This is a genomic window from Streptomyces sp. NPDC056169 (genome assembly GCF_042268445.1).
Classification (GTDB): Bacteria; Actinomycetota; Actinomycetes; order Streptomycetales; family Streptomycetaceae; genus Streptomyces.
This window is the reverse complement of the sequence record NZ_JBHJUO010000014.1, coordinates 166,684-222,300: the sequence shown is the minus strand read 5'-3', so window position 1 is coordinate 222,300 and position 55,617 is coordinate 166,684. Positions and strand designations below refer to the sequence as shown.

Here is a 55,617-nt window from a genome sequence, read left to right as displayed (position 1 = left end):
ACCGATGGCCCGTGGCGGCGGCGAGCGCCGGCACACAACGAGGGGCGGGCCGACAGGTCTCCACGGAGAATGCCTCGATCCAACGGGCTACGAGAGAGAAAATCGCCAGGGCGAGGACCCCAGTCTGCAACCGACCGTCCGCGTCTACAGCCCTGACGAGCGCGTTGTCCCCTACGAGGTCATGCGCTGGTTCATGGAGCAGGTGGCCGACCAGGTGGAACGTTGCCGCATCGCGTTCGAGCAGGGGGAACCTGAAGCAGCGGAATGATCACGCAGTGAATGGTGTGATCACGGCGTCGGAGTCTTGCTGGACAACCCCGTTCTCCGGGCTGAGCCCGCGTGCCTTCGGGAAGCTGGTGAAGGTGCTGCGTCGCGCGGGTGCGGACGCGGTCCGCAAGGGCCGGCCGTGGAGTCTTCCGCTGGAGGATCGGGCCTTGCTGGTCGTGGCGTACTGGCGAACGAACCTGACCATGAGGCGGCTCGCGTTGTTGTTCGGGGTGTCGAAGTCGGCGGCGGACCGCATCATCGACCACCTCGGGCCGATGTTCGCGCTCCAGTCCCGTAAGCGGTTCGCGAACGACGCCGTGCTCATCGTGGACGGCACCTTGGTCCCCACCCGTGACCACGCCATCGCCGAGCGGTCGAAGGACTATCGGTACTCCACCAACCACCAGGTCGTCATCGACACCGACATGCGGCTGGTCGTCGTGGTCGGCCGGCCGCTCGCCGGGAACCGCAACGACTGCAAGGCGTGGGAGGAGTCCGGGGCCAAGGCCGCCGTCGGCAAGACGCTCACGATCGCCGACGGCCGCTACCCGGGCACCGGACTGGTCATCCCGTACCGCCGCGAGCGCGGTCAGGCCGAACTCCGCGGCTGGAAAGAGGAGCACAACAAGTCCCACAAACAGGTCTGGGCCCGCGTCGAGCACGTCTTCGCCCGGATGAAGACCTGGAAGATCCCCCGAGACTGCCGCTTGAAGGGCGCTGGCGTCCACCACGCCGTACTCGGCATCGCGCGACCTCGCCCTCGCCGGATAGATCAACGGGCTTGACCGCGATCGACCATGTCCGAGGCGGCTCGGAGATCATTTACGGGACAGCCCTTAGCTTGATCTTTAACCCGTAGGAGACTTCGGTATCGGGTCGCATACTGGCTCGATGAGCTCGATCTCCACGCACCACCGGTTCCGGGACCCTCGCAGCACGAAGTACGACTTCCTCGCGTCGGTTCTCGTGCGCTGTCCTGGCTGCGAGAAGGTTGCGCACGTCGGTGCCGCACCAGATCCGTCCGGGGCGCACGCCCAGGGCCTCTTCGCGTCAAGGCGTCTCGTTTGCCGGAGCTGCGGGATGGCGAAGGAATGGAGTCATGGCGGTGTGGCCTTGCACCGGGACCGGCACGCGCCGGCCACAGACCCGTACTTCGATGTCCGTCTCTGGCTGCAGACCGAGACCCGGCACGGGTGGGTGTGGGCCTACAACCTGGAACACCTGTACCTGATTAAACGATTCGTGCAGGCACCGCTGCGTGAAGGGATTCCCTGGCACGACCACGGCCGGAAGATGACCGTGGTGGCCCGCCTGCCCGCATGGATGCAGCAGGCCAGGAACCGTGACGAGGTGCTGCGGGCCATCGCCCGCATCCATGCCTCGCTGCTTCGTACCTAACTTGATCTCTCGCCTGTGCGGCGGGGTCGTGGGTTGGTCGGCTTCTTGTTCCGGGACGTGGTGCCCGTTTTGCGGGGTGTGTGGACGTCATGGCGCGGTGTGGGCCGGGTGTTCTTTCGACCCGGTGGCCTGCCGGGGCCGGGGCGAGCAGATTTCGGTGCTCGGGCCGGGCAGGCGGCCTGAGGGCGGATGTGCCGAAAGTCGCGGCGGACACGGCCAGGCGTGAGCCTGTCCGCGGGAAGCGGCCTTTCCCATGGATGGCGTCGGTCGGCTGCCAGCGGCCGGGCGAGGCGGAGTTGGGTGTAGGCGGCGAGGATCAGCCAGGTCCAGCGGTCGGCTGCCTCGGGGGTGCGGATCTTCGGGCAGGTCCAGCCGAGGGTCTGCTTGAACAGGCGGAAGGTGTGCTCGATGTCGAAGCGTCGCAGGTATGCCTGCCAGAGCCGGTCGACGTCTGAGTTGTCTGCGCCGGTGCCGGACCACCACAGCCAGACTGGCTTCGGGGTGGCTCCGCTGGGCAGATGGTCGATGTCCAGGCGGATCACGGTGCCCTCGACGATCGGGAGGGTACCGTCGGCTGCGGCCCAGGACGAGCGGTGGGTGAGCTTGGGGTGGAGCCGGTCCCAGGACCGGGCGAGCGCGGTGCCGTAGAGGCGGGTGTCAGTGACGGTTTCGGTGTCCGGGGTGCCCCAGGTGTCGGGTTGTCCGAAGACGAACTCGGCTCCGTGCCAGGGTGGCCGGCCTTTGGTGTGGGGCTGTCGCGGCGGGGTCGGCCGGCGCAGGACGCGGTCCGACCACATCCGGGCCAGCACCTGCACCGGCAGGTCCTTCAGCAGGTAGGCGAGGCGGGGTGCGTCGTATCCGGCGTCCGCGATGATGAGGATGCCCGGGTCCCCGGTCTGCCACTGACCTGCGGTGATCAGCCGTTCGACCAGGTCGCGCAATTGTCGGGCGGTGACGGTGGCGGTGTCGTCCCCGGGCGCCAGACGCAGCGCGTCCAGGGGTGCGGTCCACGAGCTGCGGCCCGGCTCCAGCGCGCAGACGATCGAGTAGGGCCAGCCGGGAACGGGGATGTGCTGGTCCTTGCCCCGACCGTAGGTGTGACACAGGATCCGCTGCGGTGAGGTGTGGGCGTCCGGCCGCAGCCAGCACGTGATGTCGACGGCCAGGACCAGCCGGCCGTCGGCTGCTCGTGGCAGCGGCACCGATGCCAGGGCCTGCTTCATCCGGTCGGCGTCGACCCGGCCCTGGGCGAGTGCGGCGTAGAGCCCTCCGTGACCGCGGCGGTGTTCGCCCACCAGCGACAGCTCGGCCAGCGATTTCACCGGCCCGTCACCGCACAGAACCGCGTCCGCCAGCTCGAACGGAGCGTCCGAACGGGCGGTTATGCAGGAGTAGAACTCGCCCCGGAAGCGTGACAGTTCCGCCAGCGGCTCTCGCCGGGCATCGTGATGCAGCAGACTCATCCTCAGGGCCTTCGTGCTGGACGTGTGTGTTCCTTGGCCGGAGCACATGATCCAGACGAAGGCCGCTTCCGTGTACGGCGGTTACCGAACCGGGTGATCAAGTACGACGCATCGTTCGACGGCGCACGTTAAAGATCAAGTTAGGATGCGGTCTGTCGGCGCCTGAGACCGATCAGGCCGTCGGGGGAGCGGAAGAATGCCATCCATTATTCAATCAGGTGCTCGAATCTCGGCGCAGTCCCGCACGGCGACCGTACTTCAGTAGGTGGCCCGGCTGCGGTGGGCAGCAGGGCACCCAGCGAGACGATCATGTCCTGGAACGTCGCACGCCCCACTGGCGCCGACCCAGGGAGCATTTGCGGTACAGCCATCAAGGCGCCTCCCCCTTGCCGATGACGATGTCTCCGTTACGGGTGTGAATCCTCACGGCATGGTCACTTTTGTCGTCTTTCGTGACATCCATGGTGATGTCGCCCTTCTTGGCGGCCGTGTCGACTGCGTACGTCGCCTCCGGCAGGCCGAGCCGAACGTCGCCGTCCTGGCTTCGCACATCGACGAGGTCAGGTGCGGAGACGAAGTTCAGCTCGTTGTCGCCGTTCCGTGAGGCGACGGTGACCGACCTTGCGGAGATCCTGTCGCCTTCGATGGTTCCATCACGGCCTTCCAGATCCAGATGGGGCCCGCTGAGGTCCGACAACCGCATGTCGCCGGCTTTGGCCGAGAAGTCTGCGGTGAAGCCCGTGGCTTCAACAAGACCCTTGTCGTTCTCGGCAGTGATCGCGACGTCGCGCGGTACCTTCACGGTGTACTTCGCGCCGCAGTTGACGGACAGGCCCGTGCAGTCCAGCGAGAGCGTGAGAACGCCCCCTTCGAGCTTCCATCCGGATTCTATTTCGCCGCCAACTTTCGTACCGCTGACCTGCCGCGTCACCCGAACGCCCTTGACATCGGCGGCTACGAGTTCCAGGTCGGCGGAGTCGGACTTCACGGTCAGGCTGTCCCCACTGAAATCAAACATTTTCGATTCCACGACTGTGTTCGCCGGGGCACCGTCCGGACTGCATCCCGTGGCTGCGACAGTGAGGATCGCGACACCCCCGAGGACGAGCACAGCGTGAGGCCTAATTCCCATTGATTCATTCCTTCATAGTTCTGGACATGCAGGTGACGCATGCCGTTCATGGTGGTGGTTGGTTCAAAGGGCGCGATCGCATCGGTGGCGAGTTCGTTCCGTGGCGTCAGCAGGCAACCTGAATACCGGGCGGGGGATTCTGCTGTCGCGGCGACCGGTACGGACGTCGCCCTGCTTCACGAGCGCAGAGCCCGGGCTGCGACCGTGCGCGACACACGGGCGGCTTGGAGAGCCAGAGCGAGGCAGGTGGTCACAAGCGTCACACCGGCGAGCACGCCGAGAGTCGCCCAGGGGAGGCCGTCCAGAACCCGGACGACGCTGATCTTGGCGCCCACGGCGATAGTGGCACTCGTCACCGCGATGGAGATCGCACCGAAGATGATCGCCGTCCCCGCGTAGATCACTCCCTCATAGATCGTTGATCGGGTGACCACGCCCGGTCGTGCACCGGCGACCGCCACGATGGCGGAATCACGTGTGCGTTCCCGCCCGACCAGAGCGATCACAGCAAGGCCGCCGACCCAGGACACGACGAAGACCCAGCCCAGCACGACCAGGACATCGTCCAGCCCGGCGGCGCTTCCGGGCATGACGTTCCCCATGACCATGAAGAGTCCGACGAACGACAAGGAGAGGGCGAAGGGCAGCACCGTGGCGACGCTTCTCGCCGCGCGGGTGCGGCACGATTGCACGGCAAGGTGCCAGGCGACACCGCGCGAGGGCAGGAGTGCGGTCCAGAACCTCATCAGAGGTGTGAGCACCCACGGCCCCATCAGCAGCAACAGGCAGATGAGAAAGAGGTCACCGGCGAAAGCGAAGGCCGTCCGCTGCGCGATCCCGCCTTCGAGTTCGAGTCCCAGCCCGGGAATCCACATCCCGACCACACCGGCGAGGAGGCAGAGGGCGAGAACGCTGCGCGTGACGCCGGGCCGCGCCGGTGGATCAGAGAGGTCTCGGAACGCGCGCATCTCCGGTGTCTTGGCGGCGCGGCGCGTGACTCCCCAGCCGCCGAGCAGACACGGAACCACTCCGGACAGCACGCTCGCCCCGACGTGCCAGAGCTGGAATCCGGCCGTGGCTCCGTGCAGGTCGAGTCCCGTGGTCGTCCACTGTGAGAGGGTCGTGCTCGCGACAAGAGGGGCCAGCGGCACTGCCAGCGCGCCGGCTGCAGTGCCGAGCACGATCAGTTCCGTGCGCAGAATGGATCTGATGCGATTGCGCGGGATCCCGAGGATCGCCCACAGGGCGTGATCGCGTCGCTGGGTCGTCAAGGTCAGTCCGACGGTGGATGCGACGATGCCCACGGCGGCAAGCACGGTGAAGAAGACGATGTTGCCGCCGAGTGCGATCGACGCGGAGACCATCCGCGCATCACCCGCCGCCCGCGCTGCCGAGACGGCGGTGAACATGGCGATGACCGAGCCCGCTGCGCATGCCGCACCGACCACTGCGCACAGGAACGTCCACAACCACATGGACGCCTGCATCCGAATGTCCGACAGGACAAGTCGCATCACGACGCCTGCTCACCCGCTTCGTCCTCCGACTGCGCCGCGAGGACGGCATCGCTCACCGCGTGGGAGTCGCCACCAGGAATGACGGCGTGCACTCGCCCGGACCCCAGCACCACGACCTGGTCAGCACGTGCGGCCGCACGAGGATCGTGTGTGACCATGAGGACCGTGGTTCCCTGCGCGGGAAGTGCCTGCAGCCAATCGAGCACGACGTGACCCGACTTGAGGTCGAGCGCGCCGGTCGGCTCGTCGGCGAAGACGATCCGCGGCTGATTCGCGACGACCCGGGCCACCGCGACGCGCTGGCGTTCCCCTCCGGAGAGCCGGTCGGGGCGCCGCCGCGCGTGCTGGGCGATACCGAGCCTCGACATGGCGTCGCCGACCCTCGACCTGGGTACCCGATGGCCGGCGAGTCGCGCCGGCAGGGCGATGTTGTCCTCGACCGTCAGCGAGCTGACGAGGTTGTACTCCTGGAAGATGAATCCGACGTTCTCACTGCGGAATGCGGCCTGCTTGCGAGGGGGGAGCGACAGGACATCCGTTCCCAGGACCTCGATGGAACCCGCGGTCGCTTGCTCCAGACCAGCCGTGCAGAGCAGGAGCGTCGACTTGCCCGACCCGGAGGGGCCGACGATGGCGGTCAGCCGGCCTTCGGGAATGTCCAGGTCGATGTCGTGCAGGACGCGCGTCGTCTCGCGTCGACGGCCCGGGACGGGGAAGTCCATATGTAGGCCGCGCAAACGGATGCACGGCACGGAAGCGACAGCTGAGATAGGCATGCATCGAGCTAAGCAGGGCGCGGCGGGAGCCACACGGGTGTCTGCACTGCTTGAAGGTAGACCTAGGTCTACCTTTTGCGCGATCCGCAGTATGCGACAATGGCGGGCATGGCGCAGATTCGTATTGCCCGGAGGGCGCTGACGGAATGCATCGCGGCAATGGCTTTCCCGATTCTGCTGCTTTCCATTCTCGTCGCGCCGGTCTCGGCCCCGGTGGTGGCGGAGACGGACCGTTCGAGAGCTCGGTGGTGCGGCGTCGAGACGATGCCCCTGAAACCCTCGGACCACAGCTGGGCAAAGTGGGTGGTACTCCGGCCGCGTTCACGGTCGATGTGGCGCACCGACCTCCCGGTTTTCGTGACCGCCGTACTCCTGTCCGCACTGTCACTGCTGGTGGCCTTCTTCGGATTCATCGGCGCTGCCGCGTTGGTGTTCTCCCCCGTCTTCTGGCTCTTCGGTATCGCTGCGCAGGTCGGTCCATTCACCCCTGAATCCGTTGGGGAAACCCTCCTGGCGATGCCCGCAGGCATCGTTCTCGGCGCGGTCACCACTACCGTACTGACCGGCACATCATTTCTTCGCGACTTTCTCCTGCGTGCCTTCTCCAGAAACCGGGACCCGGATCTGCTCGCGAAACTGGAGGAGCTCCGGACCAGTCGGGCTTCGCTGACAGCGGCCTTCGAATTCGAGCGACAACGCATCGAACGCGATCTGCACGACGGCGCCCAACAGGAACTCGTGGCCGTCGTCATGCGTCTCGGGATGCTGGAAGCCACGGCCACGGCCGCAGCCGCCGACCAGGAACGAATCGTGCGACTGGCACGGCAGGCCCAGGCTCACGCGGAGCGCGCACTCGAACGGCTGAGGGACACGGTGCGCGACATCCATCCCCGTGAACTGAGCGACCTCGGTCTCATCGCCGCCGTCCGAGAGCTGGCCGCACGATCACCTTTGCGGGTCGAACTGACCAGCACCGGCGATGACGCCCAGCTTTCGTCGCCGACTGCGACCGCCGTATACTTCACGGTGTCCGAAGCCCTGACGAACATCTCGAAACACGCAGGTGTGGGAAACGCTCGGATCGACCTACGATGCGCCACGACAGGCGTACACGTGCGTGTGCACGACGATGGTGTCGGCGGTGCGAGAATCGACACGGGCTCCGGGCTCGCCGGACTGCGCGAGCGAATGCGAAGCGTCGGCGGGAATCTCGAAATTCTCAGCCCACCGGGTGGCGGGACGCTGGTTGTGGCGTCCGCTCCCAGCCAACCCCCATGGTGATAAATTGAAGCAGGACGCTCCCCGGGGAGGGGGTTCATGAGAATTGTTCTGGCAGATGACAGCGTGCTGATAAGGGCCGGAATCCGGGAAATCTTGACCTCCCACGCTCATGATGTCATCCGCGAATGCGAGGACGCCGACGAACTGGTTGCCGCAGTCGACGAGCTGGTGCATGCCGGAGCCGCCCCGAACATGGTGATCACGGATGTCCGCATGCCCCCCAAAAACACCGACGACGGACTGCGTGCCGCGATCGATCTGCGCTCCCGTCACCGGGACCTGCCGGTGTTGGTTCTCTCCGCCTACGTCACGGGCCCCTATGTGAGGGAGCTTCTGAACGGCCCGGGTGCCGACGGAGCCGTCGGATACCTGCTCAAGGAGAAAGTGGGCAGAGTCGCCGACTTTCTGCGAGCTGTCGAGACGGTCTCCGCAGGTGGCGTCGTGATCGACCCCGAGGTTGTTCGCCACGTCACCCGCGCGGACTCGCCGCAGGGGCCGCTTGCCCGGCTCACCGCTCGGGAAAGGGAAGTGCTCGCCCACATGGCCGAAGGGCACTCCAACGCAGAAATCGCGACGGAGCTGTTTCTTTCCGGCGCTGCCGTGAGTAAGCATGTGGCGAACGTTTTCGTGAAGCTCGGCATGCCTCCCGACGAGGACAATCGGCGCGTCAAGGCCATTCTGGCCTGGTTCGAATACAATTGAGGATTGGCCCCGGGCACCGTCCAGCAGCGCCCACAGCTCCGTGAGCCTTGCGTCGGTGCCGCAGGTTTTGGGAGCGCTCTCAACACGTGTCGGCCCCAGAATCCTGTTCCCTACGAGCTCGTAACACGATCTTGTTGAAGCGTCCCGGTCGGCCGTGACCGGATCGAGCAGTCCATGGAGGAGTGGGGCCGCGTCAGCCGGGGCGAGGCGTCTGGGGGGTCCGTGACTGGTCCGGAAGAGCTGGTCAGGAGCGGGATACCGGTGGGATGAACTGGGAGTTTCGGCGCAAACGAGACCCCTTTCTCGGCAAGGCGAACGAGAGGCGCCTGACGGGCAAAAGCCGAGGTCAGGCGCCTCTTTTCGTGCCGCTAGAAGAAGCCGAGCTTCTTCGGGGAGTAGCTCACCAGCAGGTTCTTCGTCTGCTGGTAGTGGTCGAGCATCATGCGGTGGGTCTCGCGGCCGATGCCCGACTGCTTGTAGCCGCCGAAGGCCGCGTGGGCCGGGTACGCGTGGTAGCAGTTCGTCCAGACCCGGCCCGCCTGGATCGCGCGGCCGGCGCGGTAGGCCGTGTTCGTGTCGCGGGTCCAGACGCCCGCGCCGAGGCCGTAGAGCGTGTCGTTGGCCGTGCGGATCGCGTCGTCGAAGTCGGTGAAGGACGTCACCGCCACCACCGGGCCGAAGATCTCCTCCTGGAAGACCCGCATGCGGTTGTCGCCCTCGAAGATCGTCGGCTGGACGTAGTAGCCGCCCGCCAAGTCGCCCTCGTACGAGACCGCTTGACCGCCCGTCAGGATCTTCGCGCCCTCCTGCTGGCCGATCTCCAGGTACGCGAGGATCTTCCGGAGCTGCTCGGCCGAGGCCTGGGCGCCGATCATCGTCGACGTGTCCAGGGGGTGGCCCGGGACGATCTGTTCCGTGCGGGCGATCGCCGCTTCCAGGAACTCGCTGTAGTGGCCGCGCTGCACGAGCGCCCGCGACGGGCACGTGCAGACCTCGCCCTGGTTCAGGGCGAACATCGTGAAGCCTTCGAGGGCCTTGTCGCGGAAGTCGTCGTCCGCCGCCCACACGTCGTCGAAGAAGATGTTCGGGGACTTGCCGCCGAGTTCGAGGGTGACCGGCTTGAGGTTCTCCGCGGCGTACCCCATGATCAGGCGGCCCGTCGACGTCTCGCCCGTGAAGGCGATCTTCGCCACGCGCGGCGAGGACGCGAGCGGCTTTCCGGCCTCCTCGCCGAAGCCGTTGACGATGTTCAGGACGCCCGGCGGCAGCAGGTCCGCGACCAGGCTCAGCCAGAAGTGCACGGAGGCCGGGGTCTGTTCGGCGGGCTTCAGGATCACCGCGTTGCCGGCGGCCAGCGCCGGCGCCAGCTTCCAGACCGCCATCAGGATGGGGAAGTTCCACGGGATGATCTGCGCGACGACGCCCAGCGGCTCGTGGAAGTGGTACGCGACGGTGTCGTCGTCGATCTCGCTCAGCGAGCCCTCCTGGGCCCGCAGCGCCCCCGCGAAGTAGCGGAAGTGGTCGATGGCGAGCGGGATGTCGGCGGCGAGGGTCTCCCGGACCGGCTTGCCGTTGTCCCAGCTCTCGGCGACCGCCAGCGCCTCCAGGTTGCTCTCCATGCGGTCCGCGATCCGCAGCAGGAGCGTCGCGCGCTCCGCCGGCGCCGTCCGGCCCCACCCCGGAGCCGCCGCGTGCGCCGCGTCCAGGGCGCGCTCCACGTCCTCGGCCGTGCCGCGCGCGATCTCGGTGAAGGCACGGCCGTCGACCGGGCTCGGGTTCTCGAAGTAGCGACCGCGCGCCGGGGCGACGTACGCACCGCCGATCCAGTGGTCGTAGCGGTGCGCGTACGACATGAGCGCGCCCTCGGTACCGGGTGCGGCGTAACGGGTCATGGGCATGGCCTCCCTCGGGCGCGCCGGCCGTCCCTGACCGGCGCTCATCGCCGAGTCTGCGCGCCGGTACGTTGCAATCCCGTTGCACCCGCGGTCAGTTCCGCCTCCAGGGAGTCGAGCCGGGCTTGTACGGGAGGGAGCTGGGGGGCCGGTGCGGCCGTGCACAGGGCCCGCCAGATCACCACGTCCTCCTCGCCCCACGCGCTGTACGCCCAGTCGGCGAGCAGCCCCGGATCACCCCGGTCGACCAGCGCCGCCCGCAGCCGGTCCGCGAGCCGCTCCCGCAGCCGTACGACCCCGGGGGCGAGCGAGGCCGGGAGCAGCGGGCCCGCGTACTCGCCGGCCGCCGCCGAGACGGCCCCGGAGGCCAGCCGCCGGTCGACCGTCGTGAAGTCCGCGTCGACCACGCCCGCCAGCCGGTACGGGCGCGAGCGCAGCACGTCGGGGCCGAGGAGTGCGCGGAGCCGGGACAGCTCCGCCCGCAGGGTCACCGGGGTGACGGACTCGTCCTCGTACAGCAGCGTCAGGAGTTCGTCTCCGCCCAGCCCGTCCGGGCGGTGCGCGAGGAGGACCAGGATCTCGCTGTGCCGGCGGGACAGGCGGACGGGCCGCCCGGCCACCGAGAGCACCGCCTCGTCCCGGCCGAGCGCGGCGAGCCGGAGCCCGTCCGGCCGCACGGGCGGGCCGAGCAGGGCCAGCTGGGACTCGGCCGCCCGCGCCACCGCCTGGACGAAGCCGAGGCTGTGCGGATGCGCGAGCCGGTCCCCGCCCGTGATGTCCACCGCGCCGATCACCCGGCCGGACAGCGGGTCGTGCACGGGAGCGGCCGCGCACGTCCAGGCCCGTACCGGCCGTCGGAAGTGCTCGGCGGCGACGACCTGCACGGGCCGGTCGACGGCGATCGCGGTCCCCGGCGCGTTCGTCCCGGCCGCCGACTCCGACCAGCGGGCCCCGGCCACGAAGTTCATCGCCCGGGCCTTGCGCAGCGTGCCCGGATGGCCCTCCACCCAGAGCATCCGCCCGGCGGCGTCGCAGACCGCGAGCAGATGCTCCCCGTCCGTCGCGTACGTCCCCATCAGCTCCCGGATCACCGGCATCGCCGCCGACAGGGGGTGGCCGTCCCGGTGCGCGGCCAGGTCGTCCTCGTCCAGCTCGACCCGCGCCGCGCCCTCCTGACTGACCCGCGCCCGCACGGAACGCCGCCACGAGGCGGCGACCACCGCCCGCACCGGGCCGGGCGTCCTCCCGGTACCCGGATCCGCCGCCCCGGCCACCCACGCATCGCTCAACTCGGCCTCCCCGTCGAGGTCGCTCCGCACGTCCGGCTCATCGTCGTGCGCGGGCGGGCCGCCGACAAGCGCCTGGGCAGCACGGCATATGCGCCCTGTCCGGGACCGGCCCCCGGCATTCCGCAAGGAGCACGTAGAGTGGGCCCCGGGCCGTGACTGGCGCTTGAGGTGGATCACCACCGGGGAGCGGCCCGGACGGAGCGCACCCGAGCGGTGCGACCGTGCCGATGCCGTGCGCCTGGGCGAACCACCGTCAGACACGACGCCCAGGAGTTGCCATGTCCACCAGCACCGCCACCCTCATGGACGGCACCGCCCTCGCCCGCCGTACGGTCGAGGAGACCGCCGCGCGCGCCGCCGAGGTCACCCGCCGCACCGGCGTCACGCCCTGTCTCGCGACCGTCCTGGTCGGCGCCGACCCGGCCTCCGTGACGTACGTGAAGATGAAGCAGAACCGCTGCGCGAAGGCCGGAATCCGCTCCCGGCACGTCGAGCTGCCCGCCACCACGACCACCGAGGAGCTCGTCGCCGCGATCACGGCGCTCTCCGAGGACCCCGAGGTCCACGGCATCCTCCTCCAGCACCCGGTGGGCCCGCACATCGACGAGCGCGCCGCCTTCGAGGCCATCGCCCCCGAGAAGGACGTCGACGGCGTCACCATGGCCTCCTTCGCCGCCATGGGCTTCGGGCTGCCCGGCTTCGTCTCCTGCACGCCCGGCGGCATCATGCGTCTCCTCGACGCGTACGACGTCGACCCGAGCGGCAAGCGGGCCGTCGTCGTCGGGCGCAGCGCGATCCTCGGCAAGCCGGCCGGTCTGCTCCTCCTCGGCCGCGACGCCACCGTCACCTACTGCCACTCCCGCACCGAGGAACTCTCCTCCGTCATAAGGGAGGCCGACATCCTGGTGGCGGCCGTCGGCAAGCCGAACTTCATCAAGGGCGAGGACATCAAGCCCGGCGCCGTCGTCATCGACGCCGGCTACAACCCGGGCAACATCGGCGACGTCGACTTCGCGTCCGCCGCCGAGCGCGCCTCCCTCATCACCCCGGTCCCCGGTGGTGTCGGCCCGATGACCATCGCCGTGCTCCTCGCGCAGACGGTCGAGGGCGCGGAGCGCCAGCTCGGTCTGTAGGGCACCTACGGCGTGGCGTCGGCGTGCGCGGCGCGTCGGCGGCGCGCCGACCGGTCGGGGAGGCGTTTTCCGGCGATCGTCGGACAATCGGGCGTCGGCGATGGTCACGATTCCGTACAGGCCGTGCTCGACGGCCCCTGATCACTCGCCTCACGGCCGCCGACAGGCAACCCTGGTGCCTGTGCCGTACCACCCGACCGCCACTCCATCGCCGGACCGCCGGCCGGCTGACCACCCCTCAGCCGCGTCCGACGCCGTCGCCCAGGCCCACTCCGCCACCCGGCCCGACTCCGCCGAGCAGAACACGGCCGAGTCGAACACTGCCGAGTCGATCACAGCCGAGCGGCACACCGCCGTGGCGTGGCCGCGTGTCGCACGCCTCGGAGCAGCCCGCCCGGGGCCGGCCGCGCGGCGCGCCCGCTGGTTCGGCGTGCCGCTCGTACCCCTGGTCCTGGCCGGGCTGGTCGTGGGCGGCTTCATGGCCGTCGGCGGCGGGGAGGACCTCGAAGGGCCTGCCGCCGGACGGCCGGGCGGCGGCCCGCCGGCCGCACCGTCCCCGGTCGTCACCACGGAGGACGCCGCGGACGCCGCCAGGACGCCTGCCCCGAGGGTCGACACCTCGTCGACCGGTACGCCGCCGACCGTCGCGCCGTCGCAGGGCGGTCCCGTGGCCGGCACGCCGACGCACGCGGCACCCGACGCGGGCCCCGGCCCGCAGGGGAAGAGCGGCTCCCCGCAGCCCTCCCGTACGCCGAGCACCGCTCCCGCGGCGACGGCGACCCGGCCGACCCCTTCCACGACCTCCACGGGTACGGGCCCCTCCGGCCGGCCCGTCTCCTTCGAGGCCCTGCGCGTCGGCGAATGCTTCGACATCGACCGCGCCACGCCGGGCACCGCCCTCCGGCGCGACTGCGACACGCCGCACGACGCCGAACTCGTCGCCCGGCCACGCCTGACCGGCACCTACGCCGACGACCAGCAGGTACGCGAGGCGGCCACGGAACTCTGCCGCGCACCGCTCCGCGCCAAGGCCGCCCTGCAGCCCCTGGGGAGCCGCTGGACGACCTTCGTCCAGTACCCCTACCGCACCAGCTACCTCCTCGGCTCCGACACCGTCGCCTGCAGCCTGGCCGCCCGGTCCGCCACCGGCGGGAAGCTCACCGGCCTTCTCCACTAGGGCCTCTCCGGCGGATCAGGCCCGCGCGTGCGCCTGCTCCCGTACCGCCCGCGGCGACAGGCCGAACTCCGCCCGGAACACCCGGCTGAAATGGCTCGCCTCGCCCAGCCCCCTGCGGGCCGCGAGGACGTACGCGGGGAGGTGGGCCAGCGCCGGATCGACGAGGTCCTGCCGTATCCGTTCCAGTCGGCGGCGCCGCACGTGGTCGCTCACCGTCACTCCCGACTCCCTGAAGAGCGCGTGCAGATGGCGTACGGAGATGTGGTGCGCCGCCGCGATCGTCCCCGGTGACAGGTCCTCCGCCAGCCGGTCGTCGATGTACGCGAGGACCCGGTCCAGCGCCCCCGCCGCCCCGCCGCCGACCGCCGCCCCGGAGCCGCCCGCCTCGCGCAGCAGCGTCCGCAGGATCGCCGAGACGTGCTCGCCCATCTCCCGGCGGGCCAACGGGCCGAAACCGTGCGCCCGTTCGGCCAGCTCACCGACCACCGCCGCGAGCACCCGCCCGCTCGGCGAGCGCGGCAGCTCGGCGTTGGCGGTCACCGCACCGCCCGTCGTCGCCAACTGCCCCGCCGTCCCCGCGTCCAGGGTGAGCACGAAGTACCGGTGGCCGGAATCGAGTTCCAGCCGGAAGGGACGCGCACCCGTGTAGAGGACGAAGTCCCCGGGGGCGAGCTCCGCCTGCCGCCCGTCCTGCTCCAGCTCGCCCCGCCCCGACACCAGCAGACCGAGGAGATGGCCGGGCCTGGGCGCCGCGGGGGAGGGCCGGGGCATCACCCGGATCGCCTGCTCCCCGCTGATGTCGCAGCCGCTCAGCGCGCCGAACCGGCTCGGCCGCATCTCGGCGGCGTACCCCTCGCCGCCCACAAGGGCACGGACCAGCACCGTGTCGGAGGCTCCCGACAGATCCGCCGACGCGGTGTCGAGATAGCCGAAGACCAGGTTGCCGTCGTCCCGTCGCTCCACCGGCATGTCGTGCTCCTCCCACCCCGCCCGCACCGGACGCACCCTTCGCGCCGTCCGGTCCGCGCACTGCGGGCACAGAACTCTGCGCTGCCGGACCAGTGCCCACCACGGGATTGCCAGATGCTCGCAGAGTCCCTGCTGCACCCGGAAGCACACAGGCGGTAACAGATGGATGTACTTCTGGCCATCGTTGGCCAGTTCGGCCTCTACGGCCTGCTCACGGTCGGCATCGCGGTGATCTTCGCGGCGACGCGGGTCGTCAACCTCGCCCAGGGCGACCTGGCCATGGTCGGCGCCTACGTCGCCGCCACCGCGACCACCGCCCCCTTCGGAGTCCGGACCCTGCTCGCCCTCGCCGTCGGCGCGCCCCTGCTCCTGATCGTCGAGCGGCTGCTGCTGCGCCGACCCGGCTCCGACGGGCTCGCTGCCATGCTCGTCACCTGGGGCCTGGGCATGGCCCTGCGGCAGGGGGCGGAACTCCTCTTCACCGGAACCTCCCGCACCGTCGCCGTACCCGTGGACGGCACCCTCGACGTCCTCGGCACCCCGTACCCGGCCTACCGGCTGGTCTGCGCGCTGACCGCGATCGCCGTCATCGGCCTCGTCCTCCTCGCCGCCCACCGCACCGACTGGGGCCTGCGGCTGCGCGCAGTGGCCGACAACCCGGCCATGGCGGCGCTGCTCGGCACCGATCCGCGCCGCATGCGCGCCACCGCCTTCGCGATCGGCGGCCTCCTGGCCGTCCTCGCCGGAGCCCTCTACAGCCCCGTCCTCGCCGTCAACCCCAGCATGGGTTTCGGCCTGCTGGTCCCCGTCTTCTTCGGCCTGCTGCTCAGCCGCCCCGGCGCCCTCGCCACCGCCGCCGGCGCCGCCCTGCTGATCTCCGCGCTGTCGGTCCTGCTGCGCACGTGGCTCTCCGACACCCTCGCCGAAGCCCTCTTCTACGCCGTCGTCGTCGCGATCGCCGCACTGCGCTCGCGCCCCTGGATCGGAAGGTTCTCCGCATGGTTCCGTCGTACCCCCGCGCCCGCGGCCACCGCATGACGCGCTCGACCCGGACCGCCGTGCTCGCGGCGGCCGGCACCCTCACCCTCGCGCTCACCGGCTGTCAGGGCGCGGCACTCTCCGACGACGAGGCGCCGGCCGTCGGCGGACCGGTGAGGATCGGTGTGGTCGTCCCCCTCACCGGGCCGGTCTCCCAGGTGGGCACCGCTCTGCGCAACGGTCTCGAACTGGCCGTCAAGAAGGTCAACGCCGACGGAGGCGTGCACGGCCGGCCTGTGGAGTACGTGGTCGTCGACGACGCCGGTGACCCGGCGAACTCCACCCAGCTCGCCCGCCGTCTGGTCCGCCAGGACAAGGTGACGATGCTGTTCGGCACCATCACCGGCGACACGGCCGAAGCCGTCGGCAGGGTCGCCGACGAGGCGCACGTCCCGTTCGGCACCGCGATCCTCGGCGACACCGAGCACTGCTTCGCGTACCAGTGGGGCTTCGGCGAGTCCACCCGCCAGATGCTGACCCCCACCGTGCCCGGACTGATCAAGAAGTACGGCACCAAGGTCGCCCTCGTCGGCTCCGACTACAACTACCCGCGCTTCTACGGCGGCATCGCCAAGGAGCTGGTGAAGGAGGCGGGCGGCAGCGTCGTCGCCGAGGAGTACAGCCCCCTCGGGCAGACCGACTGGCAGCCCGTCATCGGCCGGCTCAGGTCCGAGAAGCCGGACACCGTACTCTCCATGGTCGTCGGCGCGGATGCGGTCACCTTCAGCAAGCAGGCACAGCAGTTCGGCCTCCTCACCCCGGAGCTCGGCTTCGAGGGTGCGCCCCTGGACGCGGACTTCCAGCCCGCCCTCGGCGCGCTCGTCGCGGGCCGCACCCACACCGTGCGCTGGAGCGACCGGCTGGACGACGCCGAGAGCCGCGGATTCGTGAAGGACTACCGGACGGCCCACCAGTGGAAGGCGCCGATCCCCGAGGTCGCGGGCAACGCCTACTTCGGCGTCAGGTTCTTCCTGGCTGCCGCCGCCAAGGCCGGCTCCAGCGACCCCGAGGCCGTCAACAAGGCGATCGGCGGCCTGTCCTTCGACAGCCCCCTGGGCAAGGGCACGCGCTTCGAGGCCGCCAACCACGTCCTCCAGGCCGACATGCGGGAGGTCACCATCGGCCGCGACGGTGCGTACACCGTGACCCGGACCCACCCGATGGTCGCCGACACGACTCCGAAGAAGGGCTGCTCGTGACCGTCCCCGCCGCGCCGGGAGCCCCCATCGCGTCCGCTGTCGCGACCGCCCCACCCGCCTCCAGGCCCGTCGGCGGCCTCCGCCGGACACTGCGCCGCGCCCTCCCCGCGGTCGCGGGCGCGGCCCTGCTCGCCGCCCCCTTCGGTCTCGACGCCTTCGCCGTCTCCACCCTCACCCTGGGCCTCTGCTACGGCCTCTTCGCCTACGGCCTCGACCTCAGCTGGGGGAGGGCCGGACTCCTCAGCGTCGGACACGCCGCGTTCTTCGGTCTCGGCGCGTACGCCGTCGCCCTCGGGCAGGAACACCGGCTCCCCTGGGCGCTGACGGTCGCCGCGGCCGTCGTCGCCGCCGTGGCGATCGCCCTGCCCGTCGTCCGCATCGGCCTGGCCGCCCGGGTCCCCGACGCGCCACTGATCCTCCTGACCATCGGCGTCGGACTGCTGCTCCAGCGCGCCGCCACCACCCTCACCCCCGTCACGGGCGGGACGAACGGCCTGTCCGTCTCCGGGCCCGACGTGGTGACCTCCTACTACGTCACCCTCGCCGCCGTCGCGGCCGTGGTGGCCCTCTGCGGAATGCTCGTCGTACGCGGCCGCTTCGGCGCCCGGCTCGTGGCCGCCGCCCGCAACCCCGACCGGGCCGCCCAGAGCGGCATCGACGGCACCCGGGTGCGCACGACCGCGTTCGCCGCGAGCGCGGCCGTCGCGGCCCTGGCCGGAGCCCTGTACGCGCCCGTGGCGGGCCTGGTGTCGCCGCAGGTGTTCGGCCTCGGGCTGTCGACGTCCGTACTGATCTGGCTGGCCCTCGGCGGACGCGAGTCCACCGCGGGGCCGTTCGTCGGCGCGATCGCCGTCACCGCGGGCCAGCAGTTCCTGGGCTCCACCTGGCAGGGCTGGTACGTCCTCGCCCTCGCCGCCCTCTTCCTGCTCGTCGTCCAGGTGGCGCCGGCCGGGCTCACCGCCGCCCCGCGCCGCTGGCTGGCCGGCCCGGGACCCGCCGTCCGGCTCCCGGTCACGAGCCGCCGCGTCCCACGCCGCACGACGCGGGAACCCGGCCGTGAAGCGGCACCGGAAACCCCGCTCGCCGTCACCGGCGTCCGTAAGTCGTTCGGCCCCGTCGAGGTGCTCGCCGGAGTCGACCTCACCGTCGAAGCGGGCCGCTGCGTCTGCCTGATCGGCCCGAACGGCGCCGGCAAGAGCACCTTCCTGAACGTCGTCGCCGGGCAACTCGCCCCGGACGCCGGCACCCTGCGCCTCTTCGGCACCGACGCGGCCGGGCTTCCGGTCCACCGCCGCGTCGGACTCGGCGTCGGCCGGATGTTCCAGATCCCCAGCGTCGTCGCCGAACTCTCCCCGGCCGACAACCTCCGCCTCGCCCGGATCGAGGCACCCGAACCCACCGACCCGCCCGCCGAGTTCGGCGACCTCGCCGACGACGAGCTCCGGCCCGCCGGCACCCTCCCGCTCGCCGACCGCCGACGCCTGGAACTGGCCATGGTGCTCGCCGCCGCGCCCCGGCTTCTGCTGCTCGACGAACCCGCCGCCGGACTCGGCCCCGACGACGCCCGCCGCCTCACCCGCGAACTCCGCGAGGTCAACCGGCGCACCGGCTGCGCCCTGCTCGTGGTCGAGCACGACATGGACATCGTCCGGGAACTCGCCGACGAGGTCGTGGTCCTGGCCGACGGACGCGTGCTCGCCCGCGGTCCGCTCGACGCGGTGGCGGCCGACCCGGCCGTCCGCGCCGCCTACCTGGGAGTGCGCTGATGCTCGAACTGACCGGCCTCGCCGGCGGATACGGCCAGGCCGCCGTCGTCCGGCCGGCCGACCTGACCGTACGCGGCGGCGAGATCACCGCCCTGATCGGCCGCAACGGCGCGGGGAAGACCACCCTGCTGCGGACCGTCTTCGGCCTCGCCGACCGGCACGGCGGGAGCGTGACCCTCGACGGCCGCGCCCTGCCGCCGGGCCGCCCCGAACTCCTCGCACGGGCCGGTGCCACGCTCATGCCCGAGGACCGGGGCGTGTTCCCCGCACTCACCGTCGCCGAGAACCTCCGGCTGGCCCGTCGCCGCGACGTCGTCCCGGCCGTCGACCCGTACACCGTCTTCCCGCTGCTCACGGACCGTGCCCGGCAACAGGCCGGGACGCTCTCCGGAGGGCAGAAGCAACAACTGGGCATCGCCCGCGCCATGCTGGCCGGCCGGACCCTCGTCGCGGTCGACGAACTCACCCAGGGCCTCCAGCCCTCCGTGGTCGCCGACGTCCTGGAGGCCCTCGGCGCGATCGCCGCCTCCGGAGTGGCCGTCCTCCTGGTCGACCAGCACGCCGGCACGCTCCTCGACCACAGTCGGCACGTCGTGGTGATGGAGGCCGGAAGGGTCGTCCTCGACGCGCCGAACGAACCGGGCCTGCGCGACCGGCTCGACGAGATCCTCGCGGTCCACTGACCGCCTCGCCCCCGAGCGCAGCGCCCCCGTGCGGTCCGCCGATCCCGAGCGCGGTCCGCTGACCGCCCCCCTCGGGGGCGGCCCGCCGTCCACCTCGCCCTGCGCGATCCGCCGTCCCCTTGCGCGGTCCGCCGACCGCCCCGCCCCGCACGGTTCGCCGACCGCCTCGCCCCGCGCGGTCCGCCGACCGCCCCGCCCTTCCTTCCCTGGAGCCGTTCACCATGGACCCCTTCGCCTCAGCCACCGACCTCGCGGCGGCGATCCGCCGGCGCGACCTCAGCCCTGTCGAGGTCGCCGACACCTACCTCCGGCGGATCGCGGAGCACGACGGCGAGCTCGCCGCGTTCACCTGGCTCGACGAGGACGCCGTCCTCGCCGCCGCCCGCCGCGCCGAACAGGCCGTCGTCGACGGTGACCTCCTCGCGCCCTTCCACGGAGTGCCCGTTCCCGTCAAGGAGTTGACCCAGGTCGAGGGCCAGCCCGCCACGTACGGCTCGTACGGCGTCGACGACCGCCCCCGTACCCTCACCGAGCCGGTGGTCCGCCGCCTCCTCGACGCCGGATTCCTCCTCATGGGCCGCACCAACTCGCCCGAGATGGGGCTCCTGTCGACCACCGACAACAGCCGCTTCGGCAGCACCCGCAACCCCTGGAGCCCCGAGCACTCCGCCGGCGGCTCCAGCGGCGGTGCCGCGGCGGCCGTCGCCGCCGGCCTCGCGCCCGTCGCCCACGCCAACGACGGCGGCGGCTCGATCCGCATGCCGTCCTCCTCCTGCGGCCTGCTCGGCCTCAAGCCCAGCCGCGGCCGCGTCCCCCAGCAGGTCCCCGGCTGGGAGCACGCCACCGTCGAGGGCGCCATCACCCGCACGACCCGCGACGCCGCCGCCCTGCTCGACGCGATGTCCGTACCCGACCGACTCGCCATGTACCAGGCACCCGCCCCCGACCGGCCCTACCTCGACGAGGTCGGCCGCGACGGCGGACGCCTCCGGATCGGCCTCCTCACCGAGGCGCCCACCGGTCTCCCCGTCGACCCGCAGTGCGTCGCGGCGGCCGAGCACACCGCCCGGCTCCTCGTCGCCCTCGGCCACCACGTCGCCCCCGCCGCACCCCGCTTCTTCAGCGAGGAGGCGATCACCGGGTATGCGCAGACCGTCCTGGACGCGGCGCTCTGGGCGGCCCCGTACCAGCGGCCGGAGCTCGCCGAGCCGCACCTGCGGTTCCGGATGGACCGGGCCGCCGGCCGGCACTCCGGCGAGTACACCCGGGCCGCGAACCTGCTGGCCGAGGAGGCCCGGGCGGTCCGCGCCCAGTGGGGCCAGGAGTTCGACCTGCTGCTCACCCCCACCATGGCCTGCCTGCCGCCGCAGGTGGACGCCCTGCTGAAGGAGGCCAACGCGGACCCCGGCGGCCCCCGCACCACCGAGACGCAGATGATCTCCTTCACCGCGATCTGCAACATCACGGGCCAGCCCGCCGTCAGTCTGCCCACCTTCACCTCGGCCGAGGGCCTCCCCGTCGGCAGCCAGCTGATCGCCGGGCCGTGGGACGAGGCCGTTCTCCTTCGGGTCGCCGCCGAACTGGAGGAGCTGGACCGCTGGCCGCTCCGCCGCCCCGCGCGCTACCAGGGCTGATCCCGAGCCCTCCGCGTGAGGCGCATCCCCTCGTCGGCGGTGACACCGCGCCACCGCCGCCACCGGTTCCCCTCCCAGGGAACCGGCCCCCTCTGGAAGGAGCCGTACATGGCACGCACCGCACCGGCCCGTATGCTGCGCCGGATCGTCGCCGAACACGCCACCGCCGCCGAGATCGCCGCCGCCACCGCCGCCGGTCGGGTCGCCGGGGCGCCGTCGCGCCGCACCGTCCTCGGCGGGCTCGCCGCCGGCGTGGGCCTGGCCGCGACCACCGGCGTGGCCGCGGCCTCCACCGCCCAGGCCTCCACGGCCTCCGGCACCCCGCCGGTGGTCGCGATCGTCGGCGCCGGCATCGCGGGACTCACCGCCGCCCTCCAGCTGGCCGACCACGGCATCGCCTGCGCCGTCTACGAGGCCGACACCCGCGTCGGCGGCCGGATGTACTCCAATCCCGCCGGCGCCTACTGGGCCGACGGGCAGACCTCCGAGTGGGGCGGCGAGATGATCGACACCCCGCACGTCGTCATGCAGTCGCTCGCCTCCCGCTTCGGCCTGCCCCTCGACGACCTGCGCGCCGCCGAACCCGCCGGTTCCACCGAGGTCTACCGCTTCGACGGCGCGTACTACACCTACGCCCAGGCGAGCGCCGACTTCAAGAAGCTGAAGCCGGTCATCCAGCAGGACGAGGCCACCTTCGACTGGCCCGTCGCCTGGAACTCCGCCAACGGCCCCGGCGCCGTGACCCTGTCGAACATGTCCATCCACGAGTGGATCGCCACCCGTGTCCCGGGCGGGCACAGCTCGCCGTTCGGGCAGCTCCTCGACGTCGCCTACACCACCGAGTTCGGCGTGGACACCCATGCCTCGTCGGCGCTCGGCATCGTCGGGCTCCTCGGCTACCAGCCCGTTCCCAACGGCTTCGCGCTCTTCGGGGAGAGCGACACCCGCTACCGCGTCCGCGGTGGCAACCAGCGCATCCCGCAGGCCATCGCCGCCGCCCTGCCCCCGGGGACCGTACGCCACGGCTGGCGGCTCACGAAGGTGGCGGCCGCGGCGGGCGGCCGCCAGTCGCTGACCTTCACCGTCGACGGCTGTTCGCAGACGGTGCTCGCCGACCACACGGTGCTCGCCCTGCCGGTGGGCGTGCTCCAGCGGGTGAACCTGTCCACCGCCGGCTTCGACAGCCGCAAGCTCGCCGGCATCGCCGCGATGACGATGGGGCAGAACTGCAAGCTGTCGATGCAGTTCGACACCCGTCACTGGAATGCCTCCGGCCCGTGGGGGATCGCCAGCGGCAGCACGATGAGCGACACCGGCTACCAGACCTCCTGGGACTCCAGCCGGGCCCAGCCCGGCGGGAAGGGCATCCTGACGGTCTACGCGGGCGGCGGGCACGCCGCGGACTTCACCCCGTCGACGCCGTTCCGCACGGCCGCCGACCCGCAGATCGCCGCCTACGCCCAGGCGGCGCTGGCCCAGCTCGAACCGGTCTTCCCGGGCCTCACCGCCCACTGGACCGGCAAGGCCACGCTCGCCGCCTGGCCGCTCAACCCGAACGCGCGAGGCTCGTACTCGGCCTGGCCGCCCGGCTACGCACACCGGTACGCCGGCTACGAGGGTGTCCGTCAGGGCAACACCCACTTCGCGGGCGAGCACACCTCCGAGGCGGCCCAGGGCTACATGGAGGGCGGCGCCGAGTCGGGTCAGCGCGCGGCCGACGAGATCCTCGGCGACCTCGGCGTCCTGTAGGAACCGAAGGGCCCGCCGGAGTGATTCCGGCGGGCCCGACAAGATGCCGTCCAGATGTATGACGGGACCTGGGCGATCAGGTCGGTGGCCTTGCGCAGGCGCCGGTTGTGGCCGGACTGACCGGGCAGGCAGGGGAACAGGGGCCGCGGGTGGGCCCGGTCGTGGCGGATCCAGCGGCGTTCGGAGGTGAAGCCGCCGTGCACATCACCAGGGCACTACGCCGGCGTCGTCGAAGAACTGTCCCGTGGGGCCGTCGTCGGGCAGGGTCGCGAGCTTGACGGCGATCGCCGCGCCTTGTTCGGGGGTGCGCACGCCGCGGAAGCCGTTGAGGTCGGTGGCGACGTAGCCGGGGCAGCCGGTGTTGATGAGGATGTTCGTGCCGCTCAGCTCCCGGGCGTATTGCAGGGTGACGGCGTTCAGGAACGTCTTCGACGGCGCGTACGCCGCGGACACGGGACCTGCCGTCTGCTCGGCGGCGGGTCCTGACTGCCGGGTGAGGGAGCCGACGCTGCTGGACATGTTCACGATCCGTGGTGCGGCGGAGCGGCGCAGCAGCGGCAGCATCGCGTTGGTGACGCGGATGACGCCGATCACGTTGGTGTCCACGACGGTGTGGATGGTGGCGGGGTCGATCCGGGTGGGCTCCTGTGGCAGGTCGCCTGCGATGGCGGCGTTGTTGACGAGCACGTCGAGGCGTCCGGCCTGTTCGTCGATCAGCCGTGCGGCGGCGGTCGCGCTCGCCTCGTCGGTCACGTCCAGCGGTACGGCGAACGCGTCGATGCCGGCGGCGCGCAGCTTCTCCACCGCGGCGCTTCGGCGCCGGTCGTCGCGGGCGCCGACGCCGACGGTCCAGCCGAGGGTGCCCAGGCCTGCGGCGATCTCGTAGCCGATTCCCTTGTTCGCGCCGGTGACCAGCGCGATCGTCCGTTCAGTCATGGGGACGATGTTGCCTTCGGGCCTCGGCGGGGGTCCAAGACCGATCGGGTGCGCAACGATACCGTCAGGGTATTGATCCGGGATAGCGTGGCCGGATGGAGACCCGGGAACTGCGGTATTTCGTCGCTGTCGCTGAAGAACTGCACTTCGGGCGTGCCGCCCAGCGGCTCGGGATCGCGCAGCCACCGTTGTCACGGGCGATCCAGCAGCTCGAACGCCGGCTCGGGGCAGTGCTGTTGGATCGGACCAGTCGCACTGTCACGCTGACCGAGGCCGGCTCGGTGCTGTTGGTCGAGGGCCGGGCGGCTCTCGACGCGGTCGAGGCCGCCGAGCGTCGGACCCGCCGCGCCGCCCTTTCCGTGACCGGCCGCCCCGGCCTGGTCCTGGTCACGAAGGCCAGCGCGTCCAGGGAACTGCTGGCGAGACTGCTCGACGCGTACGCCGCCGAACCCGGCGCGGTCCCCGTCGACGTCATCCTGTGCGGCCCGGCCGAGCAGGAACGACTCCTGCGCGAAGGCCGGGCCGACGTGGCGCTGCTGCACCGGCCGTTCGACTCGACGGCCGGATTCCACACCGAGGAGCTCAGCACGGAGAGTCAGGTCGTGGTCCTGCCGGCCGGGCATCCGCTCACCGCCCGGGCCCATGTGCACATGGCCGACATCACCGGGCTGCCGGGCCTGCCCCTCCCACGCTGGCCCAAGCCCGACGGCACCTACCCGCCCGGCCCCGGCCCGCGGGTCCGCGATCATGCGCAGTTGTTGCAGCTCGTCGCGCTCGGCCGTGCCTGTGCGGTCTCACCGGAGTCGTGCCGAGCCCAACTGCACGGTGACCTCGCCGCCGTGCCCGTGCTGGACGCGCCGACGGTCACCACCGTGATCGCCTGGCCACCGCACAGCCGGTCCAGAGCCGTCGCCGACCTCATCCGGACTGCGACACGTCTCCAGTAGCTCCCACACGCCCGGCCGGGCTCCACCCGTCGTGGCCCGCGAGCACGCGCCGGGCGACCCTGATCGCGACGCGCTCGAAGGTCTGTCCGCCGTGTTGTTCCAGGTCGAGCCGCCCTTCAAGGGTGTGTGCCGTCCATCGGCCCGATGTTCGGAGTCGCTGAGCTGGGGCGGTCGTCCCCTCCATGCGTTCCTCCGATCTCCTCGTCGATCCTCACGTAAAGTGCGATCAAGAGGTCTCCAAGTCGGGCGTCACAACCGGAACTTGGAGGCCCTCGCCACGTCCGCACGCCCGGAGTCCCAGCCCATCGCTCGAAGCAGCTCAGCCTCGCGTTGACGAACGGAGCCCAACCACCATGCCGGACACAACCTCGGCCACTCCCGGCCCGCGTGAGGTCCTGGCCCGTTACCAGCGGGCGATGCTCGACAAGTCCGCGGACGACCTGGCCGATCTGTACGCGCTCGACGCCGTCCACGAGTTCCCGTTCCTCTTCCCCGGCATGCCTCCGCGTTACCAGGGACGCGAACAGGTCCGCGCGGGCTACCGAGCGGCCTGGGGCGCAAGCCCGGCGCAACCGCAGGAGATCCGCGAAGTCGTCGTGCACGAGAGCACCGACTCCGAAGTGATCACCGTCGAGCAGGTCGTCACCGGGACCGTGACCACGACCGGCCGGTCCTTCAGCTTTCCCGGCCTCCTGGTGATCAGGGTCCGCGACGGCCAGATCGTGCATGTCCGCGACTACATGGACGGGCTCGGCGTGGCGCACGCCATGGATCGGCTGACCGCCGTGGTCGCCGGCCTCAGCGACCGCCGCTGAGGCCCGGACCTCGGACCCGTTCGTCTAGGCGACGTCCGTGCCGGAGACGTCGGCCGCGAGGGCCGTGGCCAGGGCCGACGCCGGGTCGCGGTCCGCCGGGCCCGTGGGGGACCAGCGGCCGGCCGCCTTCCGGTACGGCCACCAGCGGCCGTCCGCACCGAGCCGCAGCTGCGCCTCCGTGCCCACCACCGTCCAGCGCCCGCCGGCCGTCCGCCGCAGCACCGGCCGTTCGCCGTCCTCCCAGGCCTCCGCGAGCTGCGCCGTGGCCCGGGCGAGGGTCTCGGCGTCCGGCGTCCACTCCTCCTCCAGTACGGCGAGGGCGGCGCCCCCGCCGAACCGCCACGCGCGCGTGCCCGCGTCCAGATCCGCCCGCGACCGGCCCGAACCGGCCGCCAGCCGCGCCGTGATCCAGGACGCGGGAGAACCCGCCGCGAGGCGCACCGCGTCCTGAGCGACCGTCAGTGACGGTTCCACGAGCTCCCGTCCGCCACCCCCGAGCGCCCCGAGGAGCATCCGGTGCGCGCGGGCCGCCGCGTCCGTCGCGAGGAACTCCAGCGCCGTCGGATCGACCCCGGGCTCCGGATCCGTCTCCGAGTCCAGGGAGGGCGGTTCGCCCGGTGCCGACAGGGGCGTGGGCGGGGCGGGCAGCGGCGGCAGGATGTCCCGCGCCGCGTACGCCTCCACCGCCGACACGCCCGGCATGCCCCCGGGACCCTCCGCCCCGTCCCCGTACCCGTTCCCGTACCCGTCCCCGTTCCCGGTTCCCTTCCCGGACCCGCCGCGCACCGCAGGCGACGCGGCCCGCCGCGCGCTGCGGCTCTGGAGCTGGTCGAGGAGCGTCCGCTCTCCGCGCCCCCGCATCAGCAGCAGCACGAACGGGTCCTCGTCGAGCAGCCTCGCCACCTGGTAGCAGAGCGCCGACGTGTGCGGGCAGTGGTCCCACGCCTCGCAGCCGCACTCCGGATCGAGATCGCCGATCCCCGGCAGCAGGTCGAGGCCCGCCACGGCCGCGTCCTCCACCAGGTGCGGCGGCATCTCGCGGTCGAGGAGCGCCGCGATGTGCCCCACGCTGTCCACGGCCAGGTCGAGCAGCCGCTCCCACTCGTCCTCGGAGAACTCCCGCACCAGCACGTCGCTGCGGTGCGCCGTACCGTCGCCGTCCTTGACCATGGCCGTGATGCGGCCGGGCCGCACCGACACGGCGCCCACCGCGCCCGCGCGCGCGTGGCGGCGTCCGGCCTTCAGCTGCTGGCCGTCGAGCGCCGTGTCCTCCAGCGCCTTGAGCCACGCCAGGCCCCACCAGGTCCTGGCGAACGCCGCGCCCTTGGCCGGCGGAAGCGCCGCGAACGTCCGCTCGTCGTCCCCGCCCCCGTGTCCGCCCGCGTGTCCGTGTCCGTACCCGCTCATCGTCCGTCCCCTCGCAGTCGTACGAGCTCCGCCAGTTCCGCGTCGGTCAGTTCGGTCAGTTCCGGTGGGGCGTCCCCGCCCGTCCCGAGAACGGCGTCCGCCAGTTCCCGTTTGCGGTCGAGCATGGCGGCGATCCGGTCCTCGACCGTGCCCTCGGCGATCAGCCGGTGCACCTGCACCGGCCGGTCCTGACCGATCCGGTACGCGCGGTCGGTGGCCTGCGCCTCCACGGCCGGGTTCCACCAGCGGTCGTAGTGCACGACGTGCTCGGCGCGGGTGAGGTTGAGCCCGGTGCCGGCGGCCTTCAGCGAGAGGAGGAAGACGGGGACCTCCCCGTCCTGGAACCGCGCCACCATCGCCTCGCGCTCGGCGACGGGCGTACCGCCGTGCAGGAACTGCGCCCGCACGCCCCGGGCCGCGAGATGCGCCTCCAGGATCCTGGCCATCGCCACGTACTGGGTGAAGACCAGGGTGCTCGCGCCCTCGGAGAGGATCGTGTCGAGGAGTTCGTCGAGCAGCTCCAGCTTGCCCGAGCGGCCCTCGATCCTCGGCCGGTCCTTCTTCAGGCGCAGGTCCTCCTTGAGGTACTGGGCCGGGTGGTTGCAGATCTGCTTCAGACCGGTCAGCAGCTTCATCACGAGCCCGCGGCGCTCCATGCCGTCGGCGGCGGCGATCGCCTCCAGGGTCTCGCGGACCACCGCCTCGTACAGACCGGCCTGTTCCGGTGTGAGGGAGACGGTCCGGTCGGTCTCCGTCTTCGGCGGCAGTTCGGGTGCGATGCCCGGGTCCGACTTGCGGCGGCGCAGCAGGAACGGGCGGACCAGCGCGCCGAGCCGCTCGGCGGCGGCCGGATCACCGCCGCCCTCGACGGCGGCGGCGAAGCGCGTACGGAAGGCACCGAGACTGCCGAGGAGGCCAGGAGTGGTCCAGTCGAGGATCGCCCACAGCTCGGAGAGGTTGTTCTCCACCGGGGTGCCGGACAGCGCCACGCGCGCGCGTGCCCCGATCGTCCGCAGCGCACGCGCGGTCGCCGAGTACGGGTTCTTGACGTGCTGCGCCTCGTCCGCGACGAGCAGTGCCCAGCCGCGCGCCGCGAGCCGCTCGCTGTCGAGCCGCATGGTGCCGTACGTGGTGAGGACGAAGCCGTCGGTGACGTCCTCCAGGTCGCGCGTGGCGCCGTGGAAGCGGCGGACCGGCGTGCCGGGCGCGAACTTCTCGATCTCGCGCTGCCAGTTGCCCATGAGCGACGTCGGGCAGACGACCAGCGTGGGCCCGGCGGAGGCGGGGTCGGTCTGCCGGTGCAGGTGGAGCGCGATGACGGTGATCGTCTTGCCGAGGCCCATGTCGTCGGCGAGGCAGCCGCCGAGGCCCAGGGAGGTCATGCGGTGCAGCCAGTCGAGCCCGCGCAGCTGGTAGTCGCGCAGGGTCGCGGCGAGCGCGGCGGGCTGCTCGACCTCGGGCCGGTCGCCCTCCGGTTCGGCGAGGCGCTCCCGCAACCGCTCCAGCCAGCCGGACGCGGCCACCGAGACGGGGCGGCCGTCGATCTCGGTCGTGCCGGTGAGCACGGCCGAGAGGGCGTCCACGGGCGTGACCTTGCGGTCCTGCTGGGAACGGGCCCGGAGTACCTCGGCCGGGTCGACGAGGACCCAGCGGTCCCGCAGCCGGACGAGGGGGCGCCCGGCCTCGGCGAGCCCGTCGAGCTCGGCCCGGGTCAGCTCGTTCCCGCCCAGCGCGAAGCGCCAGTTGAAGGCGAGCAGGGCGTCGGCGGAGAGGAGGGAGGGCAGGGCGCCGCCGAAGGGGCCGCGCGCTCCGTCCGGCGTGTCGTGGCTCCCGCCCGGCGTCCGGTCGCCTCCGTCCGGCGTGTCGCCGTCCGCAAGGGGCCCGCCGCCGATTCCGTGGCGCGCGCCGTGCTGTTCGTCCTCCGCGGCCGCCGGGCCGATCACCGCCCGGGCGGTGAGCCGGTCGGCGAGCTCGCGCGGCCAGTGGACCTGGACGCCCGTCGCCGCGAGGGCCCGGGCCGCCGGGCCCAGGAGCTCCGCGACCTCCTCGTCGGCGAGTTCGACGGTGTCGGGCACGGCCGCCGTCAGGAGCGGGGCCAGCGGCGGCCAGGCACGGGAGGCGCGCCGGAGTGCGAGGAGCGCGTCCATCCGGGCCCGGGGGCCGAACGCGCCGGCCGTCGCGCCGGACCCCGCCCACACCTCCGCGGCGTCCGCGACCAGCGTCGGGTCGGCGACGCCGTGCAGCTGGAGGACCGCGCGGAAGGCGGGCGCCTCACGCGACTCGGCGGTGAAGCCGGGGAGTTCGAGCCGGAGCGACAGTCGCACGCCCGCGTCGTGACCCGCCGCCACGTCGGCGGCCCAGGCCCGCTGTTCGGGGACGGACTGCGGCGCGTCGGCCGCGAACGCGGGCCCGCCGGCCGCGAGGGACGCCGCCGGGGTCCGCGGCAGCGTGTCCGCGACCGCGTCGGCGAACGCCCGGAGCAGCGCCTCGGGTTCGGGCAGCAGCAACGGCTCGTCGGGGGAGAGGGGCACGGCGTGGGCGCTCGGCGGCATCGAGGCGGCGAGGGTGCGCAGACGCGCCAGCTCCTCGGGGCCGAGCGGCCCGGCCCGCCACGCGTCGTGGTCGCCGGGGGTCAGACCGGGCAGCAGCAGCCCGCGTGCGACGAGGTCCAGGGCGAGGAGGGTCGCGGCGCCCCAGAACGCCGCGGCGGGCGAGGCGTCGTCCGCGAACCGGGCTCCGGCGAGCAGCGGCAGTGCGTCCCGTACGGAGAGGGTGTGCGCGGGGACGGTCACGGGCCGGAGGCTGTCGCCGTCCACGACCGTGAGCTCGGTGGTCGTGACTTCGGTGTTCGTGGGTTCGGTGTTCGTGGAGACGACGCCGTCCGGCAGCGCGTCGCCCTCCGGGGACCAGAAGGCGATCCGACCCGCTCGGGGCGGGTCGGCGGGAAGGAAGACGGCGGGAAGGAAGACGGCGGGGCGGAGGGTGAGTTCGTGGGCGGAATCATCAGGTCCGTACGACAGCGACAACGCATTCCTCAAATTTGACTACCTGGCGACCGAGCGGCCGAGGATACCTGAAGTCACCACCTCGACGCGTCCGCCGCACGCGTGATCCACGCCACAGTCGTATCGCGCCCCAAGAGGGTGGGGTTCACCCCACCCCGGCACCCCTGCGCGCCCCCTGACGTGGACGGGTGGTGACGCCATGGCCCCCGACGATCACCTCTCCGTAGTTTCAGTGGAGGCGCCCACCGCTCGAACCCCGACCCACAGAAACCGGAGCCCGCCATGTCCCAGGCCACCGTCCTGCCCCCGGCGCCCGCCCCCGCCGAGGCAACAGCCAAGGCTCCCGCCCGCGCCAGGGGCGGCAGCGAGTTCTCCCCGCTCCTGCGGACGGTCAGGGAGCAGGGCCTCCTGGAACACCGCCCCGGCTGGTACGCCCGCGGGATCGTCGTCAACCTCCTCGGCATCGCCGCCGTCGTGACCGGACTCGCCCTGATCGGCTCCTCCTGGTGGGCGCTCCCGCTCGCCGTCCCCCTCGCGCTGCTCTCCGCCCGCGCCGCCTTCGTCGGCCACGACGCCGGCCACGCCCAGATCACCGCCGACCGCAGGGCGAGCCGCGTCATCCAGCTCGTCCACGCCAACCTCCTCCTCGGCATGAGCCGGGAGTGGTGGAACGACAAGCACAACCGCCACCACGCGAACCCCAACCACCTCGACAAGGACCCGGACGTCGCCGCCGACATCCTCGTCTTCGCCGAGCACCAGACCGCGGGCCGTACGGGCCTGCACGGTTTCCTCACCCGCCACCAGGCCTGGCTGTTCTTCCCGCTGACGACCCTGGAGGGCATCGCCCTCAAGGTGTACGGAGTCCGGTCCCTCCTCGAGAAGGACGGCCCCTGCCGCACCCGGCGCGAGCGGCTCGTCGAAGGCGCCCTGCTCCTCACCCACTTCGCCGGCTACGCGGCCCTGCTGCTCACTTTCCTCAACCCCCTTCAGGCGCTGGTCTTCGCCCTCCTCCACCAGATGCTGCTCGGCGTGCACCTGGGCATGGCCTTCGCCCCCAACCACAAGGGCATGGATCGCCCGGACGAGCACGCCGACGGCGACAGCTGGGGCCACCTGCGCCGCCAGGTGCTCACCTCGCGCAACATCCGCGGCGGCGCCCTCACCGACTGGTTCCTCGGCGGACTCAACTACCAGGTCGAGCACCACCTCTTCCCGAGCATGCCGCGCCCCCACCTCCGACTGGCCCAGCCCGCCGTACGCGCCCACTGCGCCGCGCTGGGCGTGCCGTACACGGAGACCGGCTTCGTGGAGTCGTACCGCCAGGCCCTCGGGCACCTGCACGAGGTGGGCGAGCCCCTGCGCGCGGAGCGGGCGGAGAGCGCCGAGTAGGGTCTGAGGTGGTCACACGCGAGGTGATCATCGGTTCGGGTGAGGTGTATCCACCGCTCGCCACGACCGAGCGGTAGCGGAGAAGGGGAGCTCCTCAGCATGAGCAGCGGCACCGTCCAGACGGTCAGCAGCAACGGCACGTACTCGTTCACCAAGCCCAACCGGGAGGGCATCACCCTCCTGGCGGGCCTCGGTGTGGAGGGCGACGTCCACGCGGGAGTGACGGTCAAGCACCGTTCGCGCGTCGCCCGGGACCCGTCCCAGCCGAACCTGCGGCAGGTCCACCTCATCCACGCCGAGCTCTTCGAGGACGTGGCGGGCGCGGGCTTCGAGGTGGCCCCCGGCGACCTCGGCGAGAACGTCACGACCCACGGGATCGACCTCCTCGGCCTGCCCACCGGCACCCGGCTCCACCTGGGCGCCGAGGCCGTCGTCGAGGTCACCGGACTGCGCAACCCGTGCGCGCAGATCGACAACTTCCAGCACGGCCTGCTCAAGCAGGTCCTCGGCCGTGACGAGAACGGCGAGGTCGTCCGCAAGGCGGGCATCATGGGCATCGTGCTGACCGGCGGGGAGGTGCGGCCGGGCGACACGATCCGTGCCGAGCTGCCGGAGGGACCGCACCGCCCCCTGGAGATGGTCTGACCGCGTTACCTGACCGCGCTCGTCGATCGCTCTTCAGGCCTCAGTCAGACCTCCGTCAGACTTCAGTCGGTCCCAGTCACTCCTCCAGGGCGCAGGAGTCGACGACGTCACCGCCTGCCGGCCGCGCGATCGTACGGTCCGCGGGCGGCGGCGTACCCTCCTCGACCCAGCGCGTGAGCGCGTCGAACGCGGAGCGGTAGCAGGGCAGGATCGGACGCAACCGGTCCGGATACGTGTCGTACAGGCCGTCCGTGTGCGTCCCGCCCTGCACTGTGTAGTACCGGTGCAGCCCGCCCCGGCCCCGCGCGTCGATCATCCCGGCGTACACGTCGGAGTCGGTGGCGATGGGCAGCAGGGTGTCCAGGTCGCCGTGGAGCGTGATGAGGGGTTTGCCGATGCGACCGGTCAGCGCGACCTTCGCGACCGCGCGGTGGACGGACGCGGGCCGGGAGGCATAGTCGTACGAGGCGTCCGAGGCACAGGCCGCGAAGATCTCCTCCACCGTCCGCCCGGCCGTGGCACCCGGACAGGCCGGGTCGTACGAGGGGTCGAACTCGGCCCGGAAGATCTTCTGCGTGAGCCCCCAGTACGCCTTCTCGTGGTACGGCCAGAGGAAACGGGACCCGGGCGCGAAACCCGCCTCGACCAGGTCCTCGTCGGAGGCCTGGCCGAGTGAGCGGGCCACCGTCACCGGCAGGCTCGTCAGCAGGTTGGGGCCGTGCGCGGTCCACAGCACGCCCTCCCAGTCGACCCCGCCGTCGTACAGCTCGGGCCGGTTCTCCAGCTGCCAGCGCGTCAGGTACCCGGCGTTGGAGATGCCCGTCATGTACGTCCGAGCGGGGGCATGGCCGTAGCGCTGCCGTACGGCCTTCTTGGCCGCCCGCGTCAGCTCGGTGACCCGGCGGTTCCACTCGGCCACCGCGTCGCCCGGGGCCCGTCCGTCGGTGAAGAAGTCCGGGCCGGTGTTGCCCTTGTCGGTGGCCGTGTAGGCGAATCCCTGGGCGAGGACCCGGTCGGAGATGAGCGCGTCCGTGGAGTACTGGCGCCGGCTGCCGGGCGCGCCGGTGACGACGAGCCCGCCGTTCCAGTCGTCGGGCAGCCGGATCACGAACTGCGCGTCGTGGGCCCAGCCGTGGGTGGCGTTGAGCCGTGAGGTGTCGGGGAAGTAGCCGTCGATCTGGACGCCGGGCACCCCCGAGGGGTTACGGGTCGCCTTCGCCGCGAGACCGGCCTGGTCGGCCATGTCGGTGTACGGCGTACCGGCGAGCCCCGCGGTCGTCAGATCGGCCAGGCACGCGGACCTCTGGTGCTCGGCGCCCGGTACGTGGAGCCGTTCCTGGCGCGCGCAGTGCGCGGAGGCCGGGGCCTCCGTTCCGGCTCCGGCGGGGCTCGCGGGGGCGAGGACGGTGAGCCCCGCCAGCAGTGTGGTGAACAGGGAAACGCCTGGGTGCAGGCGCATGGTGAGCCTCCGTGGGGACGACGGGAAGGGGGTGCGGCGCCATATCGTGCGGCGCACCACCACCCCCGGACCATGGTCCGGGGCCACACCTATGGCCGTTGTCCCATGTGGGAGGCGTACTTCTTGGCGTGGGCGTGCTCAGGACGTGCTCAGGACGTGCGGACGGCCATCGCGTCGAGCGCGTCGAGGAGCGCGGGCAGCTCCGGGCCCCTGGAGACCGGCAGCACCTCGCGCGGCAGCTCGTCGAGGAGGACGAAGGCCATGTCGTCGGTCCGGGCCACGAACGACCAGCCGGGGCCGTCCGCGCGAACGAGACGGGCGCCGTCCTCCGCCGTCGACTGCGACCGCACCCGTCCCACGGGAGGCGCCTCCTCCAGATAGCCGCGGAGCTCGCGCAGGGCCTTCCGTACACCGTCGTACGGGTCGGGTACGGAGGAACCGCTCGCTTCCGCCGGCTCGGATGTCCCGGCGCCCGGCCTGGACGTCGCGCCGCCCGGCCCGGGCGTCCCGGCGCCCTTGGTGTCGTCGTTCACCGGGGCGTCGTCCTCCACCTGGGCACGCCAGGCTTCCCACCGGAGCGCCACCTCGTCCGCACCGAGCCGGCGCTGGACCGGGCCCCACACGTCGCCGGACGGCGGGACCAGCGGGGCGGGATCGCCCTCCTCCGGCTCCGGGTCGTGCGGTGCGGGGACGCCGGGTGCGGCGCTGACCACCTCGAGCGGCCAGCCCGGCAGCCCGGCCACCACGGAGTTCTCGTCGGGGGAGAGGTCGTAGGCCATGCCGCAGTCCCAGGACGAGATGGCCACCGCGACGAGCGACACGTCGTCGACGACGACCGTCCACCGCGCGCCGAGGCCGTCCTGGCCGAACACGAGCCCGTACCCGTCCGCGTAGGGCTGGAGCCCCAGCGCGGCGCAGGCGGCCGGATAGTCGTCACCGAGCACGCTCGGGAAGCTCGCGGGCGTCAGCAGCGCCGCGGTCAGCACGAACAGCGCGTCGGCATCGGCGTCACCCCCGCCGTCTCCGGCGGTGCGCGCCTCGGCGATCGGGTCCGTCCCGGTCACGGCAGCCTCCCCATCTGGTAGTCGGCGCACCTTAACCAGTGAGTAACCCGCGCGTCGAGGGTGTACGAGCGAGAGATCCCCCTCGGAGAAGGCCCCCGGGTGGATCCTCCGGGGGCCTTCGGGGGCGATCCCTCAGGCGTCGCGGAGGCCGAGCAGCGAGCGGGCCACGGTGGTCGGCGATTCGCCGCGCTCCCGGGCGAGGGCGATGAGCGCCCGGCAGGCCAGCTCGTTGACGCCGAAGGACAGCGCGCCGGGGGAGACCCGGCTCGCCGCCTCCTCCGCCCGGGCCGGATCGTCCTCGGCGCACGCGGCCACGTACTCCGCCGCCGCCTCGAAGAGGTTGTGGCCCTGCCGGGCGCGCGGCGGCGCGGGCGCGGCGGCCCCGGGAGCCCGCCGGGCGGCGGGGAGGAGTCTGCGCAGTCGTTCCGGAACACGTGCCATCGCCCGCCGCCTCTCCCGGGCACGACTGCCCGGCACCTCCACCGTAGACAGCGAAGTGCCGGGACAGAAGGGCGCGTTGGGACGGTTCCGGTCAGGAGCGATCAGGGAACTGCCTAGGGGGTGTCTTGCCGATCAGGCCGGGCTCGCGGCGTCTGGCACCGCGCCTCGCCGCGTTGTCGTCGGTCGCCGACGCTCCGCGTCGACTCCCTCCTCCGCCTTGCGATGCACGGCACCAGACGCCGCTCCCTGATCCGGCCTGATCGACAAGACACCCCCTAGGCGCGGGCGAAGACCGCCGTCAGGGTGTGCCCCTCCTCCTCGAAGGTGAGGGCCGTCTCGCCGAGGGACCGGTCCTCGTCACCGCCGTACGGCTCTCCGTCGAGCAGCCAGTCCACGAACACGTACCCGGGGTGGGGCACCGCCGTGGCCACGACGGTGTCGCCGTCCGAGTACGGCCCGTCCTGCGAGAGCGAGACGGTGCCTCTGCCGCCCCCGCACTCCACCTTCAGGGCGTGACGCCGCTGCTCGAAGACCGCGGCGAGTTCCATGTCCTCGGTGCCGACGTCGATCGCGACGGTGTCGTCGTCACCCGCGCTCGACCCGTCGAGCCGCCATCCCGCGAAGTCCCAGCCCGCTGCGGGCACGGCCTCGTAGAGGAGGTCGGCGCCCTCCTGCTCGGCACGCTTGGCGGGCGCCTTCTTCACGGTGCCGCTGCCGCTGGTCTTGGTGGTGACGGTCGACGTGGGGGTGGTGCCCTTCGTGAAGACCGCCACCAGGGTGTGGTCGCCGGCCGGCACGCGGAATCCGGTCGCCCCGCCCTTGGCGGCCTTGCCGTCGAGCTTCCAGCCGCTGAACACGTACCCCTTGGCGGCGACCGCCGAGTGGACCGTGGTGGTGCCCTGCGGGGACGGGCCGGGGAAGGCGGCCTCGACGGTGCCGGCGCCCGCGGGCGAGACCGAGGAGGTCACCGCGCACAGCGCGTCCGGGGTCTTGGCCGCGCTGTAGGCGGCGACGGCGACGCCGGTCCTGCTCAGCACGTCGGAGGAATCGGCCTGGTTCGGCTTGCCGATCGGGATGCCGATCGGCTCTCCGCGGTACGTCTGCTTCGGGTTCGTGAAGTGGTTGATCCGGGTGCAGGCGCCCTTGGTCGCCTTGCGGCAGCTGGACTCGTACGCCATCAGGGACGACCAGGCGCCCTTGGCGGGAAAGTACCCGGTGGCGCCGTTCTCGGGCTGCACGGGCTGGGTGACGCGGTCGTGGTCGGCGCTCAGGTTGTGGCCGATCTCGTGGCCCATGGAGTAGTTGCCGATGGCACCGCGACCGACGACGCTGTAGCCCCAGGCGGCCGTGGACGGGCCGGGGTCGGGCGGGGCGTAGCCCAGCCCGCCCGCCGCGCGGCCGGCGGCCATGACCGAGACGAGGTCCGCGCCGTACTGGTCGCCCAGCTGCGGGACGTTGTCGGCGACGCCGTCGGTGGGCAGCGCGAGCGCGCTGAGCAGGCTGTTGGTGACGCCGTCCTTGGCGGCCGGCACGGTCACCAGGGTGGTGCCGACCAGCCTCAGCCGGACTTTCGTGCCGCTCGCGGAGAAGGCGTCGTTGGCGAGGGTGACGCCCTTGGTCGCGAGGGCCTTGATCTGGGCGTCGCCGCCCGCCTCGGTGCGGGCGCCGGGGGTGTATCCGACGAGCGTGTCGATGAGGGCGTACCCCTTGCAGGCGGCGGCCGCTGCCGTGAGCGAGGCCGCGGACTCGGGCGCGGCCCGGGTGTCGTCCTCGGCCGCGGCCGCGGGCTTCTTCCCGGGGACGGCCTCCGCGGCGATCGCGGCGGCCGGCGGGGCACCGGTGGGCTGCTCGTCCTCGTCGGTGAGGGGGGTGAGCTGAGCGATCCTCACCCGGCCCGGCGCCAGCGGCTCGATGGCGTAGAGGTCACCGCCCAGCAGGAACTGGGCGCTCAGATCTCGTTGCCGGGCGTCTTGTCGCAGCCGCCGTCCAGGGTCGCGACGACGTTCTGGTCGACGGTGCCGGCGACGGTCCCGTGCCAGACGAGGGTGGAGCCGACCATCGAGCGGGCCTCCTCGACGGCCTGCACGGTCACGTCGCCGAAGAGAGGAAACGTCACTTCGCTGCCGTAGCCGCTGCCGCACACGGGGGCGAGCGCGGCGGGCACGACCCGGGCGACCCGGCCCCTGACGTGCTCGGCCCCGAAGTCCTCGGTCGCGTCCCCCTCCGTCACGCGCACGCCCGCGCCGGTGTCCGATGGCGGGTGGGCCCTCGTGATCCGTTCGCCGGTGTCCGGGCTCAGCGCCCCCGCCGCCACGCCTCCCGCACGGTCCGTTCGTGCGCGGCGGTCCCGGACGCGCCGGCCTGACCACCGTCGCGCGCCGGGGCGAAGCCGGTCACGGTGGAGACGCCCAGCACCATCGCGCCGAGGGCCACGCCGCCCGTCTGTCTGTAGCGGGCCATCTCTTCCTCCTGTTTCCCGGGGCACGTGTCCATCCACACGTCGTGTACCTGGTTCATCTGCTGAAACTGGGGGGAGAGTTCCTTGCGCCCACGAGGTGATCACCCGATGATCGGCAGAATCACCCTCGATGGCGGAGTGTCCGGCTGTCTGCCCTCCGCATGGCCGTGCGCCCCGGCGCGTGTCGGCGCGGGGGGGGGGGGGGGGGGGAAGGCCCCGGTCGACACACGCGGCGGTTCGGACGAGGCGGCTCGGACGCGGCGGTCCAGGTGTGCGTTCAGGTATGGCGCTTCAGGTACGGCGGTTCAGGTGTGCGGTTCAGGTACGGCGGTTCACGCGTGCGGTTCAGGTACGGCGGTTCACGCGTGCGGTTCAGCCTTCGCGAACGGCCAAGGCCAGGTAGCGTGCGTCCTCGTCCACGTAGCTGACGAGCCGCCAGCCGGCCTCGGCGAGGAGCGGACGCAGCCGGGGTTCGGCGCGCAGGTCGTCCGGCGTGATCTGCCGGCCGTGCCGGGCCGCGAGGGCGGCACGCCCGATCGGGTGGAACAGCGCGAGGCGGCCCCCAGGACGGACGACCCGGGCGAGTTCCCCCAGACCGGCGACGGGGTCGGCGAGATGGGAGATGAGCCCCGCCCCGAAGACGGCGTCGAGCGCGCCGTCGCGCACCGGCAGTCGGCCGACATCGGTGAGCAGAAGCGTCCCGGCGCCGTCCGGGTCGCCCTGAGCGTCGGGTGCGCCCTGCCCCGGTCGGCCGCGTCCCGCCCGTACCGCCTCGGCGAGCATCTCGGGGGTCAGGTCGGCGCCGAGCACGGTGCCGGTCGGTCCGACGGCGGCGCGGAGCGGCGGGAGGGCGCGGCCGGTGCCGCAGCCGGCGTCCAGTACCGCGTCGCCGGGGCGCAGGCCGAGCTCGCTCACGGCGGCGGCGTACGCGGGGCCGTCGTCGGGGAACCGACGGTCCCAGTCGGCGGCGCGCGTGCCGAAGAACTCTCGGACGTGTGTGGGGTCATCGCTCATGCGCTCATGATCCACCACCCGGAGGTGTGAACGTTCTGTGTGCACGTTCGAACTCGGTGTGATCGTTCGGGATCATCTCTCTGTCATATTCCATCAGCTTTCGAAATGCGCCCCTGGTGCGCCCCCGTGTGCGCACTAGCGTCCCTGAGCCATGGGACACCTGGACCACGCCACCTTCGGCTGGCTGACACCCGCGCTGTCGTACGCGATGGCCTGCATCGGCGCTGCCCTCGGGCTGCGCTGCACCGTACGGGCGCTCGACGCGACCGGCCGATCGCGGCGGAACTGGCTGCTCACCGCCGCCTCCGCGATCGGCACCGGCATCTGGACGATGCACTTCGTCGCGATGCTCGGCTTCGGCGTGACCGGAACCGACATCCGCTACAACGTTCCCCTCACCATCCTCAGCCTGGTCGTGGCCATGGCGGTCGTCGGCGTCGGCGTGTTCGCCGTCGGGTACGGCCGTGACCGGGTCCGTTCGCTCCTGATCGGCGGACTGACCACGGGCGTCGGCGTGGCGAGCATGCACTACATGGGCATGGCCGCGCTCCGGCTGCACGGACAGGTCCGGTTCGACCCCCTGCTCGTCGCCCTCTCGGTCGTGATCGCGGTCGTGGCCGCCACCGCGGCGCTGTGGGCGGCCCTGAACATCCACGCACCGGCGGCCGTGGCCGTCGCCTCGCTCGTCATGGGAGCGGCCGTCAGCAGCATGCACTACACGGGCATGCTCGCGGTGCGGGTCGACGTCGTCCCTTCCTCCGCCGTTCTCCCCGGCGCCACGGTCATGCAGTTCATCTTCCCGCTCGCCGTCGGACTCGGCTCGTACCTGTTCATCACGTCCGCCTTCGTCGCCCTCTCCCCGACGGCGGGGGAGCGGGCCGCGTACGCCTCGGCCGAGCGCCTCACCGAACCGGACGAACGGGCGGTGGACGTTGCGCCCGCCGGCTTCCGCACCGCCGAAGGCGCCTACCGCTCATGACCTGAGCCTCACCCTCACCGTCACTGTCACCATCCGCTTCACCCTCAGCTTCACCTGTACCTACACCTTCACCCGCACCTTCACACCGCACCAGAGACAGACGCAGCCGGAACGAGGAGCCCATGCGAACTCCCCGCAAGACCAAGGACGCCGAGGCGACGGCTCCGCCGCCGGCGGCCGCGCGCGGGCGACGCGCACACGCCGGGCCACCCGCCGAGGAGCAGGGGCCGCACCACGCCCCCGAGGCCTTCCCCACTGCCGGTCGCAGGACCACCCCGGACGCCCCGGACACCCCCACCGCCGGGTCCTCCCTCCCGGGATCCTCCCTCTCGGGGTCCTCCCTCTCGGGGTCCTCCCTCTCGGGCCGGGGCCGCCCCGCGCGACTCGGACTGCGTCCCCGGACCGTCCGCGCCAAGATCGTCTCGCTCCTGATGGTCCCGGTCGTCTCGCTCCTCGCCCTCTGGGGTTTCGCCACCGTCACCACCGCACAGGACGTCGCGCGGCTCCGCCAGCTCCAGCGCGTCGACGCCGAGATCCGCGAGCCCGTGGCGGCCGCGATCGGCGCGCTCCAGGCCGAACGGCGCGCCGCCGTACGCCAGGTCGCGGCGCCCGGCGCCACCCGGTCCGCCGAACTCGAGGACCGGATACGCCGCACGGACGCGGCCCTCGACCGTCTTCGCCTCGACGACGACCACACCGTCGGCGACACCGGGGACCTGCCCGGCGACGTCCCCACACGGGTGAGCGTCTTCGTCGGCACCGTCGAGGGCCTCGCCCGGCTCCGCACCGCCGCCGTCGACGGGCGCGCCGACGGGGACCAGGTGTACGAGGAGTACACCGCCGCCGTCTCCGCGGGCTTCGCCGTCGGCGGCGCCCTCACCGGTATCCAGGACACCCAGCAGGGGTCCGAGGCGCGCGTGCTCCTCGAATTCGGCCGCGCGGGCGAGATGCTGTCCCGCGAGGACGCCCTCCTCGGCTCCGCCCACCTCACCGGGCGCCTCACCCCGGAGCGGTTCCGCGTCTTCGCCGGAGCCGTCGAGACCCGGCGCACCCTCACCGCCTCGGCCACTTCCGACCTGCCCGCCGCCACCCGCGCGGAGTGGGCCCGGCTCGCGGCGGGCCGAGACCACGCCCGACTCGTCCGAGCCGAGGACAGCGTCCTCGCCGCGGCGTCCGGCCGCCCCGCCGCCCAGGCCGTGACCTCCGCCGACTGGGACGACACCCTGGCCGCCGTACGGAGCGGACTCACCGCGATCGAGACCGAGGCGCGCACAGCGGCGGCCGACCGCGCCGACCCCTTCGCGGGCGGCGCCCTCAGCCTGAGCGGCGCGGCGGTCCTGCTCGGCCTCGCCGCCGTCGCCGCCTCCCTGGTCATCTCCGTCCGCATCGGCCGGGGCCTCGTCGTCGAGCTCGTCAGCCTCCGCAACACCGCCCTCGGGATCGCGCGCCGCAAGCTCCCGGCCGCCATGCGCCGCCTGCGCGCCGGAGAGGAGATCGACGTGCGGGCCGAGGCACCGCCCGGCCCCGTCTCCCAGGACGAGATCGGCCAGGTCGGTGAGGCGCTCACCACCGTCCACCGCGCGGCTCTGTCCGCGGCCGTCGAACGAGCCGAACTCGCCAGCGGCATCTCAGGGGTCTTCGTCAACCTCGCCCGCCGCAGCCAGGTCCTCGTCCACCGCCAGCTCAACCTCCTGGACAGCATGGAGCGGCGGGCCGACGACCCCAACGAGCTCGGGGACCTCTTCCGCCTCGACCACCTCACCACCCGCATGCGCCGCCACGCCGAGAGCCTGATCATCCTCTCCGGTGCCGCCCCCGGCCGCGCCTGGCGCATGCCCGTCCCCCTCACCAACGTCGTCCGGGCCGCCGTATCCGAAATCGAGGACTACGCGCGCGTGGAGGTGCGTCGGCTGCCCGAGACGGCGGTCGTCGGCGGCGCCGTCGCCGACCTGACCCACCTCCTCGCCGAACTGATCGAGAACGCCGCCCAGTTCTCCCCGCCCCACACCAAGGTGCGCGTCAGCGGCGAACCCGTCGGCAACGGCTACGCCCTGGAGATCGAGGACCGAGGGCTCGGCATGGGCAAGGAGACCCTCGGCGATGCCAACGCCCGCATCGCCCAGTCCGAGGCCCTCGACCTCTTCGACAGCGACCGGCTCGGCCTCTTCGTCGTCAGCCGTCTCTCTTCCCGCCACGACATCAAGGTCCATCTGCGGACCTCCCCGTACGGCGGGACGACAGCCGTCGTGCTGCTTCCGACCGACCTTCTCCAGGGAGCACTGCCGCCCGGGCGGGGAGCCCCGGCGACCGCCGGGCCGGGCCCCGAGGGCGTGGACACCGCCACCCAGGCCGGGAACGCCGGGCGGCGGCGGACTCCGGCCGACGCGACCCCCGGCGGCGACCCCCGCACGGGCGAGCCGCGGGCGAGGGACCCGCGTGCCGGCGGCTCCGTCGCGGACGCCTCGCGCGCCGCACGGGAACACGAGGAGGCGCAGCGCGCGGAGGCCCGCCGCTTCGGCCGCCCTCAGGGCCCCCGTACCCCGACGCCGACCCTCCCTCTCGGTCCCGCCGCGGCCCCCCGGGGAGGCACCCCGCAGCCGCCGGCCGGCCCGCAGCCCCTGAACCGTCCCCAGCCGACGGACCGCCCCCGCCCGCAGTCCCGCCCCCAACCCCTGACCCGCCCGACGGCGGTCCCCGCCCTGGCGGCGCGACCGGAGCAGAGTCCCCCTCCCGCCGGTGTCACCGCCCTGCGCCAGCGCGGCCCCTCCGGCCCGACGCCGCCCGTAGCGGCCCCGGCCCCGGTGGCCCCGGCCCCGGCCGCGCCGGCATCGTCGTCGGTGCCGCCGACTCCGCCGCTGCCACGGATGCCGACTCCCGCGCAGCCGCCGACGACTCCGGCCGGTCCCGGCGCTCATGGCCCGCGAGGAGACCACGGCGGCTACGGGGACCCCGGCACCCCCGGCACCCCCGGCACCCCCGGCACCCCCGGCTCCCTCGGCGCCCTCGGCGGTCCCGACGGTGATCTGCCCCGCCGCGTACGGCAGGCCAACCTCGTCCCGCAGCTGCGCGAGGCACCCGCTCCGGCCCCGGCTTTCGCACCCGCGGCACCCGGCACGGACGCGCGCACCCCGGAGCAGGTCCGGGACCGGATGGCGGCCTACCAGGACGGCTGGCAGCGCGGCGGCGGCCCCGCCCCCGGCAGCAGACGTCCCCTCGGGACCGGCTTCGGCGCCGAGTCCCACGCGCCGCACCACGACCTCATCGACCCCATGGCCCCCCGCTTCGAAGGAGACGACGCATGATCGACCACGAGAGGATCTCCCCTCACCGGTCCGGTGAGCTCGACTGGCTCCTCGACGACCTCGTCATGCGGGTCCGCGAGGTCCGCCACACCGTCGTGCTCTCCAACGACGGACTCGCCGTCGGCTCCTCCAGCGGACTCAGCCGGGAGGACGCCGAGCACCTCGCCGCCATCGCCTCCGGCTTCCACAGCCTCGCCAAGGGCGCGGGACGGCAGTTCCACACCGGGGGAGTCCGGCAGACGATGGTCGAGATGGACGACGGATTCCTCTTCGTCGCCGCGGCGGGCGACGGCTCCTGCCTCGCGGTCCTCAGCTCGGTCAGCGCCGACATCGGCCTCATCGCCTACGAGATGGCCCGCCTCGTCAAGCGCGTCGGCGAGCATCTGCACACCCCGCCGCGGCTCACGGTGACCCCGCCGGCCGCCGGCTGACCCGGAGACCTCCATGAACGAGGACAGCACCGGCGGCGGCCCGTCCGTACCGGGCAGTCAGTGGTACGACGCCGACGCCGGGCCGCTCGTACGCCCGTACGCGATGACCGGCGGGCGGACCCGCCCGGGTCCCAGCAACGTACGGTTCGACCTCATCGCCCTCGTCGTCGTCGACGACGACCCGCCGGGAGCGGCCGAGGAGAGCCTCCTGGGCCCCGAACACCGCTCCCTGCTCGCCTTGTGCCGGGCCGAGACGCAGTCGGTGGCGGAGCTCGCCGCCGACGCCGACCTGCCCGTCGGAGTCGTCCGGGTGCTCCTCGGCGACCTCCTCGAATCGGGCTTCGTCCGCGTCAGCAGGCCCGTACCTCCCGCACAGCTCCCCGACGAAAGAATCCTGAGGGAAGTCATCGATGGCCTACGAGCGCTCTGAGAGCACCGGTACCGGCGCGGGCGACGGGGTGGACACCGCCGCCCTCGCCCTGAAGATCCTGGTCGCCGGCGGATTCGGCGTGGGCAAGACCACCCTGGTCGGCGCCGTCAGCGAGATCCGGCCCCTGCGGACCGAGGAACAGCTCAGCCGCGCCGGCGAGCTCGTCGACGACACCGGGGGAGTCGCCCAGAAGACCACCACGACCGTCGCGATGGACTTCGGCCGCATCACGATCCGGTCCGGGCTCTCCCTGTACCTCTTCGGCACCCCAGGTCAGGACCGGTTCTGGTTCCTGTGGGACGAGCTGTCGCAGGGCGCCCTGGGAGCCGTCGTGCTCGCCGACACCCGGCGCCTGGAGGACTGCTTCCCGGCCGTCGACTACTTCGAGCACCGCAAGATCCCCTTCGTCGTCGCCGTCAACTGCTTCACGGGCGCGCGCACCTACGGCGCGCACGACGTCTCCCGCGCGCTGGACCTCGACCGCGGCACCCCCGTGGTGCTGTGCGACGCGCGCGACCGCGACTCGGGCAAGGAGGTGCTCATCCGGCTCGTCGAGTACGCCGGGCGGATGCACACCGCCCGGCTCCTCGACAGCGTCGGCTGAGGGCGCGGTGCTCGGCGCCCCGCCCTCAGTCGGATACGCCGCCCCGGGCGATCACCTTGTCGATCCGCACCCGGACGAGGAGTTCGCCGGGGACGCCGTTGCGCTCCCCGAACTCCTCCGCCCGGTCCTCACCCATGTAGCGCGCGCCGAGACGGGCGGCCCAGTGGCGCAACTCGACCGGGTCCTCGCCGAGTTCGGCGCGACCGGTCAGGGTGACGAAGGAGAACGGCGGGGTGTCGTCGTCCACGCACAGCGACACCCGCGGGTCGCGGGCGAGATTGCGGCCCTTCACGCTGTCCTTGCCCGTGTTGAACACGAAGTCGTCGCCGTCGAGCAGGAACCAGATCGGCACGACGTGCGGACTGCCGTCGTCACGGACGGTCGCCAGCTTGCCGGTACGGGTCCCCGCGGACACGAAGGCCCGCCACTGATCCTCGGTCATCCTCGTCATGCCCCCATAGTGCCTCGCGCCTCGGACATCGGACGGCACGCGCGGGCGCGGTGCGGTGCTTGCCCTGTCCACGACAGTGCGTAAGGCTTGCCACGACACGCGGAGCCGAAGACTTGCGGGTCGACGGGGACGCACCACCAAGGGGGAGGACCACGCATGGCGCTGGACAAGGGACTGGACTGGCTTCTCGACGATCTGACGCAACGGGTCGGGTTCATACAGCACGCGCTGGTGCTGTCGAACGACGGTCTGGTGACGGGCGCGAGCAGTGGTCTCGCGCGCGAGGACGCCGAGCACCTGGCCGCCGTCTCCTCGGGCCTGCACAGCCTGGCCAGGGGCTCAGGCCGGCACTTCAGGGCCGGCCGGGCGCGGCAGACGATGGTGGAGTTCGACGAGGCGCTGCTCTTCGTGACGGCGGCGGGCGAGGGCAGCTGCCTCTGTGTCCTCAGCGCGGCCGAGGCCGATGTCGGCCAGGTGGCGTACGAGATGACGCTGCTGGTCAACCGGGTCGGCGAGCACCTCGGCGTGGCGGCACGCCAGCCGGGCCGCCCGGGCGACACCGCGTTCTGAGTTCCGACGGCGGGTTGTCCACAGGGCGTTGTCCACAGACCGCACGGGTGTCGTCACTCTGCGTTACGTTTCTCTTGTCGGAGTACGAGAGACCACGGACGTACGGGGGAGGGTCACGCGATGACGGTGGACGAAGGTGCGCGCACGGTGACACCGGGGCAGGCCGCGGAGGAACTGGAGCTGCGGCGCGGCGAGTTCCGGCTCGCCGCGCAGTTGGGTCTGGTGAGGACGGTGCCGGTGGGTGACGGGGAGCGGCGGCGTGTCGAGCGGGCCGAGATCGACCGGCTCAGGGCCGCGCCGGACTTCCCCGAGGGCCTGCGCGAGCGGGTGCGGGAGGTGGGCACCCGGGAGGCCGCCGCGCTGCTCTCCGTGCCCCCGGACCGGTTCACACGGCTGGCCAGGACGGGACACCTCAGTCCGGTGCGGTTCTACCTGAACCGCTACCGGGCGGTGGTGTGGAGGTACCTCGCGGCAGAGGTGACCGAGTTCGCCCTCGCCCACCCGGCCCTGCTCACGGGGCGGCTGCCCTTGGACGTGCGCAAGAGACTGGACGCGCACGAGGACGCGCGGCCGAGGAACTGGCGGGCACGCCGTCTGGCGCTGCTCCTCCGGGCGACGGACGATCCCTGGGCGCGCGCGGCCGCCATCGCTTCGATGCTCCACCCGGTCCATCTGGCCGAGGTGGTCGGCGATCCGTACGAGCGCGCCCACCTCGACCGCTTGCGCCCGCCACCGCAGCCCGGCCAGCCGGTTTCTCAGGCGGCCCGCGAGATCACCGACCTGCTCGCGCTGGCCGACGCGCCGGACGAGGTCCTCTGGCACCGGATGAGCCTGACCCTGGCCCTGGAGGAGGCACGCGCGGACCGCCCCGCCCCGCACCCCGGTGAGGTCCCGGCGCGAGCGCCGTTGCCGCCGAGAGGTGTGGAGCCGCCGCTGGGCCGGGGCCTGGGGCCGGACCGGGATCCGGACCCAGGACTGGAGCCGGACCCGGCCCTGGAGCCGGGTCCAGAGCCGGGCTCGGTGGCGGAGTCGGTGCCTGCGTCGGAGATTCCCGCCATGCGGCTCCCCGCGGTGCGTCCGGGGGCGGAGCTACCGCCGCGAGGCGGCTCCTCCCGCTCCCGGCTGCTCGACCGGCTCCTGCGCCGGAAGACAGCAGGTGCCCCGCGCGGCGGGAGAGGGAAGCGCCCGGTGGCCTGGCCCTGACGTGGCACCGGACGGGCGTCGGCGTGCGGCGCGGGCGCGGTGTGGGGAGGATGGGCCCATGCTGCTCGCCCGTGTCGCGGAGGCGTCCCGGGAGGTCGCCGCCACCTCCGCGCGCTCGCGCAAGATCTCGCTGCTGGCCGAGCTCTTCGCGGAGGCCGTGCCCGAGGAGAGCCCACTCGTCATCGCCTATCTCGCGGGCCGCCTCCCGCAGGGGCGGATCGGCGTCGGGTGGAGCGTCCTCAAGAACGTCGTGCCGCCGGCGGTCCCGCCCGCCGAGGCGCCCGCCCTCACGATCGCCCGCGTCGACACCGCGCTCTCGGAGCTCGCCGCCGTCTCGGGGGCGGGCGCCCGGGCGGAGCGGGACAGGTTCGTCCGCGCCCTGTTCACCGCCGCGACCCTCGACGAACAGGAGCTGCTGCTCCGGCTCCTCTCCGGGGACGTACGGCAAGGGGCCCTCGACGCCGTCGCCCTGGAAGGCGTCGCGAAAGCCGCCACCGTGCCCGCCGCCGAGCTGCGCCGCGCCGTCATGCTCGAAGGCTCGCTGCCTCCGGTGGCCCAGGCGGTCCTGGCCCACGGGGTCACCGCGCTCGACCGGTTCACTCTGCGGGTCGGGAGTCCGGTGCAGCCCATGCTGGCGCACACCGCCGCCTCCGTCACCGAGGCGATCGCCGCCCTGGGAGCCTGCGCGGTGGAGGAGAAGCTCGACGGCATCCGGGTCCAGGTGCACCGCAGCGGCGACGACGTGCGGGTCCACACCCGTTCCCTCGACGACATCACCGACCGGCTCCCCGAAGTGGTCGCGAGCGCCCGTGCCGTGCCCTCCGACGCGTTCATCCTCGACGGGGAGGCCATCGCCCTCGATCCCGGCACCGGGCGCCCCGCGTCCTTCCAGTCCATCGCCGCCCGCGTGGGCTCCCGTACCGACGTGGCCGGCGCGCGGGCCGCCCTGCCGCTGACGGCCGTCTTCTTCGACGTCCTCGCCGCCGACGGCGAGAGCCTGATCGACCGGCCGGGCCGGGACCGGCATGCCGTCCTCGCCCGGCTGCTCCCCGAGTCCCAGCGGGTCCGGCGCCTCGTCGTCACGGACCCGGCCGATCCCGCACGGGTCGAGGAGGCCGAGCGGTTCTTCGCCGGGACGCTGGAGCGCGGACACGAGGGCGTCCTCGTCAAGGCCCTGGACGCGCCCTACGTGGCCGGCCGCCGGGGCCGCACCTGGTTGAAGGTGAAGCCCGTCCACACGGTGGACCTCGTCGTCCTCGCGGTCGAGCGGGGCCACGGGCGCAGGACCGGGCTGCTCTCCAACCTCCACCTCGGGGCGCGCGCCGAGGGCGGCGGCTTCGTCATGCTCGGCAAGACGTTCAAGGGGCTCACCGACGACATGCTCCGCTGGCAGACCCGGCGGCTCGGCGAACTCGCCGTGGCGGACGACGGGTTCACCGTACGGGTGCGCCCCGAGCTCGTCGTCGAGATCGCCTACGACGGGCTCCAGCGCTCGACGCGGTACCCGGCCGGCATCACCCTCCGCTTCGCCCGCGTCGTACGCCACCGTCCCGACAAACCGGCCTCGGAGGCCGACACCGTCGAGGCGATCACCGGCGGTCGCTGAGCTCGGGACGACGGGACCGCTCGGTGCCTCGCGGGAGTCCGTGCCGCGAGGGATGCTGGAGACGTGGCACGAGGGCGCGTGGCACGACGAGGGCTGCGAGCCGCGAGGAGATGAGCGACGTGTACGACTTGCACATCGACACCGACGTCACGGTGCAGCTGAGCGACTGCTGCCGGGAGGACGCCCAGGCCGTCTTCGACGTCCTCGACCGTGTCTACCAGCTGGAGGACATGGAGACCCCGAGCCCGCAGGCGGCGAACGGGCCGGCCACCACCGTCTGGATGGCCACCTTCGACACGGCCGCCGGGCGGCGCGAGGAGGTGGCCCCCACGCATCTGTCCGCGCTGGTCGGCGCCACGCTCACCGGCGGGTACCACGCCGTCGACGAGGTCGAGCGTGTGCTCGCCGCCGGCTTCGACGTCCAGTCCCTGCAGTCGGTCTCCGGCGACCAGGAGACCGAGGCCCGCCTGTTGCTCGCCTCCCGCTGAGCCGTCAGGCACGGACACCCCGGGCGGAGCGGACGGGCGCCGCCCGGGGCTCACGCATGCCCGCGCCCCCCTGAGCACCCCCCCTGCGATCACCTGTATACACCGTGTGTAGAGTCCTTGACGTCGCATGATCCGTCCTGACCAGGCGGTGGCGACCGTACCGACATCACACCTTCACAGGGGAAAGCGGGTTCCACCATGCTCCGATTCAGGCCGGGCCGCCGCAGGGGAACGGCGGCCGTCGTCCTCGCCGCCGCATCGCTGATGCTGACGCTCGCCGGGTGCGGGGTCGACCGGGTCACCCCGCAGGACGCCCGGGCCAAGGCCGGAACGGACGACAAGGCGGGTGCGGGAGCCCGACGCGTGGACTGCGCCAAGGTGAAGTGCATAGCCCTCACCTTCGACGCCGGGCCGGGCAAGGACACGCCCCACCTCCTCGACGTCCTCAAGGAGAAGCAGGTCCCCGCCACCTTCTTCCTGCTCGGCAGGAAGCACGTCGACCGCTACCCCGAGGTCGTCAAGCGCATCGCCGACGAGGGACACGAGGTCGCCAACCACACCTGGAGCCACCGCATACTCACCGGTCTCGACGAGGCCGAGGTACGGGAGGAGCTGGCCCTCACCCAGACCGCCGTCGAGAAGATAACCGGCCGCAAGCCCACCCTGATGCGCCCGCCGCAGGGCCGGACCGACGACACGGTCTCCGAGGTCAGCAAGGAGCTGGGCCTCGCCCAGATCCTGTGGACCGTCACCGCCAAGGACTACTCCACCACCGACTCCGCGCTGATACGCCAGCGGGTGGTCGACCAGGCCCAGCGCGACGGCATCATCCTGCTCCACGACATCTACGACGGAACGGTCCCGGCCGTCCCCTCGATCGTCGACGAGCTCAAGCGCCGGGGCTTCACCTTCGTGACGGTGCCCGAACTCCTCGCTCCCGGCAAGGCCGAGCCCGGGGTCGTCTACGGCCCCGAGAAGGACTGACCGGACCTGTCGAAACCGGGTGAGGTGACTCACATCGCCCACGCGGTAGTACATGGAACATTCGGGAAAGGTTTTCCGTTCATACGTATGTGACGTCGAAGGGGTCCGGTCCCCATGGTCCCCCCCTAGAGGTGACCGCTCTTCGTGTCACGGCTATCGGCCCCGGTTGGAATCCCCCGTCCAACCGGGGCTTTGTCGTTCCCTGGACCAGGCCTGGGCATTCCCGCGCGGCACCAGCGGCACCAGCGGCACCAGCGGCCCCGTGACGGCTTCTGAAGGGGTTCCTGAGGGCGCCCAAGGGGCGCGCGATCCGGCGCGTTCGACCCGTTCGAGTGAGCCTCGGCATGGCCGGACCGGCCCCGGGCAGTGATCTTCCCGGGCCCTCCGGACGATCACCCGGACCCCGCCGACCTGGGACGTTCGAAGGGGACCCCATGCTCCGCAGCACACCGCGCGCCCGCCGCGCCCTCGTCACCGCAGCCGCCTCCCTGCTTCTCTCCGGCTGCGCCGTCGTCGGACCTGAGGGGTCCGGGAAGCCGGGTGTCCCGGCCGATCGGGCAGCCCAGGACACCCTCCTGAAAGCGGCCGAGCACCGGCTCGTCGTCGACTGCCTCGCGGACCGGGGCCTCACCCTCACGCCACGGGCCCGCGCCCCGGACGAGGACCGGACCCTTCAGGCCGCGCTCTTCGGAGCGGGGCCCCGCGAGCTCTCCGTCACGCTCGCCACCGGTGCCACCGTCACCGCCCACAAGGACGGCTGCCTCGCCTCCGCGCGAGGCCGGCTCTACGGCGACCTGGGCCGCTGGTTCCGGGCCCAGGTCACCGTCGACAACCTCCGCGCCGAGGCCCAGGCCCGTATGCGCGACGACCCCGCCCACCAGGAGGCGCTCGCCCGCTGGACCCGGTGCGCGACCCCACCCGACCGTCCACGCCCCGCCGGCCCCGATCCGGCCGTCGCGGCCCGCTGCGCCCGGGAGAGCGGACTCGACGACGTCCGTGCCCGGCTGGAGTCCGTCGAGCTGATCGTGGTGCGTTCCCTGCACCGCGACGAGCTCACCGCATACCGGCAGCTGCGCGACCGCGCGCTGCTGCGGGCAGTCGCACTGCCCGCGCCCACCCACCCGCAGAAAGGCCACGACCACTCGTGAAGCGCATCCTCGCCCTCTCCGGAGCGGCCCTGCTCGCCGTCACCGCCGGCCTCGCCCTCTCCACCTCCGCAGGGGCCGCCGAATGCCCCAGCGGGGAGTTCTGCGTGTGGCAGGACTCGAACTTCGGCGGCCAGCGTGCCAACTGGAGCGGCGACGACGGCTGGTGGGAGAGCTGGATCTCCGACACCGATTCCTCCTGGGTCAACCACGGCATCTCGGGACCCGGCATCAAGGACCACGTCCGGGTCTACGAGAGCGCCTGGCAGGGAGGGAGCATGACCATCTGTCTGGCCCCGGGACAGGAGGTCGGATACAACGGCGCCGCCAACGACCGCGGCGACTCCCACATCTGGTCGACCGGCTGCTGAACCGGCCGGGCGGATCAGTCGCGGCCGAGGGGGCCGCCCGGGTGACGCAGGGCGGAGGCCAGCATCAGCCCCGCACCGCGGACGACGCTCGTCGACGGGTCGTTCGCGAGCCGCAGGCGGGCCCGGAGGAGGTGTGCCAGGCGGCTCGTCACGTCCAGTCGGAGCGCGCCTCCGCCGGTCACCAGGACTCCGCGGCGCAGCGCGCCGCGGACGGCCCCGGTGCGGTCCTGCCGCCACAGGTCGCTGACCAGGTCGGCGGCCGTCCCGGCGATCGTGTCGGGCACCCGTCCCGACTCCCGCACGTCGTCGACGCCGACCTCGGCCAGCCGCGCGTCCTCGACCAGGCCGTCGACGACGAGCGTCACCTCGGTCAGCTGGGCGCCCAGGTCGACCACGAGCAGCGGACCGCCGCCGGGCGGGGCGGCATAGGCCGCCGCGGCGCGGGCACTGTCCACGGCGATGACCCGCACCGGGCCGAGCCCGTCCACCACCCGGCGCGCGGCCTCCCGTTCCGCCGGAGCCGCGAGGACCGGGTGGGTCAGCATCACGACGGTGTCGTGTCCGCCGTCGCCGGGAGCTGTGGCGGTCAGCCGCCGCAGCAGCCGGAGATGGGAGTCCGTGTCCGTCACCCGGCCACGCCGTACGGGACCGCTCGGCACGTCCGCGAAGACACCCGCCCCCGGGGCCCACGCCCGGGTCCGCGAGCTACCGATGTCGAGCGCGATCCCGCGTACCGGCCGCCGCCCCGTGCCCCGACCGCCGTCGACTGATCCGAACGATCCCATCGCTTCCGTCCATTCGCTCCGTACCCGCTGAATGCGAGGCCGATACGGGCCCTCACTATGCAGTATCCGCAGCCTGAATGCCATGTTGCTTGGGGATCGAAGGCGCAGGTGGTGGCCTTCGGGAAGGAGGCGTCAGCTTTCGGCGCCGAGCCAGAGGTCCGGACCGAAGACCTCGTAGTGGATGTCGGACGCGGCCGTCCCACGGCCGAGGAGGTCGCCGCGCACCGTGCGGAGGAACGGCAGCGGCCCGCAGAGGTATGCCGTCGTGCCCTCGGGGAGGTCGAGCGCGGTGACATCGGCGCGGCCCCGCTGGGCCGTGGCGGCCTCGCCCGGCTCCTCGTACCAGAGGTGCAGGGCCGCCTGCGGCAGCGCGCCGACGAGACGGTGCAGCTCGGCGGCGTGCGCGTGGGACGCGGGGGAGCGGTCCGCGTGCACGACGGCGACCGGACGGGTTGATCCGGTGGCGGCGAGGTGGTCGAGCATCGCCAGCATCGGGGTGCTGCCGATGCCGGCGGAGGCGAGCAGCAGCGGTCCGTCGCCCTCGGGCAGGACCAGATCGCCGAAGGGGGCCGACACGTCCACGGTGTCGCCCACGCGGGCGTGCGCGTGCAGCCACGAGGAGACCTCGCCCGCCGGGTCGCCGTCGACCCGCTTCACCGTGATCCGCCACTGCGGGTGGCCGGGAGCGGCGGAGAGGCTGTACTGGCGGATCTGCCGGGCGCCGTCGGGCAGGGCGACCTGGACGCTCACGTACTGACCCGGCCGGAACGGGGTCGTCGGCGTCCCGTCGGTGTGGCGCAGGGCGAAGGAGACGGTGTCGGCCGTCTCCTCGCGCCGCTCGGCGATCTCCATCGGCCGCCAGACCTCGCCCTCGGCGACGCCGGCCTCCTGGTAGAGCGTGGCCTCCACGGCGATGAGCGCGTTGGCCATCAGCCAGTACACCTCGTCCCAGGCCTGGGCGACCTCGGTGGTGACCGCGTCGCCGAGGACCTCGACGATCGCGGCGAAGAGGTGCTCGTGCACCGTCTTGTACTGCTCGGCGGTGACGCCGAGCGAGGCGTGCTTGTGTGCGATGCGGGACAGCATGAGATCGGGGCGACTGTCCGGGCGGTCGAGCAGCGCGACCGCGAAGGCGGCTATGGAACCCGCCAGCGCCTTCCGCTGCTCGCCGTTGGCCTGGTTACCCCGGTTGAACAGGTCGCGCAGCAGCTCGGGGTGGGCGGCGAACAGCCGCGCGTAGAAACGCTCGGTGATCTCGTCGAGCGCACCGCCGACGGCGGGCAGAGTGGCACGGATGACCGGGGCGGCCTGCTCGGACAGCATGGGAACTCTCAATCTGGTAGATGATCTGCGTATTTAAAAGTGTGCGTGTGCCGAGGGAGGGACGCGCACGGCTCAGGGGGAGGGGCGGGGAGTGAGGGAGAGGAGCAGCGGTCCCGTCGGCGAGGCGACGAGCTCCGCCACGGTCAGCGGGTCGAGCACGCGGTAGAAGGCCTCCTGCGCCTCGCGCAGCGCACCCCGCAGTCGGCATGCCGTCCGCAGCGGACACGGAGGATCGCCCTCGCAGGCGACGACCTCTTCCTCGCCTTCAAGGGTGCGGGTCAGCCAGCCCACCGAGGAGCGTCGGCCCAGCTCCGTCAGGGCCAGGCCGCCGCCGCGGCCGCGCCGCGCCTCGACCACGCCGAGATGCTGGAGCCGGGTGACGACCTTCGCCATGTGGGCGTAGGGCACGTCCATCGACTCCGCCACCTCGCGCGTGGTGACGGACTCGTCCTGCGCGATGACCGCCAGACGCATCACGGCACGGAGCGCCAGGTCGGTGAACTTCGTCAACCTCACGACCCGACCCTATCAAAGCGGTATTTCGCGTACGCATTAAGGGGCGGCGCCGGGCCCGAGGCCCGCACGCCGCCGTCCCTGCCGTCCCGCCCTCAGGTCAGGATCTTGGCCTTCGCCTTCTGGAACTCCTCGTCCGTGATGGCGCCCTTCTCCTTCAGATCCGCGAGCCGCGTCAGTTCGTCGGCGGCGCCGCCGCCCGCCGGAGTCGTCCCGGCCGTCTTGCGGATGTAGTCCTGGAACGCGGCCTCGGAGGCCTTCGCCTGCTTGACGTCGCGCTGCCCCATGCTCTTGCCGCGGGCGATGACGTACACCAGCACGCCGAGGTAGGGGAGCAGGATGCAGAAGATCAGCCAGCCGGCCTTGCCCCAGCCGCCGAGGTCGTGGTCACGGAAGATGTCGGTGATCACCTTGAACAGCAGGAAGAGCCACATGATCCAGATGAAGAACCACAGCATGGTCCAGAAGACGTTGAGGAGAGGGTAGTCGTCCATTCCTGCACACTCCGTTCCCGCGCGGGCCGGGGAGGCCCGGCGTACGAGTGAGTCTCGTGCAGGCACCGCGCCCCCGCATGTCGTGGCGGGCCCGGGTGCGGCCCGCCCCCCGCCGTGTTCGGATGGTGGCCGAGGACCGCACGAGGAACGGAGCGTCATGGGGCCGGTGGAATGTGTCGTGCTCGCCTTCCCGGGGGAGCGGCTGAAAGTGGCGGCGGTGACGGCCGTCGCGGACCTGCGCAGAGCGGGCCAGGTGCGCCTGATCGACTCGCTCGTCGTCGTCAAGTCCGTGACGGGGGAGGTGTCCACCTCCGAGCTCGTCGAGTACGAGGAGTACGAGGAGGCCACCGCCGAGATCGGGCCCGAGGCGAACCTCCTGGGTCCCGAGGACGCGGCCGAGGCGGCCGAGACCCTCGAACCGGGCTCCTGCGCGCTGATGTTGCTCGTGGAACACGTGTGGGCCGCGCGTGCGGCGGAGGCGATCCGTGAGGCCGGTGGCCGTGTCTCGGGGACCGTGCGCATCCCGCCCGACCACGTCGAACAGGCGCGGGACGCCTACCGCGAGGCCGTAGCCGTATCCGTGGCCGGAAGGAGCTGACCGATGTTCATGCGACGCCGTCCCCTCCTCCGCCCGGTCGTCAGGCCCCGCGGAGCGCCGTTGCTGCGTGGCGCCCTCGTCGGCGGAGCCGCCTACGCCGCGGGCCGCAGCTCCGCCCGCTCCGCACGCCGTGAACAGGACCAGGAAGAGGCCATCGCCGACCTCCAGGCCCAACAGCAACAGCAGCCACAGCCGCAGCAGGTCGCCGCACCGGCGCCGAGCCCGCTCCCGCCGGCCGCGGCACCGGCCTCCGGGGCGGCCCCGACGGTCACCGACCAGCTGACCCGGCTCGGCGAACTCGCCCAGCAAGGCCTGCTCACCCCCGAGGAGTTCGCGGCGGCCAAGGCGAGACTGCTCGGCGTGTGACCTCAGGGGCGGCGCAGGGCCGCCAGCGCGCGGTCCGCGTGCGCGCTCATGCGGAGTTCGCTGCGCACGACCTCCCGCACGCGCCGGTCCTGGCCGATCACGAACGTGATCCGCTTGGTCGGCGCGAGCGAGAAGCCGCGCTTCACACCGAACAGGTCCCGCACCGCTCCGTCCGGATCCGACAACAGCGGATAGCCGAGGGAGTGCCGCTCCGCGAACTCCAGCTGCCGTTCCACCGCGTCGGTGCTGATGCCCACGGGCAGGGCGCCGGCGGCACGGAACTCGGCCGCGAGGTCGCGGAAGTGGCACGCCTCCGCGGTGCAGCC

Annotated in this window: 53 protein-coding genes and 1 riboswitch (1 of these 54 only partly in view); of the genes, 30 read left to right on the top strand and 23 right to left on the bottom strand. The window is 72.5% G+C overall.

The window, feature by feature from the left end; translation table 11 throughout:
- The first annotated feature begins 275 nt into the window (after window positions 1–275).
- Both ACFC0G_RS24450 and ACFC0G_RS24445 read left to right on the top strand, forming a co-directional pair.
- Complete coding sequence (locus ACFC0G_RS24450) at window positions 276–1,052, top strand: transposase (RefSeq protein ID WP_376406651.1); 777 nt, start codon at window positions 276–278, stop codon at window positions 1,050–1,052.
- Window positions 1,053–1,158: 106 nt separating this feature from the next.
- Window positions 1,159–1,665: a hypothetical protein gene (locus tag ACFC0G_RS24445; protein WP_376406649.1), complete on the top strand. Its 507-nt coding sequence runs from the start codon at window positions 1,159–1,161 to the stop codon at window positions 1,663–1,665.
- Here ACFC0G_RS24445 and ACFC0G_RS24440 read toward each other — a convergent pair.
- From ACFC0G_RS24440 to ACFC0G_RS24425, 4 genes are all read right to left on the bottom strand, one after another.
- Window positions 1,662–3,128, bottom strand: a complete 1,467-nt coding sequence (locus ACFC0G_RS24440; protein WP_376406647.1) for an NF041680 family putative transposase — start codon at window positions 3,126–3,128, stop codon at window positions 1,662–1,664. The genes ACFC0G_RS24445 and ACFC0G_RS24440 overlap by 4 nt on opposite strands.
- A 370-nt stretch (window positions 3,129–3,498) precedes the next feature.
- Window positions 3,499–4,146 (bottom strand): DUF4097 family beta strand repeat-containing protein, encoded by a 648-nt coding sequence (locus ACFC0G_RS24435; RefSeq protein WP_376406645.1) that lies wholly within the window; start codon window positions 4,144–4,146, stop codon window positions 3,499–3,501.
- 290 nt (window positions 4,147–4,436) lie between these two features.
- Complete coding sequence (locus ACFC0G_RS24430) at window positions 4,437–5,774, bottom strand: ABC transporter permease (protein WP_267047605.1); 1,338 nt, start codon at window positions 5,772–5,774, stop codon at window positions 4,437–4,439.
- Complete coding sequence (locus tag ACFC0G_RS24425; RefSeq protein WP_376406643.1) at window positions 5,774–6,499, bottom strand: ABC transporter ATP-binding protein; 726 nt, start codon at window positions 6,497–6,499, stop codon at window positions 5,774–5,776. The genes ACFC0G_RS24430 and ACFC0G_RS24425 overlap by 1 nt, the downstream gene beginning before the upstream one ends.
- Window positions 6,500–6,661: 162 nt before the next feature.
- On the opposite strand from ACFC0G_RS24425, the gene ACFC0G_RS24420 reads away from it, so the two are divergent.
- Together ACFC0G_RS24420 and ACFC0G_RS24415 are read left to right on the top strand one after the other, a co-directional pair.
- On the top strand, window positions 6,662–7,834 hold the full coding sequence (locus ACFC0G_RS24420) for a sensor histidine kinase (protein WP_376406641.1): 1,173 nt from the start codon (window positions 6,662–6,664) through the stop codon (window positions 7,832–7,834).
- 36 nt (window positions 7,835–7,870) lie between these two features.
- Window positions 7,871–8,536 carry a response regulator transcription factor gene (locus ACFC0G_RS24415; protein ID WP_329619369.1) on the top strand — a complete coding sequence of 222 codons (666 nt, stop codon included), beginning with the start codon at window positions 7,871–7,873 and terminating at the stop codon, window positions 8,534–8,536.
- A 368-nt stretch (window positions 8,537–8,904) separates the two neighbouring features.
- Here the strand turns inward: ACFC0G_RS24415 and ACFC0G_RS24410 are convergent, their stop codons facing one another.
- Both ACFC0G_RS24410 and ACFC0G_RS24405 read right to left on the bottom strand, forming a co-directional pair.
- Window positions 8,905–10,428 carry an aldehyde dehydrogenase family protein gene (locus ACFC0G_RS24410; protein WP_376406638.1) on the bottom strand — a complete coding sequence of 508 codons (1,524 nt, stop codon included), beginning with the start codon at window positions 10,426–10,428 and terminating at the stop codon, window positions 8,905–8,907.
- A gap of 44 nt (window positions 10,429–10,472) precedes the next feature.
- The gene (locus ACFC0G_RS24405) at window positions 10,473–11,717 is read right to left on the bottom strand and encodes a GAF domain-containing protein (RefSeq protein ID WP_376406780.1); all 1,245 of its coding nucleotides are present in this window, start codon (window positions 11,715–11,717) and stop codon (window positions 10,473–10,475) included.
- 142 nt (window positions 11,718–11,859) lie between these two features.
- Window positions 11,860–11,968, top strand: a riboswitch (ZMP/ZTP riboswitch).
- A 27-nt stretch (window positions 11,969–11,995) separates the two neighbouring features.
- Here ACFC0G_RS24405 and ACFC0G_RS24400 point away from each other — a divergent pair.
- Together ACFC0G_RS24400 and ACFC0G_RS24395 are read left to right on the top strand one after the other, a co-directional pair.
- Window positions 11,996–12,850 (top strand): bifunctional 5,10-methylenetetrahydrofolate dehydrogenase/5,10-methenyltetrahydrofolate cyclohydrolase, encoded by an 855-nt coding sequence (locus ACFC0G_RS24400; RefSeq protein WP_376406636.1) that lies wholly within the window; start codon window positions 11,996–11,998, stop codon window positions 12,848–12,850.
- 181 nt (window positions 12,851–13,031) lie between these two features.
- Window positions 13,032–14,027, top strand: coding sequence for a hypothetical protein (locus ACFC0G_RS24395; RefSeq protein WP_376406634.1), 996 nt, complete (start codon window positions 13,032–13,034; stop codon window positions 14,025–14,027).
- A 15-nt stretch (window positions 14,028–14,042) separates the two neighbouring features.
- Here ACFC0G_RS24395 and ACFC0G_RS24390 read toward each other — a convergent pair whose 3' ends face one another.
- On the bottom strand, window positions 14,043–14,996 hold the full coding sequence (locus ACFC0G_RS24390; RefSeq protein ID WP_376406632.1) for a helix-turn-helix domain-containing protein: 954 nt from the start codon (window positions 14,994–14,996) through the stop codon (window positions 14,043–14,045).
- Between the two features lie 162 nt (window positions 14,997–15,158).
- On the opposite strand from ACFC0G_RS24390, the gene ACFC0G_RS24385 reads away from it, so the two are divergent.
- The 6 genes from ACFC0G_RS24385 (at window position 15,159) to ACFC0G_RS24360 (ending at window position 23,065) form a co-directional block, all read left to right on the top strand.
- Window positions 15,159–16,034 (top strand): branched-chain amino acid ABC transporter permease, encoded by an 876-nt coding sequence (locus tag ACFC0G_RS24385; RefSeq protein ID WP_376406630.1) that lies wholly within the window; start codon window positions 15,159–15,161, stop codon window positions 16,032–16,034.
- Window positions 15,995–17,233, top strand: coding sequence for an ABC transporter substrate-binding protein (locus tag ACFC0G_RS24380; RefSeq protein ID WP_376406627.1), 1,239 nt, complete (start codon window positions 15,995–15,997; stop codon window positions 17,231–17,233). The genes ACFC0G_RS24385 and ACFC0G_RS24380 overlap by 40 nt, the downstream gene beginning before the upstream one ends.
- Window positions 17,230–18,999: an ATP-binding cassette domain-containing protein gene (locus ACFC0G_RS24375; protein ID WP_376406625.1), complete on the top strand. Its 1,770-nt coding sequence runs from the start codon at window positions 17,230–17,232 to the stop codon at window positions 18,997–18,999. The genes ACFC0G_RS24380 and ACFC0G_RS24375 overlap by 4 nt, the downstream gene beginning before the upstream one ends.
- Entirely contained in the window at window positions 18,999–19,682 is a 684-nt protein-coding gene (locus ACFC0G_RS24370) for an ABC transporter ATP-binding protein (protein ID WP_376406623.1), read from the top strand. The genes ACFC0G_RS24375 and ACFC0G_RS24370 overlap by 1 nt, the downstream gene beginning before the upstream one ends.
- Before the next feature lie 221 nt (window positions 19,683–19,903).
- Entirely contained in the window at window positions 19,904–21,316 is a 1,413-nt protein-coding gene (locus ACFC0G_RS24365) for an amidase (RefSeq protein ID WP_376406621.1), read from the top strand.
- 108 nt (window positions 21,317–21,424) lie between these two features.
- On the top strand, window positions 21,425–23,065 hold the full coding sequence (locus ACFC0G_RS24360) for a flavin monoamine oxidase family protein (protein ID WP_376406619.1): 1,641 nt from the start codon (window positions 21,425–21,427) through the stop codon (window positions 23,063–23,065).
- 204 nt (window positions 23,066–23,269) lie between these two features.
- On the opposite strand, the gene ACFC0G_RS24355 is transcribed toward ACFC0G_RS24360, so the two are convergent.
- Window positions 23,270–24,001 carry an SDR family oxidoreductase gene (locus ACFC0G_RS24355; RefSeq protein WP_376406617.1) on the bottom strand — a complete coding sequence of 244 codons (732 nt, stop codon included), beginning with the start codon at window positions 23,999–24,001 and terminating at the stop codon, window positions 23,270–23,272.
- 95 nt (window positions 24,002–24,096) lie between these two features.
- Here ACFC0G_RS24355 and ACFC0G_RS24350 point away from each other — a divergent pair, with 95 nt between their 5' ends.
- A complete protein-coding gene (locus ACFC0G_RS24350) occupies window positions 24,097–24,948 on the top strand; it encodes a LysR family transcriptional regulator (RefSeq protein WP_376406615.1) in 852 nt (283 codons plus the stop codon).
- A gap of 353 nt (window positions 24,949–25,301) precedes the next feature.
- On the top strand, window positions 25,302–25,763 hold the full coding sequence (locus ACFC0G_RS24345) for a nuclear transport factor 2 family protein (RefSeq protein WP_376406613.1): 462 nt from the start codon (window positions 25,302–25,304) through the stop codon (window positions 25,761–25,763).
- Window positions 25,764–25,787: 24 nt separating this feature from the next.
- Here ACFC0G_RS24345 and ACFC0G_RS24340 read toward each other — a convergent pair whose 3' ends face one another.
- Entirely contained in the window at window positions 25,788–27,170 is a 1,383-nt protein-coding gene (locus ACFC0G_RS24340) for an SWF or SNF family helicase (protein WP_376406611.1), read from the bottom strand.
- Window positions 27,167–30,088: an SNF2-related protein gene (locus ACFC0G_RS24335; protein ID WP_376406778.1), complete on the bottom strand. Its 2,922-nt coding sequence runs from the start codon at window positions 30,086–30,088 to the stop codon at window positions 27,167–27,169. The genes ACFC0G_RS24340 and ACFC0G_RS24335 overlap by 4 nt, the downstream gene beginning before the upstream one ends.
- Before the next feature lie 369 nt (window positions 30,089–30,457).
- On the opposite strand from ACFC0G_RS24335, the gene ACFC0G_RS24330 reads away from it, so the two are divergent.
- Both ACFC0G_RS24330 and ACFC0G_RS24325 read left to right on the top strand, forming a co-directional pair.
- The gene (locus ACFC0G_RS24330) at window positions 30,458–31,567 is read left to right on the top strand and encodes a fatty acid desaturase family protein (RefSeq protein WP_376406609.1); all 1,110 of its coding nucleotides are present in this window, start codon (window positions 30,458–30,460) and stop codon (window positions 31,565–31,567) included.
- 99 nt (window positions 31,568–31,666) lie between these two features.
- Window positions 31,667–32,212, top strand: a complete 546-nt coding sequence (locus ACFC0G_RS24325; protein WP_376406607.1) for an MOSC domain-containing protein — start codon at window positions 31,667–31,669, stop codon at window positions 32,210–32,212.
- Between the two features lie 76 nt (window positions 32,213–32,288).
- Here the strand turns inward: ACFC0G_RS24325 and ACFC0G_RS24320 are convergent, their stop codons facing one another.
- From ACFC0G_RS24320 to ACFC0G_RS24290, 7 genes are all read right to left on the bottom strand, one after another.
- Window positions 32,289–33,671, bottom strand: coding sequence for a tannase/feruloyl esterase family alpha/beta hydrolase (locus tag ACFC0G_RS24320; RefSeq protein ID WP_376406605.1), 1,383 nt, complete (start codon window positions 33,669–33,671; stop codon window positions 32,289–32,291).
- 149 nt (window positions 33,672–33,820) lie between these two features.
- Window positions 33,821–34,735 (bottom strand): hypothetical protein, encoded by a 915-nt coding sequence (locus ACFC0G_RS24315; protein ID WP_376406603.1) that lies wholly within the window; start codon window positions 34,733–34,735, stop codon window positions 33,821–33,823.
- A gap of 132 nt (window positions 34,736–34,867) precedes the next feature.
- Window positions 34,868–35,176 (bottom strand): hypothetical protein, encoded by a 309-nt coding sequence (locus tag ACFC0G_RS24310; RefSeq protein WP_376406601.1) that lies wholly within the window; start codon window positions 35,174–35,176, stop codon window positions 34,868–34,870.
- A 275-nt stretch (window positions 35,177–35,451) separates the two neighbouring features.
- Window positions 35,452–37,065 carry a reprolysin-like metallopeptidase gene (locus ACFC0G_RS24305; protein ID WP_376406598.1) on the bottom strand — a complete coding sequence of 538 codons (1,614 nt, stop codon included), beginning with the start codon at window positions 37,063–37,065 and terminating at the stop codon, window positions 35,452–35,454.
- A 59-nt stretch (window positions 37,066–37,124) separates the two neighbouring features.
- The gene (locus ACFC0G_RS24300; protein WP_376406596.1) at window positions 37,125–37,412 is read right to left on the bottom strand and encodes a hypothetical protein; all 288 of its coding nucleotides are present in this window, start codon (window positions 37,410–37,412) and stop codon (window positions 37,125–37,127) included.
- 59 nt (window positions 37,413–37,471) lie between these two features.
- Window positions 37,472–37,636 carry a hypothetical protein gene (locus tag ACFC0G_RS24295; RefSeq protein WP_376406594.1) on the bottom strand — a complete coding sequence of 55 codons (165 nt, stop codon included), beginning with the start codon at window positions 37,634–37,636 and terminating at the stop codon, window positions 37,472–37,474.
- 370 nt (window positions 37,637–38,006) lie between these two features.
- Entirely contained in the window at window positions 38,007–38,648 is a 642-nt protein-coding gene (locus tag ACFC0G_RS24290) for a class I SAM-dependent methyltransferase (protein WP_376406592.1), read from the bottom strand.
- Window positions 38,649–38,799: 151 nt separating this feature from the next.
- Between ACFC0G_RS24290 and ACFC0G_RS24285 the strand changes: the two genes are divergently transcribed.
- The 5 genes from ACFC0G_RS24285 to ACFC0G_RS24265 all read left to right on the top strand — a co-directional run bounded on the left by ACFC0G_RS24285 (window position 38,800) and on the right by ACFC0G_RS24265 (window position 44,394).
- Window positions 38,800–39,627: an MHYT domain-containing protein gene (locus ACFC0G_RS24285; protein ID WP_376406590.1), complete on the top strand. Its 828-nt coding sequence runs from the start codon at window positions 38,800–38,802 to the stop codon at window positions 39,625–39,627.
- 122 nt (window positions 39,628–39,749) lie between these two features.
- Window positions 39,750–42,929, top strand: a complete 3,180-nt coding sequence (locus ACFC0G_RS24280; protein ID WP_376406588.1) for a nitrate- and nitrite sensing domain-containing protein — start codon at window positions 39,750–39,752, stop codon at window positions 42,927–42,929.
- Window positions 42,926–43,360, top strand: a complete 435-nt coding sequence (locus ACFC0G_RS24275; protein ID WP_317592368.1) for a roadblock/LC7 domain-containing protein — start codon at window positions 42,926–42,928, stop codon at window positions 43,358–43,360. Before ACFC0G_RS24280 ends, ACFC0G_RS24275 begins: the two co-directional genes overlap by 4 nt.
- Before the next feature lie 13 nt (window positions 43,361–43,373).
- On the top strand, window positions 43,374–43,790 hold the full coding sequence (locus ACFC0G_RS24270; RefSeq protein ID WP_376406586.1) for a DUF742 domain-containing protein: 417 nt from the start codon (window positions 43,374–43,376) through the stop codon (window positions 43,788–43,790).
- The gene (locus ACFC0G_RS24265; RefSeq protein WP_376406584.1) at window positions 43,771–44,394 is read left to right on the top strand and encodes an ATP/GTP-binding protein; all 624 of its coding nucleotides are present in this window, start codon (window positions 43,771–43,773) and stop codon (window positions 44,392–44,394) included. Before ACFC0G_RS24270 ends, ACFC0G_RS24265 begins: the two co-directional genes overlap by 20 nt.
- A 25-nt stretch (window positions 44,395–44,419) precedes the next feature.
- Here the strand turns inward: ACFC0G_RS24265 and ACFC0G_RS24260 are convergent, their stop codons facing one another.
- Complete coding sequence (locus ACFC0G_RS24260) at window positions 44,420–44,845, bottom strand: PPOX class F420-dependent oxidoreductase (RefSeq protein ID WP_376406582.1); 426 nt, start codon at window positions 44,843–44,845, stop codon at window positions 44,420–44,422.
- Window positions 44,846–45,001: 156 nt separating this feature from the next.
- On the opposite strand from ACFC0G_RS24260, the gene ACFC0G_RS24255 reads away from it, so the two are divergent.
- From ACFC0G_RS24255 to ACFC0G_RS24225, 7 genes are all read left to right on the top strand, one after another.
- Window positions 45,002–45,415, top strand: coding sequence for a roadblock/LC7 domain-containing protein (locus ACFC0G_RS24255; protein ID WP_376406580.1), 414 nt, complete (start codon window positions 45,002–45,004; stop codon window positions 45,413–45,415).
- Between the two features lie 120 nt (window positions 45,416–45,535).
- The gene (locus ACFC0G_RS24250) at window positions 45,536–46,618 is read left to right on the top strand and encodes a DUF6397 family protein (protein WP_376406578.1); all 1,083 of its coding nucleotides are present in this window, start codon (window positions 45,536–45,538) and stop codon (window positions 46,616–46,618) included.
- Window positions 46,619–46,676: 58 nt separating this feature from the next.
- The gene (locus ACFC0G_RS24245; RefSeq protein ID WP_376406576.1) at window positions 46,677–48,224 is read left to right on the top strand and encodes an ATP-dependent DNA ligase; all 1,548 of its coding nucleotides are present in this window, start codon (window positions 46,677–46,679) and stop codon (window positions 48,222–48,224) included.
- Between the two features lie 110 nt (window positions 48,225–48,334).
- On the top strand, window positions 48,335–48,712 hold the full coding sequence (locus ACFC0G_RS24240) for a hypothetical protein (protein ID WP_376406574.1): 378 nt from the start codon (window positions 48,335–48,337) through the stop codon (window positions 48,710–48,712).
- Window positions 48,713–48,910: 198 nt separating this feature from the next.
- A complete protein-coding gene (locus tag ACFC0G_RS24235; RefSeq protein WP_376406572.1) occupies window positions 48,911–49,696 on the top strand; it encodes a polysaccharide deacetylase family protein in 786 nt (261 codons plus the stop codon).
- A 434-nt stretch (window positions 49,697–50,130) separates the two neighbouring features.
- Window positions 50,131–50,844, top strand: a complete 714-nt coding sequence (locus ACFC0G_RS24230) for a hypothetical protein (RefSeq protein ID WP_376406570.1) — start codon at window positions 50,131–50,133, stop codon at window positions 50,842–50,844.
- Entirely contained in the window at window positions 50,841–51,212 is a 372-nt protein-coding gene (locus ACFC0G_RS24225; protein WP_376406568.1) for a peptidase inhibitor family I36 protein, read from the top strand. Before ACFC0G_RS24230 ends, ACFC0G_RS24225 begins: the two co-directional genes overlap by 4 nt.
- A gap of 14 nt (window positions 51,213–51,226) precedes the next feature.
- Here ACFC0G_RS24225 and ACFC0G_RS24220 read toward each other — a convergent pair whose 3' ends face one another.
- The 4 genes from ACFC0G_RS24220 to ACFC0G_RS24205 form a co-directional block, all read right to left on the bottom strand.
- Window positions 51,227–51,841: a rod shape-determining protein MreC gene (locus tag ACFC0G_RS24220; RefSeq protein WP_376406566.1), complete on the bottom strand. Its 615-nt coding sequence runs from the start codon at window positions 51,839–51,841 to the stop codon at window positions 51,227–51,229.
- 288 nt (window positions 51,842–52,129) lie between these two features.
- Window positions 52,130–53,320, bottom strand: a complete 1,191-nt coding sequence (locus tag ACFC0G_RS24215) for a globin domain-containing protein (RefSeq protein WP_376406564.1) — start codon at window positions 53,318–53,320, stop codon at window positions 52,130–52,132.
- A gap of 72 nt (window positions 53,321–53,392) precedes the next feature.
- Window positions 53,393–53,836: an Rrf2 family transcriptional regulator gene (locus tag ACFC0G_RS24210; protein WP_358473204.1), complete on the bottom strand. Its 444-nt coding sequence runs from the start codon at window positions 53,834–53,836 to the stop codon at window positions 53,393–53,395.
- 92 nt (window positions 53,837–53,928) lie between these two features.
- On the bottom strand, window positions 53,929–54,327 hold the full coding sequence (locus ACFC0G_RS24205) for an SHOCT domain-containing protein (RefSeq protein WP_376406562.1): 399 nt from the start codon (window positions 54,325–54,327) through the stop codon (window positions 53,929–53,931).
- Between the two features lie 157 nt (window positions 54,328–54,484).
- Here ACFC0G_RS24205 and ACFC0G_RS24200 point away from each other — a divergent pair, with 157 nt between their 5' ends.
- Together ACFC0G_RS24200 and ACFC0G_RS24195 are read left to right on the top strand one after the other, a co-directional pair.
- A complete protein-coding gene (locus ACFC0G_RS24200) occupies window positions 54,485–54,925 on the top strand; it encodes a DUF6325 family protein (RefSeq protein ID WP_376406560.1) in 441 nt (146 codons plus the stop codon).
- A gap of 9 nt (window positions 54,926–54,934) precedes the next feature.
- Window positions 54,935–55,291: an SHOCT domain-containing protein gene (locus tag ACFC0G_RS24195; protein ID WP_376406558.1), complete on the top strand. Its 357-nt coding sequence runs from the start codon at window positions 54,935–54,937 to the stop codon at window positions 55,289–55,291.
- A gap of 2 nt (window positions 55,292–55,293) precedes the next feature.
- On the opposite strand, the gene ACFC0G_RS24190 is transcribed toward ACFC0G_RS24195, so the two are convergent.
- On the bottom strand, window positions 55,294–55,617 hold the 3' portion of the coding sequence (locus ACFC0G_RS24190) for a peroxiredoxin (RefSeq protein WP_376406556.1). Its footprint extends 126 nt past the window's final position; only the last 324 of its 450 coding nucleotides appear in the window; the start codon falls outside the window, past its right edge; it ends in the stop codon at window positions 55,294–55,296.

Coding starts and splice junctions, on each gene's coding strand:
- ACFC0G_RS24440 (WP_376406647.1), bottom strand. CDS start 3,128: ATGAGTCTGCTGCATCACGATGCCCGGCGAGAGCCGCTGGCGGAACTG.
- ACFC0G_RS24445 (WP_376406649.1), top strand. CDS start 1,159: ATGAGCTCGATCTCCACGCACCACCGGTTCCGGGACCCTCGCAGCACG.
- ACFC0G_RS24325 (WP_376406607.1), top strand. CDS start 31,667: ATGAGCAGCGGCACCGTCCAGACGGTCAGCAGCAACGGCACGTACTCG.
- ACFC0G_RS24320 (WP_376406605.1), bottom strand. CDS start 33,671: ATGCGCCTGCACCCAGGCGTTTCCCTGTTCACCACACTGCTGGCGGGG.
- ACFC0G_RS24355 (WP_376406617.1), bottom strand. CDS start 24,001: ATGACTGAACGGACGATCGCGCTGGTCACCGGCGCGAACAAGGGAATC.
- ACFC0G_RS24415 (WP_329619369.1), top strand. CDS start 7,871: ATGAGAATTGTTCTGGCAGATGACAGCGTGCTGATAAGGGCCGGAATC.
- ACFC0G_RS24250 (WP_376406578.1), top strand. CDS start 45,536: ATGACGGTGGACGAAGGTGCGCGCACGGTGACACCGGGGCAGGCCGCG.
- ACFC0G_RS24260 (WP_376406582.1), bottom strand. CDS start 44,845: ATGACGAGGATGACCGAGGATCAGTGGCGGGCCTTCGTGTCCGCGGGG.
- ACFC0G_RS24345 (WP_376406613.1), top strand. CDS start 25,302: ATGCCGGACACAACCTCGGCCACTCCCGGCCCGCGTGAGGTCCTGGCC.
- ACFC0G_RS24385 (WP_376406630.1), top strand. CDS start 15,159: ATGGATGTACTTCTGGCCATCGTTGGCCAGTTCGGCCTCTACGGCCTG.
- ACFC0G_RS24370 (WP_376406623.1), top strand. CDS start 18,999: ATGCTCGAACTGACCGGCCTCGCCGGCGGATACGGCCAGGCCGCCGTC.
- ACFC0G_RS24390 (WP_376406632.1), bottom strand. CDS start 14,996: ATGCCGGTGGAGCGACGGGACGACGGCAACCTGGTCTTCGGCTATCTC.
- ACFC0G_RS24230 (WP_376406570.1), top strand. CDS start 50,131: ATGCTCCGCAGCACACCGCGCGCCCGCCGCGCCCTCGTCACCGCAGCC.
- ACFC0G_RS24330 (WP_376406609.1), top strand. CDS start 30,458: ATGTCCCAGGCCACCGTCCTGCCCCCGGCGCCCGCCCCCGCCGAGGCA.
- ACFC0G_RS24410 (WP_376406638.1), bottom strand. CDS start 10,428: ATGACCCGTTACGCCGCACCCGGTACCGAGGGCGCGCTCATGTCGTAC.
- ACFC0G_RS24310 (WP_376406601.1), bottom strand. CDS start 35,176: ATGGCACGTGTTCCGGAACGACTGCGCAGACTCCTCCCCGCCGCCCGG.
- ACFC0G_RS24235 (WP_376406572.1), top strand. CDS start 48,911: ATGCTCCGATTCAGGCCGGGCCGCCGCAGGGGAACGGCGGCCGTCGTC.
- ACFC0G_RS24360 (WP_376406619.1), top strand. CDS start 21,425: ATGGCACGCACCGCACCGGCCCGTATGCTGCGCCGGATCGTCGCCGAA.
- ACFC0G_RS24425 (WP_376406643.1), bottom strand. CDS start 6,499: ATGGACTTCCCCGTCCCGGGCCGTCGACGCGAGACGACGCGCGTCCTG.
- ACFC0G_RS24435 (WP_376406645.1), bottom strand. CDS start 4,146: ATGTTTGATTTCAGTGGGGACAGCCTGACCGTGAAGTCCGACTCCGCC.
- ACFC0G_RS24350 (WP_376406615.1), top strand. CDS start 24,097: ATGGAGACCCGGGAACTGCGGTATTTCGTCGCTGTCGCTGAAGAACTG.
- ACFC0G_RS24270 (WP_376406586.1), top strand. CDS start 43,374: ATGAACGAGGACAGCACCGGCGGCGGCCCGTCCGTACCGGGCAGTCAG.
- ACFC0G_RS24380 (WP_376406627.1), top strand. CDS start 15,995: ATGGTTCCGTCGTACCCCCGCGCCCGCGGCCACCGCATGACGCGCTCG.
- ACFC0G_RS24275 (WP_317592368.1), top strand. CDS start 42,926: ATGATCGACCACGAGAGGATCTCCCCTCACCGGTCCGGTGAGCTCGAC.
- ACFC0G_RS24340 (WP_376406611.1), bottom strand. CDS start 27,170: ATGAGCGGGTACGGACACGGACACGCGGGCGGACACGGGGGCGGGGAC.
- ACFC0G_RS24365 (WP_376406621.1), top strand. CDS start 19,904: ATGGACCCCTTCGCCTCAGCCACCGACCTCGCGGCGGCGATCCGCCGG.
- ACFC0G_RS24430 (WP_267047605.1), bottom strand. CDS start 5,774: ATGCGACTTGTCCTGTCGGACATTCGGATGCAGGCGTCCATGTGGTTG.
- ACFC0G_RS24240 (WP_376406574.1), top strand. CDS start 48,335: ATGAGCGACGTGTACGACTTGCACATCGACACCGACGTCACGGTGCAG.
- ACFC0G_RS24245 (WP_376406576.1), top strand. CDS start 46,677: ATGCTGCTCGCCCGTGTCGCGGAGGCGTCCCGGGAGGTCGCCGCCACC.
- ACFC0G_RS24215 (WP_376406564.1), bottom strand. CDS start 53,320: ATGCTGTCCGAGCAGGCCGCCCCGGTCATCCGTGCCACTCTGCCCGCC.
- ACFC0G_RS24205 (WP_376406562.1), bottom strand. CDS start 54,327: ATGGACGACTACCCTCTCCTCAACGTCTTCTGGACCATGCTGTGGTTC.
- ACFC0G_RS24290 (WP_376406592.1), bottom strand. CDS start 38,648: ATGAGCGATGACCCCACACACGTCCGAGAGTTCTTCGGCACGCGCGCC.
- ACFC0G_RS24280 (WP_376406588.1), top strand. CDS start 39,750: ATGCGAACTCCCCGCAAGACCAAGGACGCCGAGGCGACGGCTCCGCCG.
- ACFC0G_RS24295 (WP_376406594.1), bottom strand. CDS start 37,636: ATGGCCCGCTACAGACAGACGGGCGGCGTGGCCCTCGGCGCGATGGTG.
- ACFC0G_RS24400 (WP_376406636.1), top strand. CDS start 11,996: ATGTCCACCAGCACCGCCACCCTCATGGACGGCACCGCCCTCGCCCGC.
- ACFC0G_RS24200 (WP_376406560.1), top strand. CDS start 54,485: ATGGGGCCGGTGGAATGTGTCGTGCTCGCCTTCCCGGGGGAGCGGCTG.
- ACFC0G_RS24265 (WP_376406584.1), top strand. CDS start 43,771: ATGGCCTACGAGCGCTCTGAGAGCACCGGTACCGGCGCGGGCGACGGG.
- ACFC0G_RS24255 (WP_376406580.1), top strand. CDS start 45,002: ATGGCGCTGGACAAGGGACTGGACTGGCTTCTCGACGATCTGACGCAA.
- ACFC0G_RS24420 (WP_376406641.1), top strand. CDS start 6,662: ATGGCGCAGATTCGTATTGCCCGGAGGGCGCTGACGGAATGCATCGCG.
- ACFC0G_RS24195 (WP_376406558.1), top strand. CDS start 54,935: ATGCGACGCCGTCCCCTCCTCCGCCCGGTCGTCAGGCCCCGCGGAGCG.
- ACFC0G_RS24285 (WP_376406590.1), top strand. CDS start 38,800: ATGGGACACCTGGACCACGCCACCTTCGGCTGGCTGACACCCGCGCTG.